The sequence below is a fragment of the Streptococcus entericus DSM 14446 genome (genome assembly GCF_000380025.1).
GTDB classification, from domain to species: Bacteria; Bacillota; Bacilli; order Lactobacillales; family Streptococcaceae; genus Streptococcus; species Streptococcus entericus.
The window spans coordinates 1-56,740 of record NZ_KB904182.1 but is presented as its reverse complement, the minus strand read 5'-3'; the positions used below and the strand labels follow the sequence as shown (position 1 = coordinate 56,740).

The 56,740-nt window shown below is 44.8% G+C and carries 60 protein-coding genes, 1 other RNA gene and 3 pseudogenes (1 of these 64 cut by a window edge); 28 read left to right on the top strand and 36 right to left on the bottom strand.

The annotated features are described in order from the left end of the window. The 9 genes from A3GW_RS12240 to A3GW_RS0107965 all read left to right on the top strand — a co-directional run. Positions 1-3,894 carry the 3' portion of a phage tail protein gene (locus A3GW_RS12240; RefSeq protein ID WP_083907135.1) on the top strand. 759 nt of this gene lie to the left of the window's left edge, so only the last 3,894 of its 4,653 coding nucleotides appear in the window; the start codon falls outside the window, past its left edge; it ends in the stop codon at positions 3,892-3,894. A 12-nt stretch (positions 3,895-3,906) separates the two neighbouring features. Next, entirely contained in the window at positions 3,907-4,125 is a 219-nt protein-coding gene (locus tag A3GW_RS0108000) for a hypothetical protein (protein ID WP_018368766.1), read from the top strand. Beyond that, the gene (locus tag A3GW_RS0107995; protein WP_018368765.1) at positions 4,122-4,658 is read left to right on the top strand and encodes a DUF1366 domain-containing protein; all 537 of its coding nucleotides are present in this window, start codon (positions 4,122-4,124) and stop codon (positions 4,656-4,658) included. Before A3GW_RS0108000 ends, A3GW_RS0107995 begins: the two co-directional genes overlap by 4 nt. A 4-nt stretch (positions 4,659-4,662) precedes the next feature. After that, positions 4,663-4,830: a CD1375 family protein gene (locus A3GW_RS11895; protein ID WP_018368764.1), complete on the top strand. Its 168-nt coding sequence runs from the start codon at positions 4,663-4,665 to the stop codon at positions 4,828-4,830. Between the two features lie 3 nt (positions 4,831-4,833). After that, positions 4,834-5,133, top strand: coding sequence for a hypothetical protein (locus A3GW_RS0107985; RefSeq protein ID WP_018368763.1), 300 nt, complete (start codon positions 4,834-4,836; stop codon positions 5,131-5,133). Position 5,134: 1 nt separating this feature from the next. Continuing rightward, the gene (locus tag A3GW_RS0107980) at positions 5,135-5,479 is read left to right on the top strand and encodes a phage holin (RefSeq protein WP_018368762.1); all 345 of its coding nucleotides are present in this window, start codon (positions 5,135-5,137) and stop codon (positions 5,477-5,479) included. Then, complete coding sequence (locus tag A3GW_RS0107975) at positions 5,469-6,833, top strand: peptidoglycan amidohydrolase family protein (protein WP_018368761.1); 1,365 nt, start codon at positions 5,469-5,471, stop codon at positions 6,831-6,833. Before A3GW_RS0107980 ends, A3GW_RS0107975 begins: the two co-directional genes overlap by 11 nt. 240 nt (positions 6,834-7,073) lie before the next feature. Then, positions 7,074-8,018, top strand: a complete 945-nt coding sequence (locus A3GW_RS0107970; protein WP_018368760.1) for a class I SAM-dependent methyltransferase — start codon at positions 7,074-7,076, stop codon at positions 8,016-8,018. A gap of 148 nt (positions 8,019-8,166) precedes the next feature. After that, positions 8,167-9,357, top strand: a complete 1,191-nt coding sequence (locus tag A3GW_RS0107965; RefSeq protein ID WP_018368759.1) for an acetate kinase — start codon at positions 8,167-8,169, stop codon at positions 9,355-9,357. A 71-nt stretch (positions 9,358-9,428) separates the two neighbouring features. Here A3GW_RS0107965 and A3GW_RS12235 read toward each other — a convergent pair whose 3' ends face one another. Both A3GW_RS12235 and A3GW_RS12070 read right to left on the bottom strand, forming a co-directional pair. Next, positions 9,429-9,497, bottom strand: coding sequence for a hypothetical protein (locus tag A3GW_RS12235; RefSeq protein ID WP_419757109.1), 69 nt, complete (start codon positions 9,495-9,497; stop codon positions 9,429-9,431). Next, a complete protein-coding gene (locus A3GW_RS12070; protein ID WP_233275321.1) occupies positions 9,494-9,655 on the bottom strand; it encodes a hypothetical protein in 162 nt (53 codons plus the stop codon). Before A3GW_RS12070 ends, A3GW_RS12235 begins: the two co-directional genes overlap by 4 nt. 5 nt (positions 9,656-9,660) lie before the next feature. Here A3GW_RS12070 and A3GW_RS12065 point away from each other — a divergent pair. After that, positions 9,661-9,750 (top strand): annotated as a pseudogene (locus tag A3GW_RS12065) (glutamate--tRNA ligase family protein); the annotation flags it as partial. Positions 9,751-9,805: 55 nt separating this feature from the next. Here A3GW_RS12065 and A3GW_RS12060 read toward each other — a convergent pair. Both A3GW_RS12060 and gloA read right to left on the bottom strand, forming a co-directional pair. Continuing rightward, a pseudogene (locus A3GW_RS12060) lies at positions 9,806-9,937 on the bottom strand (recombinase family protein); the annotation flags it as partial. Between the two features lie 178 nt (positions 9,938-10,115). Then, positions 10,116-10,490 carry a lactoylglutathione lyase gene (gloA, locus tag A3GW_RS0107955; protein WP_018368757.1) on the bottom strand — a complete coding sequence of 125 codons (375 nt, stop codon included), beginning with the start codon at positions 10,488-10,490 and terminating at the stop codon, positions 10,116-10,118. A gap of 177 nt (positions 10,491-10,667) precedes the next feature. Between gloA and A3GW_RS0107945 the strand changes: the two genes are divergently transcribed. From A3GW_RS0107945 to A3GW_RS10980, 4 genes are all read left to right on the top strand, one after another. Beyond that, positions 10,668-12,329: an Rqc2 family fibronectin-binding protein gene (locus A3GW_RS0107945; RefSeq protein ID WP_018368755.1), complete on the top strand. Its 1,662-nt coding sequence runs from the start codon at positions 10,668-10,670 to the stop codon at positions 12,327-12,329. A 111-nt stretch (positions 12,330-12,440) separates the two neighbouring features. Further along, positions 12,441-13,805: a UDP-N-acetylmuramoyl-L-alanine--D-glutamate ligase gene (gene murD / locus A3GW_RS0107940; protein ID WP_018368754.1), complete on the top strand. Its 1,365-nt coding sequence runs from the start codon at positions 12,441-12,443 to the stop codon at positions 13,803-13,805. After that, entirely contained in the window at positions 13,798-14,874 is a 1,077-nt protein-coding gene (locus tag A3GW_RS0107935; RefSeq protein ID WP_018368753.1) for a UDP-N-acetylglucosamine--N-acetylmuramyl-(pentapeptide) pyrophosphoryl-undecaprenol N-acetylglucosamine transferase, read from the top strand. Before murD ends, A3GW_RS0107935 begins: the two co-directional genes overlap by 8 nt. Beyond that, on the top strand, positions 14,861-15,985 hold the full coding sequence (locus tag A3GW_RS10980; protein ID WP_018368752.1) for a cell division protein FtsQ/DivIB: 1,125 nt from the start codon (positions 14,861-14,863) through the stop codon (positions 15,983-15,985). The genes A3GW_RS0107935 and A3GW_RS10980 overlap by 14 nt, the downstream gene beginning before the upstream one ends. A gap of 100 nt (positions 15,986-16,085) precedes the next feature. Here the strand turns inward: A3GW_RS10980 and A3GW_RS0107925 are convergent, their stop codons facing one another. From A3GW_RS0107925 to A3GW_RS0107910, 4 genes are all read right to left on the bottom strand, one after another. Then, entirely contained in the window at positions 16,086-16,922 is an 837-nt protein-coding gene (locus tag A3GW_RS0107925) for a MetQ/NlpA family ABC transporter substrate-binding protein (RefSeq protein WP_018368751.1), read from the bottom strand. Positions 16,923-16,933: 11 nt separating this feature from the next. Further along, on the bottom strand, positions 16,934-17,593 hold the full coding sequence (locus A3GW_RS0107920) for a methionine ABC transporter permease (RefSeq protein WP_018368750.1): 660 nt from the start codon (positions 17,591-17,593) through the stop codon (positions 16,934-16,936). Further along, positions 17,583-18,320: an ATP-binding cassette domain-containing protein gene (locus tag A3GW_RS0107915; RefSeq protein WP_018368749.1), complete on the bottom strand. Its 738-nt coding sequence runs from the start codon at positions 18,318-18,320 to the stop codon at positions 17,583-17,585. Before A3GW_RS0107915 ends, A3GW_RS0107920 begins: the two co-directional genes overlap by 11 nt. A gap of 329 nt (positions 18,321-18,649) precedes the next feature. After that, complete coding sequence (locus A3GW_RS0107910) at positions 18,650-19,411, bottom strand: peptidylprolyl isomerase (protein ID WP_018368748.1); 762 nt, start codon at positions 19,409-19,411, stop codon at positions 18,650-18,652. Positions 19,412-19,497: 86 nt separating this feature from the next. Between A3GW_RS0107910 and A3GW_RS0107905 the strand changes: the two genes are divergently transcribed. From A3GW_RS0107905 to A3GW_RS0107890, 4 genes are all read left to right on the top strand, one after another. Continuing rightward, positions 19,498-21,819 carry a DNA translocase FtsK gene (locus A3GW_RS0107905; RefSeq protein WP_018368747.1) on the top strand — a complete coding sequence of 774 codons (2,322 nt, stop codon included), beginning with the start codon at positions 19,498-19,500 and terminating at the stop codon, positions 21,817-21,819. A gap of 107 nt (positions 21,820-21,926) precedes the next feature. Continuing rightward, complete coding sequence (locus A3GW_RS0107900) at positions 21,927-22,205, top strand: HU family DNA-binding protein (RefSeq protein ID WP_018368746.1); 279 nt, start codon at positions 21,927-21,929, stop codon at positions 22,203-22,205. A 102-nt stretch (positions 22,206-22,307) separates the two neighbouring features. Further along, positions 22,308-23,612 (top strand): HD domain-containing protein, encoded by a 1,305-nt coding sequence (locus A3GW_RS0107895; RefSeq protein WP_018368745.1) that lies wholly within the window; start codon positions 22,308-22,310, stop codon positions 23,610-23,612. A 168-nt stretch (positions 23,613-23,780) separates the two neighbouring features. Further along, positions 23,781-24,452, top strand: a complete 672-nt coding sequence (locus tag A3GW_RS0107890; RefSeq protein WP_018368744.1) for a hypothetical protein — start codon at positions 23,781-23,783, stop codon at positions 24,450-24,452. 154 nt (positions 24,453-24,606) lie between these two features. Here the strand turns inward: A3GW_RS0107890 and A3GW_RS0107885 are convergent, their stop codons facing one another. Further along, positions 24,607-25,449: a DegV family protein gene (locus tag A3GW_RS0107885; protein WP_018368743.1), complete on the bottom strand. Its 843-nt coding sequence runs from the start codon at positions 25,447-25,449 to the stop codon at positions 24,607-24,609. Positions 25,450-25,569: 120 nt separating this feature from the next. Between A3GW_RS0107885 and A3GW_RS0107880 the strand changes: the two genes are divergently transcribed. Next, on the top strand, positions 25,570-26,130 hold the full coding sequence (locus tag A3GW_RS0107880; RefSeq protein ID WP_018368742.1) for a TetR/AcrR family transcriptional regulator: 561 nt from the start codon (positions 25,570-25,572) through the stop codon (positions 26,128-26,130). Between the two features lie 30 nt (positions 26,131-26,160). On the opposite strand, the gene A3GW_RS0107875 is transcribed toward A3GW_RS0107880, so the two are convergent. The 9 genes from A3GW_RS0107875 to recU all read right to left on the bottom strand — a co-directional run bounded on the left by A3GW_RS0107875 (position 26,161) and on the right by recU (position 35,115). After that, positions 26,161-26,568, bottom strand: coding sequence for a hypothetical protein (locus tag A3GW_RS0107875; RefSeq protein ID WP_018368741.1), 408 nt, complete (start codon positions 26,566-26,568; stop codon positions 26,161-26,163). Positions 26,569-26,744: 176 nt separating this feature from the next. Then, positions 26,745-27,569: a Cof-type HAD-IIB family hydrolase gene (locus A3GW_RS0107870; RefSeq protein ID WP_018368740.1), complete on the bottom strand. Its 825-nt coding sequence runs from the start codon at positions 27,567-27,569 to the stop codon at positions 26,745-26,747. A gap of 11 nt (positions 27,570-27,580) precedes the next feature. Beyond that, positions 27,581-28,234, bottom strand: coding sequence for a trimeric intracellular cation channel family protein (locus tag A3GW_RS10975; protein WP_018368739.1), 654 nt, complete (start codon positions 28,232-28,234; stop codon positions 27,581-27,583). A gap of 159 nt (positions 28,235-28,393) precedes the next feature. Then, positions 28,394-28,588, bottom strand: a complete 195-nt coding sequence (locus A3GW_RS0107860; RefSeq protein WP_018368738.1) for a heavy-metal-associated domain-containing protein — start codon at positions 28,586-28,588, stop codon at positions 28,394-28,396. A 75-nt stretch (positions 28,589-28,663) separates the two neighbouring features. Continuing rightward, positions 28,664-30,892 (bottom strand): heavy metal translocating P-type ATPase, encoded by a 2,229-nt coding sequence (locus tag A3GW_RS0107855; RefSeq protein WP_018368737.1) that lies wholly within the window; start codon positions 30,890-30,892, stop codon positions 28,664-28,666. Further along, the gene (locus A3GW_RS0107850) at positions 30,885-31,319 is read right to left on the bottom strand and encodes a CopY/TcrY family copper transport repressor (RefSeq protein WP_018368736.1); all 435 of its coding nucleotides are present in this window, start codon (positions 31,317-31,319) and stop codon (positions 30,885-30,887) included. The genes A3GW_RS0107855 and A3GW_RS0107850 overlap by 8 nt, the downstream gene beginning before the upstream one ends. Before the next feature lie 159 nt (positions 31,320-31,478). Then, on the bottom strand, positions 31,479-32,195 hold the full coding sequence (locus tag A3GW_RS0107845) for a YebC/PmpR family DNA-binding transcriptional regulator (RefSeq protein WP_018368735.1): 717 nt from the start codon (positions 32,193-32,195) through the stop codon (positions 31,479-31,481). Between the two features lie 183 nt (positions 32,196-32,378). After that, on the bottom strand, positions 32,379-34,529 hold the full coding sequence (pbp1a, locus tag A3GW_RS0107840; RefSeq protein ID WP_026216654.1) for a penicillin-binding protein PBP1A: 2,151 nt from the start codon (positions 34,527-34,529) through the stop codon (positions 32,379-32,381). After that, on the bottom strand, positions 34,516-35,115 hold the full coding sequence (recU, locus tag A3GW_RS0107835) for a Holliday junction resolvase RecU (RefSeq protein WP_018368733.1): 600 nt from the start codon (positions 35,113-35,115) through the stop codon (positions 34,516-34,518). The genes pbp1a and recU overlap by 14 nt, the downstream gene beginning before the upstream one ends. An 81-nt stretch (positions 35,116-35,196) precedes the next feature. Between recU and A3GW_RS0107830 the strand changes: the two genes are divergently transcribed. The 5 genes from A3GW_RS0107830 to A3GW_RS0107810 all read left to right on the top strand — a co-directional run bounded on the left by A3GW_RS0107830 (position 35,197) and on the right by A3GW_RS0107810 (position 39,222). Next, complete coding sequence (locus A3GW_RS0107830; protein WP_018368732.1) at positions 35,197-35,718, top strand: SLOG family protein; 522 nt, start codon at positions 35,197-35,199, stop codon at positions 35,716-35,718. A 91-nt stretch (positions 35,719-35,809) separates the two neighbouring features. Then, entirely contained in the window at positions 35,810-36,172 is a 363-nt protein-coding gene (gene gpsB / locus A3GW_RS0107825) for a cell division regulator GpsB (protein ID WP_018368731.1), read from the top strand. A 14-nt stretch (positions 36,173-36,186) separates the two neighbouring features. Then, an RNA gene (gene rnpB, locus A3GW_RS11560) (RNase P RNA component class B) lies at positions 36,187-36,563 on the top strand. Between the two features lie 123 nt (positions 36,564-36,686). Next, positions 36,687-37,865, top strand: a complete 1,179-nt coding sequence (locus A3GW_RS0107815; protein ID WP_018368729.1) for a THUMP domain-containing class I SAM-dependent RNA methyltransferase — start codon at positions 36,687-36,689, stop codon at positions 37,863-37,865. Next, positions 37,858-39,222 (top strand): cell division site-positioning protein MapZ family protein, encoded by a 1,365-nt coding sequence (locus A3GW_RS0107810; RefSeq protein WP_018368728.1) that lies wholly within the window; start codon positions 37,858-37,860, stop codon positions 39,220-39,222. Before A3GW_RS0107815 ends, A3GW_RS0107810 begins: the two co-directional genes overlap by 8 nt. Before the next feature lie 488 nt (positions 39,223-39,710). On the opposite strand, the gene A3GW_RS12230 is transcribed toward A3GW_RS0107810, so the two are convergent. The 6 genes from A3GW_RS12230 to A3GW_RS12225 all read right to left on the bottom strand — a co-directional run bounded on the left by A3GW_RS12230 (position 39,711) and on the right by A3GW_RS12225 (position 42,656). Next, positions 39,711-39,986 carry a GNAT family N-acetyltransferase gene (locus tag A3GW_RS12230; protein WP_419757108.1) on the bottom strand — a complete coding sequence of 92 codons (276 nt, stop codon included), beginning with the start codon at positions 39,984-39,986 and terminating at the stop codon, positions 39,711-39,713. Between the two features lie 163 nt (positions 39,987-40,149). Then, a complete protein-coding gene (locus A3GW_RS0107795) occupies positions 40,150-40,350 on the bottom strand; it encodes a YdeI/OmpD-associated family protein (protein WP_018368725.1) in 201 nt (66 codons plus the stop codon). Between the two features lie 331 nt (positions 40,351-40,681). Beyond that, positions 40,682-41,398 (bottom strand): DUF6796 family protein, encoded by a 717-nt coding sequence (locus A3GW_RS0107785; protein ID WP_026216653.1) that lies wholly within the window; start codon positions 41,396-41,398, stop codon positions 40,682-40,684. 39 nt (positions 41,399-41,437) lie between these two features. After that, a complete protein-coding gene (locus tag A3GW_RS0107780; protein WP_018368723.1) occupies positions 41,438-41,971 on the bottom strand; it encodes a DUF1697 domain-containing protein in 534 nt (177 codons plus the stop codon). A 21-nt stretch (positions 41,972-41,992) separates the two neighbouring features. Continuing rightward, a complete protein-coding gene (locus A3GW_RS0107775) occupies positions 41,993-42,463 on the bottom strand; it encodes a putative immunity protein (RefSeq protein ID WP_018368722.1) in 471 nt (156 codons plus the stop codon). Between the two features lie 79 nt (positions 42,464-42,542). Further along, on the bottom strand, positions 42,543-42,656 hold the full coding sequence (locus tag A3GW_RS12225) for a DUF4260 family protein (RefSeq protein ID WP_211205403.1): 114 nt from the start codon (positions 42,654-42,656) through the stop codon (positions 42,543-42,545). Between the two features lie 70 nt (positions 42,657-42,726). On the opposite strand from A3GW_RS12225, the pseudogene A3GW_RS12220 reads away from it, so the two are divergent. Both A3GW_RS12220 and A3GW_RS0107770 read left to right on the top strand, forming a co-directional pair. Next, a pseudogene (locus tag A3GW_RS12220) lies at positions 42,727-42,810 on the top strand (conjugal transfer protein TraG); the annotation flags it as partial. A gap of 80 nt (positions 42,811-42,890) precedes the next feature. Continuing rightward, complete coding sequence (locus tag A3GW_RS0107770; RefSeq protein WP_018368721.1) at positions 42,891-43,376, top strand: putative immunity protein; 486 nt, start codon at positions 42,891-42,893, stop codon at positions 43,374-43,376. A 219-nt stretch (positions 43,377-43,595) separates the two neighbouring features. Here A3GW_RS0107770 and A3GW_RS0107765 read toward each other — a convergent pair whose 3' ends face one another. The 4 genes from A3GW_RS0107765 to A3GW_RS0107750 form a co-directional block, all read right to left on the bottom strand. Then, positions 43,596-44,309, bottom strand: coding sequence for an alpha/beta fold hydrolase (locus A3GW_RS0107765; RefSeq protein ID WP_026216652.1), 714 nt, complete (start codon positions 44,307-44,309; stop codon positions 43,596-43,598). A 111-nt stretch (positions 44,310-44,420) separates the two neighbouring features. Next, positions 44,421-44,870, bottom strand: a complete 450-nt coding sequence (locus tag A3GW_RS0107760; protein WP_018368719.1) for a GyrI-like domain-containing protein — start codon at positions 44,868-44,870, stop codon at positions 44,421-44,423. A gap of 28 nt (positions 44,871-44,898) precedes the next feature. Beyond that, the gene (locus tag A3GW_RS0107755; protein WP_018368718.1) at positions 44,899-45,549 is read right to left on the bottom strand and encodes a DNA alkylation repair protein; all 651 of its coding nucleotides are present in this window, start codon (positions 45,547-45,549) and stop codon (positions 44,899-44,901) included. An 84-nt stretch (positions 45,550-45,633) separates the two neighbouring features. Then, the gene (locus A3GW_RS0107750) at positions 45,634-46,122 is read right to left on the bottom strand and encodes an S-ribosylhomocysteine lyase (RefSeq protein ID WP_018368717.1); all 489 of its coding nucleotides are present in this window, start codon (positions 46,120-46,122) and stop codon (positions 45,634-45,636) included. Positions 46,123-46,265: 143 nt separating this feature from the next. On the opposite strand from A3GW_RS0107750, the gene A3GW_RS0107745 reads away from it, so the two are divergent. Further along, positions 46,266-47,873 carry a ribonuclease Y gene (locus A3GW_RS0107745; RefSeq protein WP_018368716.1) on the top strand — a complete coding sequence of 536 codons (1,608 nt, stop codon included), beginning with the start codon at positions 46,266-46,268 and terminating at the stop codon, positions 47,871-47,873. Between the two features lie 32 nt (positions 47,874-47,905). On the opposite strand, the gene radA is transcribed toward A3GW_RS0107745, so the two are convergent. The 4 genes from radA to A3GW_RS0107725 form a co-directional block, all read right to left on the bottom strand. After that, positions 47,906-49,267, bottom strand: coding sequence for a DNA repair protein RadA (gene radA, locus A3GW_RS0107740; protein ID WP_018368715.1), 1,362 nt, complete (start codon positions 49,265-49,267; stop codon positions 47,906-47,908). Continuing rightward, a complete protein-coding gene (locus A3GW_RS0107735) occupies positions 49,260-49,748 on the bottom strand; it encodes a hypothetical protein (RefSeq protein ID WP_018368714.1) in 489 nt (162 codons plus the stop codon). The genes radA and A3GW_RS0107735 overlap by 8 nt, the downstream gene beginning before the upstream one ends. Before the next feature lie 2 nt (positions 49,749-49,750). Then, entirely contained in the window at positions 49,751-50,194 is a 444-nt protein-coding gene (locus A3GW_RS0107730; RefSeq protein WP_018368713.1) for a dUTP diphosphatase, read from the bottom strand. A gap of 113 nt (positions 50,195-50,307) precedes the next feature. Further along, a complete protein-coding gene (locus tag A3GW_RS0107725; protein ID WP_018368712.1) occupies positions 50,308-51,714 on the bottom strand; it encodes a Cof-type HAD-IIB family hydrolase in 1,407 nt (468 codons plus the stop codon). A 75-nt stretch (positions 51,715-51,789) separates the two neighbouring features. Here A3GW_RS0107725 and A3GW_RS0107720 point away from each other — a divergent pair, with 75 nt between their 5' ends. Beyond that, complete coding sequence (locus tag A3GW_RS0107720; protein WP_018368711.1) at positions 51,790-52,749, top strand: asparaginase; 960 nt, start codon at positions 51,790-51,792, stop codon at positions 52,747-52,749. 70 nt (positions 52,750-52,819) lie between these two features. Here A3GW_RS0107720 and A3GW_RS0107715 read toward each other — a convergent pair whose 3' ends face one another. From A3GW_RS0107715 to A3GW_RS10965, 4 genes are all read right to left on the bottom strand, one after another. Next, positions 52,820-53,734 carry an aldo/keto reductase gene (locus A3GW_RS0107715; protein WP_018368710.1) on the bottom strand — a complete coding sequence of 305 codons (915 nt, stop codon included), beginning with the start codon at positions 53,732-53,734 and terminating at the stop codon, positions 52,820-52,822. A gap of 77 nt (positions 53,735-53,811) precedes the next feature. Then, a complete protein-coding gene (locus A3GW_RS0107710; protein WP_018368709.1) occupies positions 53,812-54,360 on the bottom strand; it encodes an ECF-type riboflavin transporter substrate-binding protein in 549 nt (182 codons plus the stop codon). Positions 54,361-54,369: 9 nt separating this feature from the next. After that, positions 54,370-55,221, bottom strand: a complete 852-nt coding sequence (locus A3GW_RS0107705) for an SAM hydrolase/SAM-dependent halogenase family protein (protein ID WP_018368708.1) — start codon at positions 55,219-55,221, stop codon at positions 54,370-54,372. Positions 55,222-55,450: 229 nt separating this feature from the next. Further along, a partial coding sequence (locus A3GW_RS10965) for a GBS Bsp-like repeat-containing protein (RefSeq protein ID WP_018368707.1) occupies positions 55,451-56,740 on the bottom strand: 1,290 nt, incomplete at its 5' end.

Here is a 56,740-nt window from a genome sequence, read left to right as displayed (position 1 = left end):
TCCTACACAATCAGCGTCAAGATTGATATGGAAGACCTAACAAAGGCGGGCTATGACTATACCCAACCAAGAGCGGGTGATTACATCATGGCCATCAACGAAACATTAGGTTTCCAGGAGAAAATCCGCATAGTCTCCTACGTTAGCGAGTACGATGTCAAAGGGATTTTGGTCAAACACGAAGTCACTTGCAATGACATTGGCTCTGTCAAAAAACAATCGGCCGGTTATAGTGTAGCTAAGAAGCAAATGCAGTCTACTGCCGACGATGTAAATAAGGCTTTAGAGGTTGCCAATCGTGCAATGGTGTCAGCTGATGGTAAAAATACAGTCTACTTCGGGGTCGAATTTCCTAAAGATGAACCCAAAGGTACGTTAAAAAAAGGCGATTCGCTTTATCTCCAGATCGGCGAAGAAACCAAAATGTATTTTTGGAATGGTGCTGAGTGGGAGGAGCCTCCAGTTGTTAACGACGTTGAAAAGTTTAAGCGCGACATCGCAGAAGAATTTGAAACGGTCAATGCCACCATGCAAGCCAACGAAGCCAAGCGAGAAAAGCAAGCAAGGGAATTTCTAGACCAAGCTGGTGCTAGCACGGATTTAGCTAACACAGCTAAACAGATTGCTGAGGAGGTAAAAGCTGGGTATGCGGATACTGTGTCCATGGTTCAGCAAGCTAAAAGCAATCTTGAGGGACAAATGGCAAATACCAAGGCTACTGTCACCCAGCAGGCTCAGCAGCTAGCTGACCAAGCGAGGACACAAGGGGAATTACAAACCCTGGTCGCCGAGACAAAGAAAACGGCAGAAGGGGCTAAGGCAATCGTAACTGAACTGTCAAAAACAGTCAATAGCACGACAGGCAATCTGACCAGTGTCACCCAGCGGGTGGCGAGTGTTGAGACGGGCCTGTCTGGTGTTCGTGAGCAGTACAGCCAGCTCAATCAGGCTGTTAGCAGTCAGACTGGTCAAATCACGGCTGTTACTCGGCAGACAGCAGACCTGCAACGAGGGTTGGATGGGGTGACGGAGCGGTTTGAGAATATTAGCGTCGGCGGGGTGAACCTTGTCAAGCGAACAGGTGAGCCTTTCGTAATGGGTTACGGCATCACTAACACGACCTGGAACGATAGCGAGCAAAAAGCTGTCTTAGACTTGACTAATCCTGCCAATCGTCGTGACCTTAACGGTGAAATATTGCCTCAGAGTAGTGCTCTCAATAATTTTAAGCCTCAAAAGGGAGTGACTTATACCCAGTCTATTAGGGTTGATACGGATGCGACGTTTATTCCTGATGGCTCGCTAAAATTTACATGGTTCACGCTGTCGCCATCAGCTCACAATTTCACATCAGCTAATATCAAAAAAATAGGCGAAAACAGCTACTTGCTGTGGTCAACTCGTACGTGGCACACGGAGAATAACCCGTTGCGAGCTTTTGACATCATCAACTTGCATCAGGTTCTAGATTTTAGAAACTCTGGAACTTATCTGAAGTTTTACAAGCCTAAGCTCGAGTTGGGCACTATCCCTACTGACTGGTCGCGAGCCGATGAAGACTTGCGACAGGAATTTGCGGACTATAAGCGGACAGTAGATGAAAACAGTGCGGAGCTGGGGCGACGTGTCCAAACTTTGGACGGCAATCTGTCTGAGACAAAGACATTGGCCCGGCAAACAGCAGACAGCATTGAGCAACTAGCTACCAAGGTTAATGTTGATCAGGATGGCAGAATCACACGAGCGGAATCAAGCATCAGTCAAAATGCCGAGGAAATCGCTAAGCGCCTGACAAGGGCCGAGGTTGATAGCTTGGTTGATGGCAAAGGCCTTGTCTCAGCTAAGGTATTTGACAATTACAAGCGTGAGACAGCGCAGACGATTGAGCACCAGTTGACTGAGACAAGAGGGATGATACCGAAAAATTTTGGTGGTGTTAATCTGCTCAAAAACACAGAGACTATGACAGGTACAGGCTGGTCTAGTAGTGGCCATGTTTGGAGAAAATCTCAAGAGACGTACCGTAACCAACCGATTTTTGAGTGGGTAAGCGGAGGTAAGCATACTCCTATCGCTTATTACTCGGTTACGTCAGGTGCAACATATACATTTAGCACTTATGTCAAAAAAGGCAGTCAAGGGCGAATTTTCCTCTATCTTTATGATGACAACAAGTTTTTAAATGTTAATCGAGACCAAATTTTTCAACTTGAGGCGGATAAGTTCAGTCTTATTTCAGTGACTTTTACGGCAGAGCGTGTCGGGACATTAGCTATTCGTTTAGCGATGATAACCGATGAGCAAGGTGGTTTTAGTCACACACCGTTCATGCTTGAGCACAGTACTATTCCCACCGACTGGTCACCTGCGCTTGAAGACATGGTCACTTCGGTCGATTTTAATCAAGTCAAAGAAACAGCTCAACTCTACGAGCGTACGATTGGGACCACTGGTCAAGGGATAGCGGACAACATCGCCCGCATGGCTATGACATCTAATATTTTCCAAGTGGAGGTCGGCAAGAGCTTGTCAAAGAATGACAATCTCGTTTATGACCCGACCAACTACTCACGTCACCAGCCTCGATCTACCAGTAATGCGGCAGATTACTACATGACAGGAACCAACACCTACAAGCTTTTGGTGATTAAGCAGACTGGACATACAGCTCATCAATGGCGAGGTTTTCAGGTTCCCTTACGAACCGCCACTTTTACGAAAGGCGAAAAACTCAGTTATCGTGTCAATCTTTGGGTGGATGTGCTTCCTGATGATATTATTAGTTTTGAGATTAAAAACGCTGGCACCATAATAGGTTCTTTTCAGATTATGCCAAACAAAACTGGTGCCGCTCAGATTTTTACGGGCACATTTACAGTCAACTCTGACACTATAGTCACAGACGATTACGGTCTGCACGTCTGGTTGCGAAAAAACGGTCAGGTCGCCATTGGACAAATTTCTATCGTCCGAGGGGAAGTTCCGCCAGACAGATTTGTGGATAGTACCTCGGCGCAAGAGGTGGTGAACTCTACCCGCGTCACCCAGTTGGCGGATAGCTATGCCATTAAAACCCTAAACAGTAATGGCGCTGTGCTGTCTGCGGTCAATGTCGCTACTGGAGGCGTGGCGCTACAAGCTGGTCAGAATAAGCTGGTTGTGGCACCTAGTACGACCTATATCCAAGACGGAACGATTAAGAATGCCATGATTGAGAGCCTGCACGGGGGCAAGATACAGGCGGGGTCGGTGACGAGCAGTGTGATTGCTGCAGGGGCTGTCAATGCGAGCCATTTGGTGGTTGATCAGGCGCTGTTCGATAAGTTAATGGCTAATGAAGCTTATCTAAAACAGCTCTTTGCCAAGAATGCCTTCATCACTAGTGTTCAGTCAGTGAGTATATCAGCTAACCAGATTTCTGGTGGTAAGTTGACGGCTTTGAATGGACATACAAGCTTTAATCTACAAACAGGTGAACTCCGAACGATGGGGGGAAATAGTGGCATCGTGATAAACAATGGCGCTTTTGATTTCGTGAGATCAGACGGAAAAAGCATTGCGGGTTATTCTACTATATCCAACAACAACATTATTCAAGGGGGAGCGATTGGTTCACACGCAGGATTTAATTTTCATATCACTACACAGACAGGTGCAAGAAAGATGTTAACTTTTACAGACGACAATCGCATGATGGTCGCTAGCGCCATGACAATTGTCAGCGATAGTGTTAACCAAAATGAAAAAATCGGTGTGAGATTAGTACGTCGCAACTTCGGTGGTGGTTATTGTACAGCAATTATTTCTTCACAGAGCGGCGCAGGCATAGAAGTTTACGATGACGGAAAGGTTCGTGCAGTTGGTGCAAATGGCAAATATGTCGATTTAATTTAGGAGGAGAAACAAATGAACGACACAATACAATCTAAATTAGCAATCAATATCGCTAGCAAAGCTTTGATGATTGCGACGCTGGAAGCTCAAAACGAGGAGCTGCAATCTCAGCTAGGTCAAGCTCTAGCCCAATCTGAAACTGATAAGCAACGGATTGAGGAGTTAGAGGCTGAAAATGCTGAACTCGCTGAGAAGTTGCGATTGCTGACAGAGGGTGAGGTGGTTGAATGAGGTCTTGGAGTGTAGCGGGAAAATACCAAATATTTGATAGTGACGGAGTGATTACACACACAGAAATCGTTCTCGCCTCAACGACAGCAGGTTATGCGACCTTTACCGAGCGAGTGCTTGGAGACCAAACTGGCAAGAGTGAGCGTGAACTGGTCGAATTAGCCCGTGAGGCGCTTTTCAAGTCCGAGTTTTCAGACCGAGCTATGGCCGAGAGCGTCCAGAAGATTGATGAGATTGAAGCAGTTGTCAAGTCTGCTAAAAAATTCATGGCTGAAGCTGAGACTAAGATGACAGTCATGGCTAAGTCGCAGACTGATTTGGAAGAACGCTTGTCGTTAGCAGAAACTGACAGGAACACTCGCTTTAAGGCGATTGAAGATCAGTTCGCTATTCTCAATGGATCTGTGATGGAGATGATTACAGACTATTATTCTCAATCAGGGGAGGAAGAAGATGTTTCGGACACTGAAAGCAATGACAATGTCGACGGTAGCGACAATTCTACCACTAACGAAAATACAGAAACGGAGTAATAACATGATGGTAATGTTAATGGCGATGAATATTGTAGATGAGCACTTTGATTTTTCTTTCAAGGATGTGCCAAAGATTTTCAAAAAGCGTGTTAAGGCACAGCTGGAGTTGATGGGGCATCCAGAGCTTGCAGATGAAAAAGTTGTCAACTACACGCCGAAAGGGGAGTAGGCTATGCCTATTGAACAAGTTGAGAGAATAGCTCAGTCACAATTTGTCTGGGCTATTCTTTTTATTCTTCTGTTTGGAGCGGTGGTTCGCTATCTGGTCCGCACATCGGATAAAAGGGAGAGAAAGTTGACAGACTTTTTTGAGCAATCACGAACCGAGGCTAATCAGCGTGAAGAACGCTTAATGGACCATTTGGATCAGACGACGGTGGAGCTGAAGGGGATTTCGCAAACTGTCGGAGAGGTTCAAAAAGAGTTAGTCCGTATGAATGACCGTATGGACGAAATCGAGAAAGGACGATAATATGCAAGATATTCAGACAATTTTAGTGACAGCATTCCTGTCTATCGTAACAGCTTTAGTTGGGGTAGCTGTTCAGTCGGTTAAGAAATACCTTATTGCCAAAGGTGGCGAAAAGGCTGTTAAAATCGTTGAGATTTTGGCAAAGAATGCCGTGAATGCCGTTGAGCAGATTGCGGCGGAGAATGGTTGGAAAGGTGCTGATAAATTGCAGGCTGCTAAAGTAGCTGTCAGCGATGAATTGGCTAAGCACAATATCTATATGACTGACAAGCAACTTGATGTCTTTATTGAAGCTGCCGTAAAGCAGATGCACGATAATTGGAGAGGTGGTCATCATGGGAATTAACATTGAAACGGCTATTGCATGGATGTCAGCACGAGCTGGAAAAGTGACCTACTCAATGGACTACCGCAATGGTCCGAATAGTTATGACTGCTCTAGTGCTGTATATTATGCGCTAATGGCGGGTGGTGCAATTTCTGCAGGTTGGGCCGTAAATACCGAGTACATGCACGACTGGTTGATCAAAAACGGCTACGAGCTGATCGCTGAGAACCAGGCCTTTACCGCCCAGCGTGGCGACGTCTTTATCTGGGGTCGTCGGGGTCAATCTAGCGGTGCGGCTGGTCACACGGGTATGTTCGTCGACGGCGACAACATCATCCACTGCAACTGGTCGGCCAAAGGCATTAGCGTGACTGACCACGATGTCAGCTGGTCTTATGCTGGTCGGCCTTACTACTACATCTATCGTTTGAAAAATGGCGGAGCTTCTCAGACCAAAAGCGATGAGCAGTTGGCTCGAGAGGTCTTGGCTGGTGCCTATGGCGATGGCAAAGTCCGTCAGCAGGCACTTGGCTCGAGAGCTGAGGCTGTGCAAAGGATGGTCAATGAGCTACTTAAGACAGATCAAAAGGACCCTGACAAATCGGACCAAGAACTGGCCCAGGAAGTCCTAGCAGGGAAGCACGGCAACGGTGATGATCGCAAGAAAGCTCTGGGTAGTCGTTACGAGGCTGTGCAGGCTATTGTCAGCGATATGGTCAAAGCGAAACAGACCCAGACTGAGTCAGCTCAACCAGTAGTCCAACAGGAGTCTGGTGACCTGTCCTTTAATGGTGCAATCCTCAAAAAGTCAGTCCTTGATGCCATTCTGGCCAAGTGCAAGGAGCATAACATCCTCCCTAGCTACGCTATCACCGTCCTGCACTTTGAGGGGCTTTGGGGGACCTCGGCAGTCGGTAAGGCAGACAACAACTGGGGAGGCATGACCTTGACTGGCAAAGCTGAGCGACCTAGTGGTGTGACCGTGACTCAAGGCTCACCCCGTCCATCAAATGAAGGTGGCCACTATATGCGGTATGCCTCTGTAGAGGACTTCCTGACGGATTGGTTTTACCTGCTACGCTCAGGCGGTAGCTATAAGGTCAGCGGTGCTAAGACATTCTCAGAAGCTATTAAGGGTATGTTCAAGGCAGGCGGTGCAGTCTATGACTATGCTGCAAGTGGCTATGATGACTACCTTGTGGGAGCTTCTAGCCGTTTGAAAGCCATTGAGCAGGAGAACGGATCACTAGACAAGTTTGACCGTGCTACCGTCGATAATGTCGGTAGCAAAGACAAGATTGACATCACGATTGATGGGGTTGAAATCTCTATCAATGGTGTCACTTACAAGCTGACTAAAACGCCAGTTTAAGCACTAGATACGATAAGACGACTAAAGCCCTTTGGAGCAATCCAGAGGGCTTTTTTGCGTGTTCTGAACACAGCAGGTTACAGTAAAACACAGTAGAATACAGTAGGAATATAGTAGATAAAGAAAAAGGACCTTGTCCAGAGGTCGTGATTTTAGGGGGAGGCAGTCTGATAAATACGATAGTAGAGGGTTTTTGATAATTTTGGTATAATGAGACCAAAAACGTTGGAAAGGCAACCCATGACATTAACTAAAATCGAACAGGCCTACCAGCTGGTGCTGGACAATACCCATGATCTGCAAACGGCCTTATCAACCCATTTCTTTGATGCCTTGATTGAGCAAAATGCGTCCTATCTTGGGGAAGAAGCAGCAAGCGAGCACCTAGCCAAGCGCCATCAAGCCCTACGTGACCTTAAACTGAGTGCTGAGGACTGGCGACGTGTTTATCAGTTCCTACTCATCAAGGGTAGTCAGACAGATAAGCTCCAACCCAATCATCAATTCACCCCAGATTCACTGGGCTTTATCCTCTTGTTCTTGATTGAAGTCCTGACGGATAAACCTCAGCTGGATGTTCTGGAAATCGGTTCAGGTACGGGCAATCTGGCCTTAACCTTGCTCAGCCAAACCAGTAAGCAGCTAACTTATACAGGCATTGAGCTGGATGACTTGCTGATTGATTTATCGGCTAGCATGGCTGAGATTGCTGGTTTACCGTTGACTTTGGTACAAGGCGACGCTGTTCGTCCGCAGCATTTGCCAGAGAGCGATGTGATTTTGTCTGATTTGCCAGTTGGATATTACCCTGATGAAGAGATTGCTAGCCGCTATCAGGTGGCCGCAACAGGGCAAAAAACCTATGCGCATCATCTCCTCATGGAACAATCGCTCAAGTACTTAAAACCTGGAGGACTAGCGATTTTTCTAGCGCCAAATAACTTGTTAACAAGCCCGCAGGCAGATTTATTGAAACAATGGCTAAGCGACTATGCCAATATCCTTGGTGTGATTACCTTGCCTGATAACCTTTTTGCTGGTCAGCAACTGACCAAATCGATTTTTATCTTGCAAAAGCAAGCAGAAAAAAGCAAGGAGAGCTTCATCTATCCCTTAACTGATTTAAAAGACCCCGATGCTTTAAGAGCATTTATGAAAGCTCTTAGGACCTGGAAAAGTAGCTAATAATGATTGTGAATCGTTTATAGTCTATCATGTCTGGGAAACAACTGTTAAAAACGTCACAAACTCACAAAAAAATATAGTCCAAAGGCGTGCCATTTTGATAAGAATTTGCTATAATGTAAGGGATAACAAAAAAAAGAGGTGTATGATGTCAAAAACAATTGCAATCAACGCAGGTAGTTCAAGCTTAAAGTGGCAACTTTACCGCATGCCAGAAGAAGAAGTCTTGGCAGCTGGTATTGTTGAGCGTATCGGTTTGAAAGATTCGATTTCAACTGTAAAGTTTGATGGGAAAAAGGAATCCCAAACCCTTGATATTGCTGACCATAACCAAGCTGTAAAGCTTTTGCTAGATGATTTGATTCGCTACAAGATTATCAGTAGCTATGATGAGATTACAGGCGTCGGTCACCGCGTTGTTGCTGGTGGTGAAGACTTCAAAGAATCAGTTCTCTTGGACGAGGAAGCTATCGCTCGTATTGAGAAGTTATCTAGCTTAGCGCCACTTCACAACCCAGCTAACGTGGCTGGTATCCGTGCCTTTAAGGAAATCTTACCAGACATCACTAGCGTCGCGGTCTTTGATACAGCGTTCCATACGACCATGCCAGAGGTTGCTTACCGCTACCCCGTACCAAATAAGTTCTATACAGACCATCAAGTGCGTAAATACGGTGCTCATGGAACAAGCCACTACTACGTGTCTCGTCGGGCGGCTGAGTTGCTTGGCAAACCATTGGAAGAAACGAAATTGATTACCGCTCACATCGGTAATGGGATCTCAATCTCAGCGATTGATGGTGGTAAATCTGTCGACACATCCATGGGCTTCACACCGCTTGCTGGTCCGATGATGGGGACACGTTCAGGGGATATTGACCCAGCTATCATTCCTTATCTAATCGAGCAGGTGGAAGAGCTAAAAGATGCTGCAGATGTCGTCAACGTCCTCAACAAGCAATCCGGTCTCCTCGGTATTGCCGAAGTATCCAGTGATATGCGCGAGATTGAAGCAGGTGTTGCGGCAGGAGATGAAAAATGTACCCTAGCCTTCAATATGCTGGTTAATCGCCTGCAGAAGTTTATCGGTCAATATCTAGCGGTGCTTAACGGTGCAGATGCTCTGGTCTTCACAGCAGGTATCGGTGAAAACTCAACTCTGGTACGCGAGTCTGTTGTCAACGGCTTGACATGGTTTGGTCTTGACATTGACCCTGAGAAGAATGTTTTTGGTAACTCAGGTGACATCTCAACACCAGCTGCCAAAGTGCGTGTCCTCGTGGTTCCAACAGATGAAGAGTTGGTCATCGCGCGAGATGTTGAAAAGTTGAAAAACTAAGCAAAACAACCTTGCTCAACTGAGCAAGGTTGTTTGAGTTAATAAAGCTAGTCTAACGCATCGTGTTAGGACTACTCAGTCTTACGACGATGAGCTAAGCCAAGGCTTGCCAAAGTCGTCACCAGCCCCAAGCCTGTCAGGGCAAGGGAACTAGTCTCACCTGTTTGTGGCAGGGTTGCTTTGTTCCCTGTGCTGGCTGTGTTTGCGCTGGAGTGGCAGAGGTCGTTAATTTGGCGAACTGTGCCTTGACCCTATCCAATTCTTCTGCCGTTTCCGCAAAACTGATCTGAACTGCCAAGTCGCCTTTATGCTCGTCATCATGGTGGTACTTTTATCATTCGTATTGAGGACACAGGCCGTGAACGCCATGTCGAAGACAATGATTGGTCTCAAGGGCTTTATCCAGTTGGGGATGATGGTTGTTAGCTCCTGAGTCTTTCTCGACAAAGATAAGGTCGCAAAAGCTGAGGGCATCCCTTTGGACGGCTAGTCCTAGCGCTTGACGCTGGTCAGCAGAGCTGACGCGGGCATAGCCGATCGTGATGCTGGGCTGATGGTGATATTTTTTCAAGTAATACATCAGTCTCCTTTACCAACCATTGCAGCAGGGACAGTATTGTATCAAAATGCTTACGATAAAAACTGTTGCCACCTTTCACAGTAACTTAGTTGCGCACTAAAAAAGCCGACCCTCCTGTTAGTGAATACAGAGATGATCAGCTTGGTTAATAATTGCCTAGCAGTAGGTTGCTCTGCGATTAGTGCAGGCGAATGACTTCGATTTTGTAGCCATCAGGATCTTTGACAAAGTAGTAGTGGGGTTCTTGACCAGGGAGACCCTTGAGGTCGGTCACCTCGTAACCTGCAGCGATATGGCTAGCGTGGCTGGCTTCTAAGTCCTCCACACCTACAGCCAAGTGACCATAGCCGTCGCCCAAGTCATAGCCTGGGTGGTCATAGTTATAGGTCAACTCTAATTCGAAATCTTCCCCTTCGGTTTTCATAAACACAAGTGTGAACTTGTGGTCAGGAAAGTCCTTGCGGCGAACTTCCTTAAAGGGAAATGCTGAGCTGTAAAAGTTAATTGAGGCATCCAAATCCTTGACACGGATACAAGTGTGCAATAGTTTCATCTCTAATCTCCTATCTGTAAACTACCTCTATGATACCGAAAAATAGCTCATCTTTCAAGCAAGGCGATTTCTGCGCCTGTCCTCTCTGCTGGTGGACGTAAAGCTGGTTTTTCTTCATGCGTTTGCGCATGTCCTGTGCTATAATAAAAGAAAGAAAACCATAGAAAGAGGTGACCCATGTCCTTTGACGGCTTTTTTTTGCACCATTTGACGAAAGAGTTGCAAGAAGATCTGCTAGGTGGTCGTATCCAGAAGGTCAACCAGCCCTTCGAGCGCGAATTGGTACTGGGCATTCGCAACCATCGCACCAACTATAAACTGCTCCTGTCCGCCCACCCAGTTTTTGGTCGGATTCAGCTGACAAGAGCTGACTTTGACAATCCAAAGGTACCAAATACCTTTACCATGCTGATGAGAAAGTACCTGCAGGGGGCGGTGATTGAGACGATTGACCAGTTGGATAATGACCGTATTCTGGAAATCAGCGTCTCTAACAAAACTGAGATTGGCGACCAGCTCAAGGTGACCCTGGTCATCGAAATCATGGGCAAGCATTCCAACATTCTCTTGGTTGATAAGGGCCAAGGTAAAATCATCGAGTCCATCAAGCACGTCGGTTTCTCGCAGAACTCTTATCGGACGATTCTGCCTGGAAGTCACTACCTCAGACCACCTGAAACAGGCAAGGCCAACCCCTTTACCATTGGGGATGAAAAGCTCTTTGACCTCTTGCAAACGCAGGAGCTGACAGGCAAAAACCTGCAATCCCTCTTTCAGGGGTTGGGGCGGGATACTGCGGAAAAGTTGTCTGAGGAGCTGATGACCAGCAGCCAGAAGCTCAAAACCTTCCGTCAATTTTTTGCTCAATCTTCTCAGCCCAGCTTAACGGCAAAAGGTTTTGCTGCTCTGCCATGGGGCGATAGCCCAAAACCCTATGAGAGCCTGTCGGAGCTTTTGGATGTCTTTTTCAGGGACAAGGCAGAGCGGGATCGTGTGGCTCAGCAGGCCAGTGACTTGGTGCAGAAAGTTGATAATGAACTGGCCAAGAACCGCAAGAAATTGGGCAAACAGGAGGACGAGCTACTGGCGACCGAGAATGCGGAGGAGTTCCGCCAAAAAGGGGAGCTCTTGACCACTTTTTTGCATCAGGTGCCAAATGACAAAGATAGCGTGGTGCTGGATAATTATTACACGGGTGAGCCGATGACGATTGCCCTTGATAAGGCCTTGACGCCCAATCAGAATGCCCAGCGTTACTTCAAGAAATACCAGAAACTCAAGGAGGCGGTCAAGCACTTGACAGGTTTGATTGCTGAAACCAAGGCGACCATTGCTTACCTGGAGACGGTGGAACTGGCGCTCAGTCAAGCCAGTCGTGAGGACATCAGTGACATTCGTGACGAACTGGTACAGACAGGCTTTATCCGTCGTCGCAGTCAAGATAAGCTTCACAAACGGAAAAAACCTGAGAGCTATCTGGCGTCAGATGGTCAAACCATCATCATGGTTGGACGTAACAACCTGCAAAACGAAGAGTTGACCTTCAAGCTGGCCAAGAAAAACGAGCTCTGGTTTCACGCCAAGGATATTCCAGGGAGCCACGTGGTTATCAGGGATAATCTTGATCCATCAGATGAGGTTAAGACCGATGCTGCTGAGCTTGCGGCCTATTATTCGAAGGCACGCTTGTCAAACTTGGTTCAGGTCGATATGATTGAGGTCAGAAAGCTCCACAAGCCGACTGCCGCTAAGCCAGGCTTTGTCACCTATACGGGACAAAAGACCCTACGCGTGACCCCTGATGAGGGCAAAATTAAACAGATGAAACAAACCAACTAGGAATGTCCTTAGTTGGTTTTTCAGGCAATCAACCAGCTCGTCTAGCCTTTTTTAGTTCTTTTATGGTAAAATAAGCTGGTAGCAAATTAATATCTAAGAAAGACGATTAGTATGAAAGACATTCGGTCATTTAACAACAAAAAAGTGTTGGTTCTCGGTTTAGCAAAATCTGGTGAAGCCGCGGCACGTCTGCTGGACCGCCTAGGGGCTATCGTTACGGTCAATGATGGCAAGCCGTTTGAGGACAACCCAGCTGCCCAAAACTTGCTAGAAGCAGGTATCAAGGTTATCTGTGGCAGTCACCCACTGGACTTACTCGATGAAAATTTTGAGCTCATCGTCAAAAACCCAGGGATTCCGTATACAAACGACATGATACAAAAGGCTCAGGAGAAAGGGATCCCGATTTATACGGAGATTGAGCTGGCTTACTTGATCTCAGAAGCACCAATCATTGCGATTACAGGATCCAATGGTAAAACAACAACCACGACGATGATTGCAGATGTTTTTGAACAGGCAGGTCGTTCAGGGCTCTTGTCTGGCAATATCGGTTTCCCAGCTAGTGAAGTTGCCGCTCATGCGACAGCAACAGATACACTTATCATGGAGCTTTCTTCCTTTCAGCTGATGGGAATCGAGCAGTTTCACCCTAAAATTGCAGTGATCACCAACTTTTTTGAGAGCCACCTTGATTATCACGGGACCTTCGAAGACTATGTGTCAGCCAAGTGGCGTATTCAAGACAATATGACATCGGCAGATTATCTGGTGATCAATCATGATCAGGCGATGGCAAGAGAACTAGCTCAGCAGACAAGTGCGACAGTTGTTCCCATCTCGACGACTGGACTTGTTGATGGGGCTTATCTTTTAGATGGTCAGCTCTATTTCCGAGGAGAGGCCATCATGCCGGCTCATCTTATCGGCGTTCCTGGTAGCCACAACGTTGAAAATGCACTAGCAACGATTGCTGTTGCTAAACTCTCTGGGATTGAGAATCAAGCCATTATCGCTTCCCTGAGTCAGTTTGGTGGCGTTAAGCACCGGTTGCAAAAGGCAGCAACGATTGCTGGCGTGACCTTTTATAATGATAGCAAGTCAACCAACACTTTAGCCACTCAGAAAGCCCTGTCTGGCTTTGATAATCACCAGTTGTTGTTGATTGCTGGTGGGCTTGATCGTGGCAACGATTTTGATGATCTTCTGCCTCATGTAGAAGGTCTAAAAGGCATGATTGTGTTAGGCGAAACAGCACCTAAGCTGATTGCCCTCTGTGAGAAAGCTGGGATTAACTATCAAGAGGCCAAAGATGTCAAGGAAGCTGTTCACCTTGCGTTTGCCAAGGCTCAAGCAGGAGATGTGATTTTACTTAGCCCAGCCAATGCCAGCTGGGATATGTACAAAAACTTTGAAGTCAGAGGTGATGAGTTTCTTGCTGCCGTTGACCAACTACAAGGAGATTATCATGGCTAAGTCAATTGTTTTAACAGGTGGTGGCACGGTTGGTCATGTGACCCTCAACCTGATTTTAATCCCGAAACTTCTCCACGATGGTTGGGAGGTTCACTACATTGGGGATAAAAAAGGTGTTGAGTACCAGCAAATCCAGCAATCAGGGTATGCAGTGACTTTTCATGGCATCATGACAGGCAAGTTGCGTCGGTACTTTAGCCTGCAAAATGTTCTGGACCTTTTCAAGGTTGCCTTTGGGATTCTACAATCCTTAGTGATTATCGCTGGTCTTCGCCCCAAAGCTCTCTTTTCAAAGGGAGGATTTGTGTCTGTTCCGCCTGTGATTGCTTGCCGAGTGCTGGGGGTTCCTGTTTTTATCCACGAGTCAGACTTGACCATGGGGTTAGCTAACAGGATTGCCAGCAAATTTGCGACCAAGATGTATACGACTTTTGCCCCAACATTAAAGAGTGCCAAGGTTCAGCAAGTCGGTGCAGTGACCAAGGTTGGTCAATCAACGACTGGTTCTGCTACTGACTTGGGACCAATTCTTGAGCAATTTGACCCCAATCTCAAAACACTGCTTTTTGTCGGAGGGTCTGCTGGAGCCAAGGTCTTTAACGATTTTATCACAGCTCACCCAGAGCTTTGTCAACACTATAATATCATCAACATCACAGGCGATGACAAACTAAACCAGCTCTCGCGCAACTGTTATCGGTTAGCTTATGCCACCGACCTCTACCAGCCGTTACTAGAGCAGGCTGATGTGGTCATCACGCGCGGGGGAGCTAACACCTTGTTTGAATTATTGGCAATGGCAAAGCTACATGTGATTGTACCGCTTGGGAAACAAGCCAGCCGTGGGGATCAGTTGGAGAACGCAGCCTATTTTGTCAATAAGGGGTATGCTGAGCAACTGATGGAAGAAGACTTGACCCTTGAGCACTTGCTTGACAAGGTCAACCAACTCTTAAGGCATGCAGACAGTTACCGCTCTGCCATGTCCCAAAGCACTGACATCACCTCTGTTGACAGCTTTTATCACTTGCTCTTATCAGAGATAGGAGGGTTACGTGGCGACATTTAAGAAACGAGAATCGACAAAAAAGAAACCTCAGCCAGAGTTGACCGAGTGGCAGAAACGCAACTTAGAATTTCAACAGCGAAAAAAGCAGCGTCAGGCAGAAAAAGAACGTCTGGAAGCTGAAGCGCTACAAAAAAAAGAATCAGCGAGTTCCTCACTTGACGGTGAAGCTACTGAGACAGACAAAACTGTTGACAGCTCTGCTTCGTCAACTGCTGTAGAAACACCTGTATCGCCTGACTCGATAGTGGCTGAACCACCTAAGGTTAAGCGAGTGAGAAAAAAAGGGCTATCACAGAAATGGCCAAAAGCCTTGCCGATTATATTTACCGCTTTAATCGTCCTGTTGTTGGCTCTCTTTACCATCAGCCCCTTTAGCAAACAGAAAATAGTCACCGTGTCGGGACTTCAACATGCCGTTGAGCAAGAAATCATCAAAGCAACAGGGATCTCATCGGATGACTACATCACGCATACGTTTTTCAACTTAAAAAGCTATGAGAAAGCTCTTGTAAAAAAGAATCCTTGGGTAAAAAAAGCCAGCTTATCCTATCAATTTCCTAATAAATTTGCTATCGCTGTGGAAGAAAACACCATCGTTGCTTACAATGAAACTGCGGATGGTTTCCGACCGATTTTAGAAAATGGTGAGCAAGTCGCTCCGCTAGGTGATGGACAACTTCCCGAGGGTAGCCTACCTTTAAAGTTTGACAAACAAGAAGACACCGCTAGTTTTATCAAACAGTTTATCAGTCTGGATCCGAGCATTCGCCAGTCTGTTAAGCAGGTTGCCTTTGCAAATTCTGCGTCAACGCCAGACCTCCTCCTGCTCACGATGGCAGAAGGGCACACAGTTCGTATTCCCCTATCGGAAATCAGCCTAAAGCTCCCTTACTATAAGACCATCAAGGACAAGCTGACCTATCCACAAATTATTGATATGGAGGTTGGCATTTACACGACAACGCCTGAACTGGAGGCTTCAGCTGCTGAAACCAAAGCCAGTAAAGAACAAGAGTCCAGAGAACTTGCAGCTCTTAACAGCAGCTCAAGTGACACTAAGCCATCAACGCGTACAGAAACGGGCAGTACGTCATCAACGGAGACCAACTAAAGCCACGTCTTAAAGTCAGGTTTAAGCAGAGAACTAAAAAAGCTAGGACAGCCTTCCGTGATTGCGATGCAATCGTAGAGGGTTGTCCCAGTTCCTGTTATTAGAATGCTGGTTGAGCATGGCCTGCTAGCTTGTCTTTGATGAATAATTTAATCTCATCGCTAGTCAGTGCTTTTTGAACAGCCTTGACGGCATCGCTGTCTTTGTTGTCTTCACGAGCGACAAGAGACACGGCAAAGGTGTTGTCTGATTCCTCTTCTAAAATCAAGCCATTATCTGTTGGGTTAAGACCCAGTTTGGCGATATAAGTTGGGTAGTTAAAGACCATGTCTTTTTCTTGGTAGGCTTCATTCAGATTAAGTAGACCAATTGGGCTGAAGGTCAGATTTTTAGGGTTTTCTGTAATGTTATCAACCGTTACAGTGTAGCTATCTGGCTGATCAAGGGTGATGATGTTGTGTGTAGCCAAAAGACGCAAGGCGCGTGCCATATTGGTCGGGTCGCTTGGGATAGCCACGTCTGCTCCTTCAGGTAAGTTTTCGATGTTATCAAAATCTTTAGCATAGAAGGACACGTTAGCGTTATAAATAGGCTGAATTTGAACGAGGTTTGCCCCATTACCGCTATTATACATTTCCATGAAAGGCTTGTGCTGGAAGAAATTGGCATCAACTTCTTTATTGTGCAAGGCAACGTTCGCTTGAACATTGTCAGAAACTCTGACGATTTCAAGCGTGTATCCAGCTTCTGCCAAGTCATCTGTAATCATCTCTAGCATGTCTGTCATAGGAGAGGTGTGAGAAGCTACTTTAACGATCACTGGTTCAGCAGTTGATGTCGAGCTGCTGGTCGTTTCTTTAGCAGCCTTTTGACCAGAGCAGGCGGCCAATGCAAAAGCAGAGAAGAGGGTTAAGCTGGAAAGCAATAGTTTTTTCATGAGAAAACTCCTTATTTTGTGATTAGTTTGGCGATGAGATAGCCAATATTTTGAATAACGAAGACATAGACCACAAAGATGATGACAATGAGGTACATGAGGGGGTAGTTGTACTCCTGATAGCCGTAGCGATAAGCGTATTCTCCGAGCCCTCCAGCCCCGATAACGCCCATGACTGTTGAATAAGAGAGGGCAGAAATGGCTGTTGAGGTGAACGATAAGACCAAATCTTGCTTGCTGGCAGGCAAGAGAAAGTAGCGAATCATCTGACTTGGTGTTGCTCCCATACTGATGCTACGGTCGATGATCCCTTTGGGGACATTAAGCAAGGCCTGCTCGACAAAACGAGCATAGAGGCTGACGGATACCAGAGTCAAGGGCAAGGTCGCCGCCAAATTGCCAAAAGAAGTCTGGAAAAGAAACCGACTAACAGGGATTAAAATAAAGATAAAGATGAGGTAAGGGATACTGCGCAGCGTATTTAACAAAATACTGAGTATCTGATAGAGCAGGGGCTGCTTTAAGAGAACAGGCGTATCCAAAGCGTAGAGAAGAATACCTAGTGGGAGGGCGATGACCAAGCAAAACACCAAGGACAGCCCCACCATAAAGTTGGTCTCCCAAAAAGCGTCGATAATGCCTGGGATATGGCTGGTCAAGTCACTTAACATGGGTCAAGAACTCCTTTACGTGAGTGAGGTAGTGCTTATTGGGGTCGTCTGTCGCGTGCTTAACCGGTCGAACGGTGTCAACAAGTCGCCCCTTGTCAAGAATCATCACCTCATCACAAAATTGTTTCAAGAGGCTTAAATTGTGTGAAATCATCACAATGGCAATGTCACTGGTTTCTCTTAGTTTTTTGAGGAGGTCAAAAATCTCCTGTTCACTATTAGCATCAAGGGCAGAGCTGATTTCATCGCAAAGCAATACCTGAGGTTCTTGCAAGATTGCCATGGCAATGGCAACTTTTTGCTTTTGTCCACCAGAGAGGTCACGGCAGGGCACGTTTTTGAGATGGCTAAGGGCCATAAAGGCAAGCGTGTCATCAATGGTTTGCCGATTCGGTTTCTTTTTTGCTAAGAGGTAAACAAGTTTGAGGTGATAGAGCACCGTTTCGCCTTCCAAAAGGTTTCCCTGTTGGAAAATATAGGCGACGGACTTTCGCATGTCTCGTATTTGCTCGGGAGATAGTGTCTCAAGCTCTTGTCCATGGTAGAAAATCTGACCATAGTCAGGCTCAACCAAGCCGTTCATCATCTTGAGAATGGTTGATTTGCCTGTTCCGTTTTGCCCAATCAGCCCTAGACGATCTCCCTTTTTAACAGAAAATGTCAGATGTTCCAACTTAAAATTTGCTTGGGGATAAGATTTTCCCACATCTTTTAGTTGAATAATCATGTCTCACCTCCTCCACAGACCACTATAGCATAGTTCATTTTCCAGAGCAAGTTCAAGCAATCGATTCTTTTATATAATAACTGAAAACGTGTACCAGTACAGATATATCGTGCCAGCGACGTAGAGATAATGAAAAGATAGGGAGGATGACAGTCGGTAATCCGTTAGAACTTGAGAAGTTGTTAGCCGACTAACCCTGAGCCTCGGCTAATTAACGACCATAAACTGAAAAGACCAGGACAGTTGTCCCAGCCTTGTCATGATTGATTTGACAGGTCGTTGGCTATTGCCAAGAAGAATTAGACTATTCTTAGCTTGCTCACTTATTTTTAGTTGAAGGTGTAGTCTTTGATAATATCAATTTTTTCGATAAGAATAGGTTCAACAGGTTTGTCCTGATCATCGGTTTTTGTTGATGCGATGTCATCAACAACTGCCATTCCATCGATGACTTGACCAAAGACCGTGTAGCCGCCATCTAGGCTCGGATTTCCTCCTTGAGCGTAGGCGTTATAAATTTTTTCAGGATAGTAAAGAGGATGGAGCTGGCTGGTTTGGTCAGCCTTATTCTGGTTGATGAAAAATTGACTGCCGTTCGTGTTTGGACCGGCATTGGCCATCGCAAGAGCACCGCGGATATTGTAGAGCAAGTCGGAGGACTCGTTAGCAAAACCAGTTCCATCGTCGATGGCCTTATCCTTACCAGCCCAAATGGATTGTCCACCGCGCCCAGTACCCTCAGGATCTCCGCCCTGAATCATAAAGCCATCAATCACACGGTGGAAGCTCACGCCATTATAGTAGCCGTTCTTCGCATGAGTGAGAAAATTTTCGACCGCTAGCGGAGCCAACTCAGGGAAGAGTTTGATGGTGATGTCACCCTTGTTGGTGGTCAATTTGACAGCTGCTTCATTGTCAGCAATCTCAGTTGACAGCTGCGGGAAATCTTTCTTGTTGAGTTCCGTCAAGCGCTCTTTTAGAGCCGTTTGCAATTCGCTTGATGACAAAGTTTCTGATGTGTTTGTTGATCTGGTTTGACAGGCAGTTAGTAGCGCCATAGACACAACCGTCAGCGCAAGAAATTTTTTCATGAGTCCTCCAAAGGCTATTATTCCCTTTATTTTACCATAATTTCTCAAAAAAGACTTAAAGTAAAAAATTCTGATATAATAGTAGCATGACAGCAAAACGAAGTAAAAAAACAACCAAATCCCCTGCTAATAGCAAACGTCGGCTAAATCAAACCGAACTCGCTAAACGTCAGCGGACCAAACGCCTGATTTGGCGAAGCCTTATTGTTCTGATAATCCTTATCGGTCTGATCCGCTTAGGGATTTTTGGTGTGACGGTTTACAACATTTTTCGGTTTGCCTTTGGGTCATTGACTTATCTGGTGCTTATCGGCGTCTTACTCCAAATGCTACTGAACAAATGGCTGGCTCGCTATGATGGCGTGACTATTGGGTTTTGGACAGTGGTGGCTGGCTTACTCCTCAACTGGCATGCTTACCTTTTTACCCAGCCTCAACTCAAGCAAGCAGAGGTTTTCAGCGCTACTATCCAGCTCGTCTTTCAGGATTTATCCACCTTTAAGGTAGAACAATTTTTAGGTGGAGGTATGCTAGGGGCAGTTCTCTATAAACCCATCAGTTTTCTTTTTTCAAATATTGGGTCATTTTTTATCGGTGGTCTCATCATACTCCTGGGTCTCTTCTTGATGACCCCTTGGGATATTTACGAGGTCATTGATTTTGTCAAAAATAGCTGGGCGGCATATCAAGTCCGATCAGAACAACGTCGCCAAGCACAATTCCTCAAAAAAGAGGAACGCCGTCTCCAGCAAGAAGCTGCCATGGCACAAGCAAGTCAGGAAGAAAATGAGCAGGATCTGGATGACCAGGCACCTGATACCCAACTGACACGTGATGAAAGAGATGTTGACATCTACTTGCCATCAGACTCAGAGGAAGAGGATGTGTACGATTTGGACGAGGACTGGTTTGCACAAGAGCAGTCAGTTGATCCAGCGCCAGCATTGCCTGAACTACCAAAGACAAGCCCCTCGCTCAAGCAGAGCTTGCTCTATAAACTGCCCAGCATAGACCTTTTTGCTCCAGACAAACCAAAGAACCAATCCAAGGAAAAGAAAATTGTCCGAGAGAACATCGCTGTTTTGGAACAAACCTTTGCTAGCTTTGGCATCAAAGTCACAGTAGAGCGGGCGGAAATCGGTCCATCAGTGACCAAGTACGAGGTCAAACCAGCTGTTGGCGTTCGGGTCAACCGGATTGCTAACTTGGCTGATGACTTAGCTCTCGCCCTTGCAGCCAAAGATGTTCGGATTGAAGCGCCGATTCCAGGAAAATCGGTCGTCGGTATCGAAGTCCCCAATTCTCAAATTGCAACGGTATCTTTCCGTGAACTTTGGGAGCAATCTAAAACCAACCCAGACAACCTGCTCGAAGTCCCGCTTGGTAAGGCGGTCAATGGCACCAGTCGTTCGTTTGATTTGGCACGGATGCCCCACATTTTGGTGGCAGGTTCAACAGGTTCAGGGAAATCTGTAGCAGTCAACGGCATCATCTCCAGTATCCTGATGAAAGCCCGACCGGATCAGGTCAAATTCATGATGATTGATCCTAAAATGGTGGAGCTATCTGTTTACAACGATATTCCCCACCTCCTCATCCCAGTTGTGACCAATCCTCGTAAGGCCAGTCGTGCCCTGCAAAAGGTGGTTGATGAGATGGAGAATCGCTACGAGCTTTTCAGTCAAGTCGGTGTCCGCAACATCGCTGGCTACAATGCCAAGGTGGAAGAGTGGAACAAAACAGCGGATGACAAACATATTCCCTTGCCACTTCTGGTCGTTATCGTGGACGAGCTGGCTGACCTGATGATGGTCGCCAGCAAGGAAGTCGAGGATGCCATTATCCGACTTGGGCAAAAGGCCAGGGCAGCTGGGATTCACATGATTTTAGCCACCCAACGTCCGTCTGTTGATGTCATCAGCGGTCTGATTAAGGCGAACGTCCCTAGTCGTATTGCCTTTGCTGTCTCCAGCGGTACGGACAGCCGTACCATACTGGATACCAATGGTGCAGAGAAACTCCTTGGTCGTGGGGACATGCTCTTCAAACCGATTGACGAGAACCATCCTGTTCGTCTCCAAGGCTCCTTTATCTCCGATGATGATGTCGAGCGCATTGTCAGCTTTATCAAGGCACAGGCCGATGCCGAGTACGACGACAACTTTGACCCAGGTGAGGTCGCAGATGGTGACGACCTTTCGGGCAATAGCGGAGCTGCTCAGGGCGATCCCCTCTTTGAAGAGGCCAAGAGCCTCATTATCGAGACCCAGAAGGCTTCTGCCTCCATGCTTCAGCGTCGCCTGTCTATCGGTTTCAATCGAGCCACAGACCTCATGGATGAATTGGAAAAAGCAGGCATTATCGGTCCAGCAGAAGGAACAAAACCACGAAAAGTCCTGCAACAATAGCAAAAATCGCTCAAATTAAACAAAAAGCTTGACCATAAGAGGATTTTTAGATATGATATAGGGTGTTGGGGTATCTTGCCCACAAAATATTTGGAGGATTTAGCACAATGGCTAACAAACAAGATTTGATCGCAAAAGTTGCAGAAGCAACTTCATTGACAAAGAAAGACTCAGCAGCAGCAGTTGATGCAGTATTTGCAGCAGTGACTGACTATCTTGCCGCTGGTGAAAAATTGCAATTGATCGGTTTTGGTAACTTTGAAGTTCGTGAGCGTGCTGCCCGTACAGGTCGCAACCCTCAAACTGGTAAAGAAATTACTATCGCAGCTTCTAAAGTACCTGCTTTCAAAGCTGGTAAAGCTCTTAAAGACGCTGTTAACAAATAAGCAGTATCTTAAACAGCCCTTATCCACTAAGGATAAGGCTGTTTTTTTGCTGTTAACCAGCATTTTTAGTTGATTTATCACATTTTTTGATATAATAGCTCTATGAGAGAAAAGATTTTTCGTGATTCTGTTCATAATGATATCGTTATCACTGAGCGGGTCATCTATGAGTTGATCAATACAAAGGAATTTCAACGTTTACGTCGCATCAAACAGTTGGGGACAACAGGCTATACCTTTCACGGAGGTGAACATAGCCGTTTTTCCCATTGTTTAGGGGTCTATGACATTACACGTCGTATAGTGCAACGATTTAACACGACGTACCCTCATATCTGGAAGAGCGAGGACAGCCTTCTTGCCATGACCGCAGCCCTGCTCCACGATATTGGGCATGGGGCTTATTCTCACACCTTTGAGCGCTTGTTTGATACGGACCATGAGCAGGTTACTCGGCAAATCATTACCAGTCCTGAAACAGACATTCACCAGGTGCTTTGTAAAGTGTCTCTTGATTTTCCAGAAAAAGTCGCTTCAGTTATCGGTCATACCTACCCTAATAAACAGGTTGAGGAATTGATTTCGAGCCAGATTGATGCTGATCGCATGGATTATTTGCTGAGAGATTCCTACTTCACAGGTGTTAGCTATGGGCAGTTTGATCTGACTCGCATCCTTAGTATTATTCAGCCCTTGAAAAACGGCATCGCTTTTGCTCATAGTGGTCTTCATGCGGTGGAAGATTACCTGATCAGGCGCTATCAGATGTACATGCAGGTCTATTTTCACCCTGCCAGCCGTGCGATGGAAGTTCTCCTTCAAAATTTATTTAAGCGAGCCAAGGTACTCTACCCTGAACATAAAGACTATTTTCGGATGACCTCACCCAATCTCATTCCATTCTTTGAGAGACGGTACGACCTTAACGATTACCTCCGCTTGGATGATGGGGTGATGAATGCTTATTTTCAACTGTGGATGACGAGCTCTGATAAGATATTAGCCGATTTGGCCAGCCGATTCATCAATCGCAAGGTCTTTAAGTCCGTTACTTTTGATGAAGAACACAAAGATCGTTTAGATGACTTACGAGAATGCCTTACTGCTGTTGGCTTTGATGCTGACTATTACAGTGCTGTGCACTACAACTTTGATTTGCCTTACGACATCTACCGTCCGACTGCCAAAAAACCTCGGACTGAGATTAGCATTATTGAGAAAAATGGGGCAATAGCAGAGCTGTCGACCTTGTCACCCTTGGTGTCTAGCTTAACGGGCTCAACACACGGCGATCGCCGATTCTATTTTCCAAAAGAGATGCTCAACACAGGTGATTTATTTAACCTTGATAAACAAGCCTTTCAACAGCAAATAAAAAACGGTCATTTCAATCCCAAAGACCGTTGACCACTGAGACTTTTGTGGTATAATGGAAAAGATGGTTATATTTTAATGTTCGCGGTAAACGCCTTACTCTAATCACTTTTTTGGTGCTGAGGCTTTAGCGCAACCCAACCGTTAACTGAATATTTTCCTTATTACTACAAAATCCTAGAAAGAGCCAAAAGTCATCTCATGAAAAAAACGTCCTTGTCTGAAATTTTTTATTTCATTTTAAGCCTCGTCCTCATCGGTTTATTTGTCTTGATTTACCTTTTCCATCATCAAAAGCAAGCACAGACAGCATCCAGCCGTCCAAAAACAGTGCAAACTTCCAAAGCAGCATCTAAAAAAGTTCCTAAAACAGATGCAGCCTTGGATGAATGGATAAAGCGCCTTGAAGCGCTCGAAAAAACGCCTAAGGCTGATCTGCTTGAGAAGTTGAAGGAGGATTATCGAACTCTGGAAGATAGCGAGAAGAAGACCGCCTTGGCTCAACGGTTAACAGAGCTAGAAGCTGAGATTACTCGTATTTCTGAGGCTGAAGAAGCAGTTGTTTTAGCTGAAACTTACGGTTATCAGTCTTACATTGCGGAAGCTCGCGCTCTGGTTGGTACGATAAAAACAGTAAGCAAGAAGGAAGAATTACAAGCAAGACTAAATGTTTTGTATGTTCCTCCGGTTCAGTCGGAGACGACAGTTGAAACGGTAGCTGAAACGCTTACCCCTACCGTCCCAGTTCAGCCAGAACCAAGAACTGAGGCGGTCATTGTTCCCACTCAGCCAGTGGCACCGGCGGTTGAATCACCAACCAGTTCAGTTCAATCCACTGGGTCTCAAAGCAATGAAACGGCGACTTCAGAATAAGAGATAAGACTTTTGCTTAACAAGTGATTGCTGGGTGAGGTCTTTCTCGCCACAGTAAAAAACACTCCATGTTGCTAGTTTACTAGATGCAACAGGAGTGTTTTTTTAGCCTTGTTTTAAGGGGTAACTGTTAAGTTTTTTATTGTCAGGTAAACTAAATCTCGTATCCCAACAAAATGCCGCCTTCTTCTGCATAAAAACTGCAGAGACCGCTGGTTGGAATAGACTGAATGGTCGCGTTAGGGAACTTTGCTGTTAGCCCTTCTGTGATTTGTTCACAAATTTTGTCGTTGTTACGGTGGGAAATCATAACCCTGCCACCTTTGTAGCCAGCTTTAACCATTTCCTCAATGACTGCCGTAACAGCTTTCTTTTGCCCGCGAGCTTTTTGGAGCAATTCCAAGGTCCCTTCGTCGCTGGCTTGACCGACCATGCGGATATTGAGCAAACCGACGACTGTTCCAACGAGCTTGCTCAAGCGCCCGTTTTTAACGAGATTATCAACTTTAGCAAGAGCAAAAGCCAGTTTGGTGCTGCGGTGATAGGTTTTTAGTTCAGCTACAACGTCTTCAAAACCAAGACCGCTTGCAATCAAGTCGTTTAGCTTTAGGGCTAGCAGATCTTGCTCACCACCAGCTGATAAGGAATCAAAAATGTGAACCTGCGCCTCTGGGTGCTCTTCAAGGTACATCTCCGAACCTAGGCGAGCACTGTTATTGCTTCCAGACAAGGTTCCTGTGATAGTAATAATGATGGCTTTGCTGGCCCCCTCAAGCGCTTGACGGTAAGCCTCAGGGCTAGGGCAGGCCGATTTTGAAGCGGTTGGCGTTGCGTACATCAAGTCCATCATCTGGTCAATATCAAGACCTGCATCGTCCACAAAAATTTGCTCCCCTACCTGAATGGTCAGTGGGACATTGACAAATTGTACTCCTGCCGCTAAATTTGGTAATTCTCTAAAGTTACATCCTGAATCAACAATAATTTTCCAGGTCATCACTTTTCCTCCAACTGTTCATAACTTGACAAATGTTGTTGTCTTTACTACAATTATACCATAAGAGAGAGCGGTTTTCTGGCTGAGAAAATCGGCTGTCACACAAAGAAAGAGACTGTCATGCCTGAAAAAATTCTATCCCAAAATTCCTTGAATAATCTCAAGCAAGCAAATTTAGAGGCCAAGCAAGTCACCAGAGAAGCACTGGAGACGGCTTTGTTGTGCTTATTGGAGAAAAAACCGATTGCACAAATCACCGTCTCAGAGCTCGTTGTTAGGGCGGGTGTGTCGCGCAATGCTTTCTACCGCCATTACAAGAATAAAGAAGAGATTTTTTCAAAGCTGCTTTCCAGAACACTGCATGGGATTTTTCGGGGGCTGAGTCAGTTTGATCTTAAAACACAGGTTGTTCAAGCCTGGTCCTATCTACTCAATGAAGCCAAGAGCCATGTCCAGATTTTTCGTTTAGCCTTCCAGCAGCAGTTTCAACAGTTGCTGACTAGTGCAGTTGCCAAACGCTTCAGAGCCTACCAACGCCTCTGTCGGAAAAAGTGTTCCAGTTACACCACATCATTTTTCAGCAATGCCATTATCGCGATGCTGGGCAAATGGATTGCTGATGGCATGGTTGTTTCAGTTGAAGAAATGGCTAATATGGGACTACCTCTTTTGCCACAATAAGAAAAAATCAGCTCTTTGGCTGATTTTTTCTTAGATTGATTGATAAAGTCGACGAAGTAGGAAACCTCCTGCCAAAGCATGAATAAAATACCCCACCTTAATATAACTGAAACTGTAATAGCGAAAGAGTGCCAAGTAGTCTAATGGCGTGACATTAAGCAAGTCACCAAATGTAACGACCCAAAGCAAGAGAATAACAAAGACAATCGAGGCGACTAGAAGCAGAAAGCGCCGTTTCAGGTAATCAGCTAAGCCCAAAAGTACAAGGAAAGCCAGAAAGACATACCAATAGCGCAGGGCTATCTCCCAGCCAGCAAAAACTCTGTCGCGTTCTTCCTCGCTGAAAGGACCACCTAACGTCAGAAAGTCATAAACCTGCAACCAAGGGAGAAGAAAGCTCAGTAGGTAACAGAGGAGAGGGAAATGAGGCTTTGTCATCATCTTTTCCTTTCTGAATAAACGGCAAAAAATGACTCTAACCACAGAATAAAGTTGTCCATCGGAACTACCTCCTACGACTTGTTGTATTCGCTTTCATTTTATCAGATTTTCTTTTTTTGTCAAGCAAAAGCGATAAACGTTTATCAGGTTTATCGCCCTCTCCAATCAGTGATTTAATAACCTTTTTTTAGTGCCCAGCGGTCAATGGCTTGGGCCACACCAGCCTCATCGTTTGTTCCAGTCACATATTTTGCCAGCGCCTTAACATGGTCTGGGCTATTGCCCATGGCGACACTGTAGCCGGCATAACTAAGCATTTCGAGGTCATTGTTGGCATCGCCTAAGGCCATAACTTCTTCGGGAGCATAGCCGAGCTTGTCAGCTAGTTTGGCTAGGGCGGTTGCCTTGGTTGCTCCTTTAGGCATGGTTTCAAAGATATAGTGTTGGCTACGAACGGTGCTAAATCGTTCTGACAAGACAGCTTCGTAAGTTTCTTGGAAAGGATCTAAATCAGCTGCCTCACCAACAATCATAGCTTCAAAGTAGGTCACATCCTTGCTCAGCAATTCCTCCAAACTAACACAAACTGGCTCTGTAAACACCAAGCCAGCGTCCCAAGTGATAATCGGTAGCGGTTCCTGTGCCACGACATAATAGTGGTCGGTATCAAATGCGGTCAACTGAACCCCAGGAATATCTTCCTGGAGATGATAGAGGTAGGTCAGTTCCTCAGGAGTTAAATGAAAGTCATCAACCAGTTCCCAGTCTTGTCGTTTATGGGTGGAACAGCCGTTGTTGACAATGACGTAGTCGTCTGGAGAAACGTCAAGCTGCTCAAAGAAAGGCTTGACCCCCACCAAGGGGCGTCCTGTACAGATGACGACCTTGATGCCAGCCTCAGTCGCTTCTTTTAGTGCTCGGATATTTTCTTGTGGCAGTTGCTTTTGGCTATCGAGCAAGGTGCCATCCATATCAATAGCAATCAGTTTAACAGTCATATCAATCTCCTTTATACGATATCCTCATTTGAGGGGGTGTCAACGTAGTAAGACGAGCTGTCGGCTTGCCATTTGGATTTTGGAAGATGCCAGCCTCGTTTATAACCAAGCATCCGTAAGGTCACAATTAACACCGCTAAAAGGTAGTAACCGAAGTCGTTGTTAACCACTCTGAAATGAATCAAGATAGCAGCTAAAATTGACCAGCCAGCATAGACCTCAGTTTGCAATACGGCTGGTTTACGTCCAGCTAACATATCGCGGATAATACCGCCTCCTGCTCCTGTTAAAACAGCCGCCACGATAACTGCACTCAATGACCACCCTTGATTTTGGGCATGCAAGGCGCCTTTTATCGAAAACGCTGCTAGACCAATCGCATCTGCAACTACATCTGCCCGCTTCCAATGCTTGTCGACCAGATGAGGCAGGAAAAAAAGAAGCAGGATCACGATCATGGCAATGTGAAATTCGACCTCTTGCCCCCAGAGCGTAGACACTGGCAAACCAATGAGCAAGTTTCTGACAGCACCTCCCCCAAAAGCGGTGACAAATCCGAGAATAAACACGCCAAGAATATCAAATTCTTCTTCCATGGCCACGATAGCCCCTGAGATGGCAAAAGCTACCGTCCCGATAATGTTTAAGATGCCCCAAACGTCCATAGACTCTCCTTGTCTTCGTTTTCTCTAGTTTACCATGAAACTACTGAAAACGCTACATTGAAATCAGTTTTTTCAAAACGATTACCACATAACTTAAAAGCCGTCCCTGCATTTCAGACAAGCTAACAGAGAGACGGCTTTTAAAATCAACAAAACGACTTAGTCAATCCTAAACTTAGTGCCTTTTAAGGCACGATTGAGGGTCATTTTCCAGGCTGTTCCTGTAACGGTAATTTGCTTATCCTCCAAATTAACATGAACAGCATCGACAGTTTTCAACGCCAGCAGTTTTTCGGTGACGGTATTGACACAGCCTTGGCATTTGAGACCTGAGATAGAATATGTTTTTTCCATAATTTGCTCCTTGTGTCTGTATTAGCAGACTCTCTTTTGAATGATTAATGTTAACGGTTTAGGTAAGGTTGTGCCTTAGCTAGCTTGTCGCCTGAGCCGTAGTGTATTTGTCAGAACAGATACCGAGCTCAAGCTCATGGCAAGGCCTGCTAGCATTGGATCAAGAAGCGGTCCACCAAAGAAGTGGAGCACGCCCATCGCTACTGGAATGGCTAAAATATTATAAATAAAGGCTAGAAAGAGATTTTGTTTGATGGCTCGCAGGGTCAAACGACTGATGGCAAAGACTTTGAGCAAGGCCGTTAAATCAGCGGTCATCAGGACGATATCTGCTGCTTCAATGGCAATATCTGCCCCAGCTCCGATGGCGATGCCGACATCGGCTAGGGTTAAAGCAGGGGCATCATTGATTCCATCGCCCACCATAGCAACCCGTCGCCCTTTTGCTTGTAAACTGGCTACAACACTGGCTTTATCCTGAGGTAGTACCTGACTAATGACATCCGTTATGCCTAGTTTTTTGGCAATAGCTGACGCTGTTTTCTCGTGGTCACCGGTCAGCATGACAACAGCGTAGCCTGCGGATTGGAGTTGCTTGACGGTGGATAAGGCTTCTGAACGGATGGGATCTGCGACTGTTAGTAATCCCCACAAGATTCCGTCAACTGCTAGAAAAATCGGTGTTTGCCCTGCTTCAGTTGCCTGCGATAGGTCATTGAGGGCTGCTGTTATCGCGACCCCTCTTTCTGTCATCAATCGTTCATTTCCCAACAATATCTCCTGCTCTGCGATTTTACCAGATAACCCATAGCCTGATAGGGTCTCTAACTCATCTACTGGTAATAGGTCAAGCCCCTGAGTCTCTGCTTCAGCAAGTACCGCCTGGCTCAAGGGGTGCTGGGAGAGTCTTTCCAAAGATGCAGCCAGTTGTAAGATTTCTTCCTGAGTCTTATGATAGGCCCTAGTCGCCATGAGGTGAGGGTTGCCGAGGGTCAGAGTTCCTGTCTTGTCGAACACAATCGTGTCAACCTGATGGGCTAGTTCCAGCATGTCCCCTCGTTTGTAGAGGACACCCTGCTCTGCTGCCAGTCCTGTGCCTACCATGATAGCGGTTGGGGTGGCCAATCCTAGAGCACAAGGACAGGCGATGACCAGAACCGCAAGGGCAGTTGTTAGGGCAAAAGCAAAAGATTGGCCCATCACAACCCACCAAAAGAAACCAGTCAGCACGGCAAGGAGCATCACCACTGGAACAAAGATACGTGACACTTGGTCAGCCAGTTTAGCGATGGGAGGCTTGCTGCTTTGCGCTTCCTCTACTAAGGTAATAATTTGTGCGAGGAGGGTCTCAGAACCGATTTTTTCTGCTCGGTAGCGTAGACTGCCTTGTCCATTGACACTACCTGCATAAACAGGAGAACCGATTGTCTTTTCAACAGGCAAGGATTCGCCGGTTAGCAGGCTTTCATCAATACTTGATTGTCCCCAGATGACTTGACCGTCGACGGCTACTTTTTCCCCAGCGGCTAATTCAAGTTCGTCCCCGATAACAATCTCCTCAATAGGAAGCCGATAAGCCTTACCGTTGCGAATGACTGTTGCTTCCTTAGCAGATAACCGAAGAAGCTTTTTCAAGGCTTGGGAGGTTCGTCCTTTGGACAAGGTTTCAAGGTATTTGCCAAAGGTCATCAAGGTCAAAATAACCGCAACTGACTCAAAATAGAGGTGGTGCACATGGTGCACGTGCCCCAGCAAGACATGATAAGCGTTGTAAAAACTATAAATGAGCGCGGATAAGGTCGCCACCGCTACCAAGCTATCCATGTTAGGATGACCTGTCCTCAATGCCCTAAATCCTCGTTTAAAAAACAAGCGTGACACCCAGACAACAGGCAAGGTCAGGATGACATTGACCGCTAGATAAGCCAGAGGCGCCCGATCAGGTGCTACAGCAGCTGGAACAGGCAAACCAATCATGCTACCCATAGTCAGATAAAACAGTGGCAGAGTGAAGAGGCTAGACCAAAACAGACGCCGTTTTAATTCGCTTAACTCGATGTCTTCTCGCGCATCCTGAGAAAGACTGAGCTTGTCATCGTAAACCTGCCCTTGATAGCCAGCTTCAGCAATGGTCGCTAAAATCTTTTCTTCAGTTAAGCTGGTGTCTCGTGTGACCGTCAATTTTTCTGTAGCTAGATTGACTGTCGCTTCACTAACTCCCACTAGCTTAGAGACCGCCTCTTCGATGGTTCCAGCACAGGATGCGCAGGTCATGCCAGAAATTAAAAATGTTTGTTTAACCATGTTGTACCTCCTTTTCGCAAGTGCATTGACTAGGCAGGCAGTTACATGGGACGACGTCAACCACCTGCTCTTTTTTGGAGCATAGCAGAGCCTCAGCCGCTGCTATATCGCTTGCTGTCATGGGCAAGTCTGTTAAGATCGATAGGAGCAGAGGTAAATGCTTACGTTGGCAGATTTTGTCAAATGCTTGACGCACCTCCTCCTGATAGGTCGCCTCCTCTGCCAAAATGGGGGAATAGATATACTGGCGTCCGTGACGCTCCGTCTGTAGAGCTCCCTTATCCACCAAGCGTCCCAATAACGTCTTGATGGTTGAAGGGGACCAGTTGAATTTATCTTGCAGGCTAGTGATGATGGCTGAGCTAGGTAAAGCCCCCTGAGCCCAGACCACGCGCATGACCTGCCATTCAGATGCTGAAAGTGACATAAGGAACTCCTTTCGTTTACATTTGTAGATATATTTTAACATAAGCGAAAGACGCTGTCAAATAAAAATTTACAAATGTAGATATATCTATCGGTAAAAAATAAAAACAGACGAACCTGAGTTGGTCATCAGAATCGTCTGTTTTTATTTTTCAGCGAATTAGAAGTCTGCGACGTTGTGATAAACCTTTTGCACATCGTCATCGTTTTCCAGAGCATCAACTAATTTCTCAAAAGTCGCCAAATCCTCATCGGATAGAGTTACTTCGCTTTGAGGAATCATCTCAAGCTCAGTCACTTGAAATTCGCTAATACCTGCTGCACGAAGGGCCTCCAGCCCCTTATGAAGGTCAGTTGGAGCAGTGTAGACAGTAATCATACCATCCTCAGCTTCGACATCATCAACTTCCACATCAGCCTCTAACAGCGTCTCGAAGATGCTGTCTGCATCATCACCATTAAAGACGATGACCCCCTTCTTATCAAACATGAACGACACAGAGCCTGCCGCTCCCATGTTCCCGCCATTTTTACCGAAGGCTGTCCGAACATTAGCAGCCGTTCGATTCACATTGCTGGTCAAGGTATCCACGATAATCATTGATCCATTTGGACCAAAGCCTTCATAACGCCCTTCAACGAAGGTCTCATCAGTCTTACCTTTGGCCTTGTCAATCGCACGGTCGATGATGTGTTTAGGTACTTGGGCCTGCTTAGCTCGCTCGAGCACAAACCGAAGCGCTGCATTACTCTCTGGGTCTGGCTCTCCCTTTTTCGCGGCAACATAGATTTCAACTCCAAACTTGGCATAAACTTTTGAGTTAGCCCCGTCTTTGGCTGTCTTTTTAGCGACAATGTTCATCCACTTACGTCCCATGGTAAGTCTCCTTTTATCTTTTTTGGAAAATAGCAGAGCTGTCCATCAGCTGACTACTTTAATTGCTCTACCATTATAGCACACAATGCCCTCTTGGTAAAATGCTTTTGTAAACTCTTGACTAAAAAGTGATCATCTAAGCAAATACAAAAACCTACCCTGGAGTAAGTTTTTGCAATTATTTTACTGACCACTAGCACTGGAGCTGGCTTCTGGTTGTGCTTGGCTCACAGTTGGAAGAGTATCTGTTGTTGTCTCGGTGCTCGTTTGGGTCGATGTTGATGAGACGTCTGTCGATGAACTAGATGAGGAACTACTTGAGCTGTAGTTAAACCATTGTTGCTGTGGGTAGTAACCATCTCTGTAGAGGAAACCACCGCTACGGTAGATGCCGCTAGGCATTTCCCAATCAGCTCCCGAATAATCATCTAGGTAGGTCATCATGGCACGGTACACTCGTTGGGCAATTCGCAAATCATTGCCATAAAGAGGCGTTAACCTATTTTTGTAACCTGTCCAGACAGCCATTGAGTAACGTGGGGTATAGCCGACAAACATCTCATCGGGAGCCATCAAGCCAACGCTGTCAGGTGTGACACCATACTCACCTTCAATAATCGCATACTCTTCGTCAGTGTAGTTTGATGTCCCAGACTTACCTGCCTGAACGAGCCCTGGAATATAAGCCGTTGTCCCTGTTCCGCCTGTGTAGAGTACTGTTTTTAGCATGTCTGTCATCATGTAAGCCGTCACTTCTGACATCGCTCTCGTTTCTTCTGGGGTGTAGTCGACAACGCGACCATCACTAAATTCGATTTTATTGACATACTGGGGTTTGATGTAGGTGCCTCCGTTGGCAAAGGCAGCATAAGCTGCAGCCATGTTTTCGCTACTTGCGCCGTATTGCTCGTCAACGACAGAAGTATTACTTGAAATGGCATTTGAATAATACAGCTCAGGGTAGTTGATGCCGATTTGACTGAGGAAGGTTTTGGCACGCTCAAGTCCGACAGCTTCTAGGGTTCGAACCGCAGGCACATTTCGTGACATCTGGATAGCACGTTGAACAGGCATCCAGCCATAGTGCAATTTGTCCCAGTTGTTGAGCTCGGTTGTGGTACCTGGCCAATTATAAACAGAGTCGTTTAGCTGATGAGCAGTTGTATGGTAAATATCGTACTCAAAAGCTGGTGCGTAGTCCGTAATTGGTTTCATGGTTGACCCCCAATCACGGTCAGTCATGACCGCTTGGTTAGTACCAAACGATGTGTTCGGGTCTTGGAGGCGGCTACCTAACTGGGCGATGACCTTACCATTTGTGACATCCATAAGGGTTGAGGCAACTTGGAAGTCGTTGTCTGGGAAATAGACGTATTCGTCAGTATTGTAGATATCCCACAAGTGTTGTTGAATCGCCTGATCGACGTTAGTATGAACTTTTAACCCTGAAGTAAAAATATCACTGCCGGTCTTTTCGTGTACCTCCTCAATAACTTGTTTGAGGTAGTTATCGAGATATGGCGCATAGCTTGGTCGATCAGACAAGGGGAGTAACCCATCTGCTATAGGGGTTGCAACTGCTTGGTCGTATTCCTCCTGGGTGATGTGCTCGTAGCGAAGCATTTGTCCCAAAACGATGTTGCGACGTTCTTGTGCAGCTTCAGGGTTGACATAAGGGTTGTATTGGCTCGGTGCTTGGGGAATACCAGCCAATAAGGCAACCTGCGCGGTGGTCAAGTCTTTTAAGTCTTTGCCAAAATAAGCTTTGGAAGCCGTCAGCATTCCATAGTTACCGTTACCCATGAAAACCTTATTGACATAAAAGGTCAAAATCTCTTGTTTGGTGTACTGTTTTTCCATTTGAAGAGATAGCCAGATTTCCTGGATTTTACGTTTTATGGTCTGGTCAGAGCTTTCGGTTGAGAAATAAGCTAACTTAATCAACTGCTGATCGAGAGTTGACCCCCCTTGCAAACTATCGTTGTTAAGGTTATGCCAGATAGAGCCTAAAATACGGTAAACATCGACACCGCGATGTTTGAAGAAACGATGGTCTTCGATGGCAGTCACCGCATTGACCAAGTTTAAGGGGATATTATCCGCAGTAACACTTTCACGCTTTTCAGCACCCAAGTCAGCAATCAACTGCCCTTGGTTATCAAACACCAGACTGGAAGAAGTAACTTGCAAGTGTTCCTCGTCTAGTTTAGGTGCGGTACTGGCATAGTAAGCAAAGACTAGACTGCCCAGTATAGTACCTAGAATTGTCAATATCAGACCGATACCCGCGAGATATTTTAAAGATTTTACAACTGTCGGTTTAATAGTCATCACCGCCTAACAAATTTTTTTCTATAATGTCCAAGTAAGGAATTTGAGGAAAGGCACCTTGCTCTATGGGATAGCCGTGTTTTTTGATATAATCAAGAGGCATTGATTTTTGTCCCTTAACCTCTGTATAAAAGGCAATCAAACTCTTGGCAGGTAAGAGGAAGGTTTGCTGGCTTATTGAAAAATGAAGAAGGACAAAGCAGATGCCCTGCTGCTCGAGAACATGAGCCATGTGGTCAATCTGGTGTTGATGAAAGTTTTTGAGAGGAAAACTAGCCTTCTGCCTTGTTTCCTTGGCCTCAAAATCAATGTAGTACCCTCGATAGACACCAGAGTAGTCGGTTGTTGATGCATGCCTAAAATAAGCCTCCACAATCTTAGCTCGGCTACGGCGTGGGTAATCAACCTTGACAATCTGAACAGGCGTCGGTTTTTTATGAATAACAGCAAGACCTCTTGACAAATAATAGTCATTTGTGGCATTGATGGCTGTTTCAAAGGACATGCCTCGATTGGCAAAATCAGTAACCTGGGTCTCCGTTTTGTTACTAACGAGGCGCCGGTTGAGTTTATTTGGATAATTAACCATGAGCCTCCTCTTTCCTAAATTAGCTTTTGGACAATATAAAGCACTCTTATTATACCATAAAAATAAAAAGGAGAAAAATATATGACTGCATTTCTTGTTGTGGGCTACAAAACCATGGACCTAAACATTTTTTCGGACAAGGACCCTAAGGTCAACATCATCAAAAAAGCTATAAAAAAAGACCTGGTTCAGCTCTTTGAAGATGGTGTGAATTGGCTGATTTTTCAAGGAAATTTAGGGTTTGAAAGCTGGTGTTTAGAGGTGGCTTTAGAGCTGAAACAAGAGTACGATGTGCAGTTGGCTTGCATTTTTCCTTTTGCCGATCACGGGCAATCTTGGTCAGAGAGCAATCAGATGATTTTAGCTAAATTTCGGCAGCTAGATTATGTTAACCATAGCTTTGCTAGCTATAGTCAGCCGAGCCAGCTTAGTCAACACCAAGATTTCCTCCTTAACAACAGCCAAGGGGTCTATCTGTTTTACGATTCAGAACATGAAACCAAGCTCCGCTATTTTGTTAAAGCAGTAAAAGAACGAGCAGGCTATGACATCAAACAGCTCGATTTTGAGCGCTTAAATGAACTTGCCCAAGAGGAGTCCTAAAAAATCCAGTGTTTTCCCTTGCTTTTTATGGGTAAATCCTGTAACATAGAAATAAAGCTTTTAGCGATAAACAATAGTGTGGAGAGAGTAAATGGCAGCGATTATTTATAGTCCTAAGGACATTTTTGAGCAAGAGTTCAAAGTCACCATGCGGGGGTTTGATAAGGCCGAAGTTGATGAATTTTTAGACAATGTTATTAATGATTACGAGCTGTTTTTAGCTGAAATTGACAGTTTGAAGAAAGAAAATGCCCGCCTCAAGGCAAAATTAAAAGAGGTAATGGATCAACAAGAGGCTAATACTGCGCCTTACACACCACCATTAGTAACACCTGACTACCCTATGTACAGTGAACCTGAGACATTCACGCCAACTTCTGCCAGCAACTTTGATATTTTGAAACGCATCAGCCGTCTGGAAAGAGAAGTTTTCGGAAAACAAATCCAAGAATAGGCTCGTGCTGTGCAATTTTTGGATAATCGCGTAGCAGAGATTGCTATGAGGAAAGTCCATGCTAGCACTGGCTGTGATGCCAGTAGTGTTTGTGCTAGACGAACCAATAAGTCTAGGGACGCAGCTTGCTGCGTTACGGCGGTCAAACAGGCTAAGTCCTCTAGGATATGCTTCAGTAGACCTGAAAAGTGCCACAGTGACGGAGTTTTCATGGAAACGTGAAAAATGGAACGCGGTAAACCCCTCAAGCTAGCAACCCAAATTTTGGTCGGGGCATGGGATGGCTGGAAACGAACGGACCATCTCAACTGTTGCTCAGCAACAGGAGACAGATGATTATACAGAGGGAGAGTAACCTAGTTCTCCCTTGGACAAAACATGGCTTATAGAAAATTGCATAATAGGTAGGCTAGCGTTTGCTAGCTTTTGTTTTAGAAAGATGATGCTAATAATAGCAGGTAAATAAGTGTCTCACAGTTTTTTCCTGTTTAATCGTCATTCAGAAAGGAAAATCATGAAACAGAACTTTAATTTAGTGGCAACAGCAGCTGCTGGACTAGAGGCCGTAGTAGGGAAAGAAATCAAGGCTCTAGGACTAGATTGTCAAGTGGAAAATGGTAAGGTAAAATTTCAAGGAAGCGTTCGCGACATCGCTCTAACCAACCTGTGGTTGCGAGCTGCTGACCGCATCAAGATTATCGTCGGAGAATTTCCCGCCAAAACCTTTGAAGAGCTTTTTCAGGGCGTCTTTGCCTTAGACTGGGAAAATTACCTGCCCTTGGGCTGTGCCTTTCCTGTCAGCAAGGCTAAATGCGTTAAGAGCCAGCTACATAACGAACCCAGTGTTCAGGCCATCACTAAAAAAGCCATTGTCAAAAAACTGCAGAAACACTACCATCGCCCTGAGGGTGTTCCGCTGATGGAGAATGGTCCAGAATTCAAGATTGAAATTTCCCTCTTGAAAGACCGCGCAACAGTGATGATTGATACCACAGGTTCTAGCCTCTTCAAACGTGGCTATCGGACTGAAAAAGGAGGAGCTCCAATCAAGGAAAACATGGCAGCAGCTATCATGATGCTGACAAACTGGTTTCCTGACAAACCGCTCGTTGACATCACCTGTGGCTCGGGCACCTTTTGTATAGAGGCGGCGATGATTGGTTGCAACATTGCCCCAGGCTTTAACCGTGATTTTGCCTTCGAAGCCTGGCCTTGGGTTGATAAAACTATAGTGGCTGAGGTTCGGGCTGACGCCGATAGCAGAGCAAACTATGAGGCGCCGCTGGATATCTCAGGTTTCGATATTGACCAGCGTATGGTGGAGATTGCTAAGAAAAATGCCGCAGAAGCTGGTCTCGGTCATGTGATTACCTTCAAGCAGATGCGGTTGCAGGACTTCCGCACGGATAAAATCAATGGCGTAATCGTGTCAAACCCGCCTTATGGGGAGCGGTTGTTAGATGACAAAGCTATTCAGATTTTGTATAATGAAATGGGGCAAACCCTAGCACCACTCAAAACATGGAGTAAATTCATCCTAACCAGTGATGAACATTTTGAAAAAAGCTATGGCCAAACGGCTGACAAAAAGCGTAAACTGTACAACGGCACTCTCCGAGTAGATCTCTATCAGTTTTATGGTGAGCGTGTCAAAAGAGCAGATAATATCAGGAGGTCAAAAAACGATGTCTAAAGAAAATACCCCGAACCAACCTCTAAATGAACAAAATCTTGATTTTGAACAGGCAAGAGAGATGACTGTTGAAGAAGCCGTCCAAAAAGAAGCCGATTTGGCTGCTGGTGTGACAGCCGAGGACAGTGTCCTAGATAAGTACATCAAAAAAAATCGCGACAAAATTGGTGAGCAAAAATTTGCGAACAAGGATAACATGAAGAACTTGTCTGACATGGATACCTCGTCTCTTGATAATTTTATCGAAAAACAGCGTCAGGAACTGGAAACACAGGTGGGCTCTGAGGAAGTAGCCGCTTCAAAACAACCAGAAGGCTTTGATCAGATTATTGCGCCTGTGGCACCTGTGACTGACGATCTTAGTAAGGTTGCTGAGATTGAAACCTTTTACGGAGATGATTTTGCCACAGCCCCTAACCGACCAAAACGAAAAGGGTGGATTATCGGTAGCTTAGCTGCGCTTTTCCTGGGGATTATCGGTTTGGCTTATGGGCTTAACCAGTTCAATAAGCAGGCGACCACAAACATGTCGTCTAGCCAAACATCAACCAGCAAAAGTAGTTCTACAGCAACATCTTCTGCTAAGCCAGCAGATGTTAAGGCTTTTGACGACCTTTACAAAACATTTTTTGCCGATGAAGCTCTTACAAAACCTAAAAACAGCGAGTTTGACAATATCACTGCTTTAGAGGAAGCCTTGAAAACCTTGGAGGGAACGAGTGACTACGAGGCTGCCAAGGCAAAAGTTGACAGCTTGAAAAAAGCTATTACAGCGATTACCGCTGTGAACGAGCAGTTTGAAACGCCAGCTATTGTGGATGGTGATAAAGTTGAAGCTAAAGTAAAAGAAGGAGCAAGCTTTGACCACTTGACCGCATCCGTTTTAAACACAGGAAAAGCTAATCTTGATACGCTCTTGCAAGGCGTTATCACTGAAGCAAAAGGCTTGGCAAACTCTGGCACAGCTCCGAGCACCACTGCCCAACAAGACAAGTCAACAGCTCCTGACACAGCAACTCCAGATGTTAGTGATGCAAAAGCAGGCAAGTCGAGCGAACCAACTGTACCGCTTCAGCGAGAGCTCAGCCGTGTACCATACAACCAAGCAGTGATTGCTGATGCATCAAATCCTGCATGGGCGTTTAACGATGGTGTGCTAGAAGAGATTCTCCGCGTCTCTCGTGAACGTGGCTACTTTACAGGGGATAATTATATCCTTGAACCTGTAAATATTATCAATGGCAATGGTTACTACAACCTCTTCAAATCAGACGGAACCTACCTCTTCTCTATCAATGCTAAGACAGGGTACTTCGTCGGAAATGGCGCAGGACATGCAGATGCTCTGGATTATTAGGGATTAAATAGTTTGAAAATAAAAACTCCCACCTGTATCAATTTTTTTCAGATACAGGTGGGAATTTTATTTAGCTGATGTTCTTATTTATGAAAGGTTAGATGCTTTAGAGATGGTTTTGGCAGTTAGCTATTCAGCGATGGACGGTGAGCGAGTCTTTATCAGTAATACTCCTGAATGGAAGACTTGGGTTCTGGACGTTGTCAGATCATGTGTCTTCTAAACTCTCTTTCAAAAAGCCATGTTGATGCTGTTTTTACCGCTCGGCATCACGCCACGCAGTAAGACGATAGAGATGCTCATTATTCCTTTCCTTTAAAATAAAAATGCATGTTGCACCAACAATTATTTTTAGTCAAGAGCCAGATACTCGTACTAACAGGGGATTATTTTATTTTCCAAAATTCGTAAGAGCTAGCTATTTCTTATTACCGTACATCAACTTCATAGATGTATTGTTCCCCTTGGGTTCCAAAATAACTTCGCTTTTATTTTTCAACCCCCGATTTTTCATAGAGCTTTTGGGCAATCTCATTTTTATGGTTAACTCCCAGTATAATTTTTTGATAATTAAGGTTCTGCTCGTCGAGAAAAGACTTTAAGACATCTTTATTTAAAGCTTGTTTTGTATATCCTTTACCTTGAAATTTCGGATTGATGGACATAGAACACAGTAGAAAGGCATCACTCTCGGTTGTATAGTAAAACTTGTCCGCTCCTGCGTCTAAGACAAAAAATCCAATCGCCTGATGGTTAGCGAGTATGACAATTTTATAGGCATCTTAGCGATTATCCTCAAGCCACTCTTGGGGTAAGGCAGTGAATGCGAACTGCTGGGAAGCTAGCTCATAAGACAAAACTTCCTGAAATTCTTTACTCAATAATGTTAAAATCACCATAGTTTTTCCTTTTCTTAAAACACAAGTTTTAAGAATATTTCTCAAGCAGTATTTCTACTGTTTTCTCTTTACGTTTTTGCTTGGTTTCCTCTTTTTTGGCTTCATCAATCCACTTGATATACTCGTGTTGGTGAGAAGGGCTTAAACGCCTCCAATATGTCAAGGCTGTAGGATGGGCTTGGAGCATCGTTTCAATCTCTTCGATAATCGTTTTTTCGTTTGGGTTCATTAGTTTCTCCTTTCTAGAAAGTCACTTTTATTGAATTGCGATTTATGACCGCGCCAAGGCCACCAATTTGGTCAAGGTATTCACATTGCGGGTCGTTGCCGTTATGTTGAGCTTTTTTTCAATAAAATTATTGCTTAATATAGAGCGATAAGGCTCTTTTGGCAGATACAACTAAACAGCATTATCTTTAAAAGCCAATTGTTCATCGCCAAAATTTTTATTTTTAAGCACTTGAACCAAACGTTTTTTCACTTTGTCATCACTGTTATTTATTGCTCTTTAGTTAAAATGAATGATTGATAACAAGGCAAGTAATGTTTATCAACTGGTTTCACTTGGAACCTATAATCGCCTGACGAAAAGAAAACAGAACGACAAAAAATATCAAGTATGCCAAGTTAAAGGTTGCGCCTCCTATCCATGCTGCATATGGTGCGTTGATAACATATTTCATCAGCAGAATCATAATACTCAAGGGAACAGGGGTCAAAATAGCCATCCATCGGGGTAAATGTGTTCGTTTCAAAAGAATCGCAATCATGAGGTTAATCCAGCCTAAACCGAGCACCATAACAGCAAGCAACCAACTCATATTGAGCATGTTTACAAAGTCATCAGCAGTTTGTAATATTGGCAAATGTAAGCCTTGATCGGTGTTAAGAACTAGCTTATATATTTCGCCGACATAGAAAAATGCTGCGTGTCCCAAAGGTGATAGCACGACCCCAGCCATTAGTGGTAGGTAGGTGAGCCATGCCGAACAACTATTTTGACCACGGAAAAACTGACGGAGCAACCACATGGCTGGTAGTAGCAACGGTGCCGTCAAAGCTCCGATTAAGGCACCAAACATCAAACGTGGAGTAGAACCTTCCAACATATGTACTGCGGTGTCTACATCTACTTTTTGGGCATAATCCACGGAAAACAAGGGATATTTTTCAGGGCTGGGTTCAAAACCTACTAGTGCCACATCACCGATTATCCAACAGATAGACACAATCCATGCCAGGGTAAAAGCTATATAAATTTTCGTTTTATTGTCCATGTCTTCTCCAAACATGCGTCCGAATCGCACCTTTTCGTGCTATGAACGCGCCAATTCCACCAACTTGGTCAGCGTATTAAAATTACGAGTAGTCGCCGTGATTTTGAGTTTTTTCTCCACAAAAACATTGCTTAATTTAGAACGGGAAGCATCTTTTGGCAGATACAGATAAATGGCGTGTTTGCCAAAGGCTATTTTTTCATCACCGAAATCTTGGTTTTCAAGTTCCTGTACCAGTTTTTCATCTGGCATTTCGTTGCTTAAAGTAAAAAACACACGGCCGATGTCATAACCTTCGCCAAAGGGATTTTCATTTAAAACTTGGGCTATGTCATCGGTGGTTTTGACAATAACAGGCAAATCCGAGCCGTTTTTGTCCAAAATCACAGAATGCACTTTTTCGCTGATTTCTTTGGGCAAGAGCGGACTTTTCAAAATGACATTGCCACTTTGGATATAGGTTCTGACATTATCAAAGCCTGCTTCTTCTAAAATGTCTCTTAAAAAAGCCATTTTGATGCTATTTTTACCGCTCGGCATTACGCCACGCAGTAAGACGATGTAAGTTTTCATAGGGTTTCCTTTCTTAAAAAATTAGTGAGACCCGCACGACAAAAGTAGTTCTATATATTTTTCTCTTTCGGTGCGAACTTTCTCCATATCATTGGGAAAGAGTTTATTGACCATTGTAATCGCTATATCGGTTGCCCAAAGTCCGTGAAATTTAGTATGCGGACTGGCGGCGATTTGTGCCATTGTTCGATAAAATTTTACCTGAGCGGGGTCGGTTTTGTCTTTGGCAAGTCTGCTGATTTGAAAACTGAGATTTCGCGCAGAGTGATAATTGGTTTCGCCATTGAGCCATTTCTTCAGTTCTTCAAAAGCAGAAATCATCTCGGCGGTTGGTTGAAATGATGTTGTCTCCAATAAATAATTCGCCAATCGCAAACAAAATGTCACGATTTCGCTCTTGGTTTTGGTGTCAAAAATAGTGATAAATTCATCTCGTAATTCTGAGACATCATCTATTTTGCCTACTATCTTTTGATACGAATAAAAATTCATATTTTTCCTTTCTTAAAAAATTAGTGCGACCCACACGGGGATTTTATTTCACAAGTTAAAAATTATTACCTGTCGTAGCTCATGACTTACCAATTCTTCCCAAATGCGTATTGTTAAAATCATCGGAATATTTTAAGCCAAAGCCCAGCGTTCTATCAAAAGCCACATGCGAAGAAAGCACACTACCAATCACTTGGCATTCAATGCTTTCCCTCTATAACACAATGGGAGAAGACCTTTGACAACTATATCGGGAATGAAACAAAAACCTGTTTGACATAGAAAGCTATATAAAAAGGCGTGGAAAAGCAAAGCTTAACAAAAACACAGTTATTGTGAGATTGTAAAATTTTGTTATGTATATGGTGGGTATATTTGATATAATTAAATTTATTAGCTAAAATATAAATTTTGGAGGTGAGTAGAATTGCCTACTGTTGCTAAGATAAAAATCTATGATATACCGGAATTAAGAAAACAACTTGATACTTTATATGACAATTCTTCACAAAAAGAAATTGCTAAGTGGGCATTAAAACTTGCAAAGCATATATTAGGACAATATGCCCCTTCATATGAAACAGATAAAACTGTATTAAAAGGATATAGTATAAATGAATGTTGGCAAAATGGTATAGTGATAAAAATGTATGATTTGAGGCAAGCTGGATTTTCTATTCATAGGCTTGCTAAGGAACAAAAAAGCAATATTATATGTATGGCATTACGAGTTGTTGGGCAAGCCGTCGGAACTGCACATATGAAAGAACACGGAATGGTCGCTTCAGATTATGCTATAAAATGTTGCAACATCGCCTATCCCAATAATAAAGATAAAGTAGAGCAAGAACGCTTGTGGCAAATTAATGAGTTAAGAAAGATATGTAGTGAAACTAATAAAAGGGACTTGTAGCACTATTAATAAAATAAGATAAACACATCAGACGGCAGAGAGCAAAATCTCTATCGTCTTTTTTATGTAAAAAATGTGGAGGAAAAGATGACAAGGATAAGAAGCCCAACTTAATAAAAAATACAAATTCCAACGATCAAAAAAGCCAAATGCTCTATTTTTAAAATGTTTTTCATCATTTTCCTTTTTTAAAAATTAAAATGTGTGTCGCACAGACGATTATTTTTCTAAATTGTTTATGAAGTCTTTTAAAATAGTTGTCATTTCATCTGATTTGCTTACCATTGGCAAATGACCGCTGTTTAAGGTTTTTATTGATGTTGCTTTTAAATTTTTTGCCATACGATCTTGTAAAGTTTTGGGCATTGATTTGTCATTCATTAATTTAACATACATTCGTTTTACATTTGGCAATTCAAATGTAATTTTTGTCATATAAAGTGATTTAGCTTCTGGTGTAAATTCGTTTATTATTTTTGAAGTCATTTCAGGTGTCAAATCATTGCAAAGTTCCTTTTCTATTGATTTTGCTGGTGGTTTTGTCCCAAAAAACGATAACAACATTGGCAATAATAATTTCTGTGGAAATGGTAATGATGAAGCGAATGATTGTCCGCTTTTAGGTACGACTGAACCAATAGCAACAAAACCCTTTAATTCATTTTTGAAATGCTCAGCAACTTTTAGTCCAACACAAGCACCGATTGAATGAGCGACAATAATGAATTCGTCTTTTTGCCATTTTTTAATTTTCGCTATTGCCGCATCTGTGTAACTGTCAAATGTCAATTTTGAGTTTGGATTGTCATTTGGTTTTCTATTTGGAAAATCAATACTTAAAAAAGGGTTATCAATTTTTTGAATTACTTCATTCCAAATTGAACTGTTAAGCCCAGCACCATTTATGAAAACTATTCCGATTTTCTTGCTCATCTTTAACTCCTTTTCTTGCTCATCTTTAACTCCATAACTGAAATTGTTTATTGTCATATTTTTTCTTTCTAATCACAAAATTATATCAAAAGTTTCCATTCGTCAAGAAAATTAGAATCGTTCTTCGTTCACACCAAGCCAAATCTCCACTTCGGCCTCATTGCCGTTTTGAGAATTTGCCCCGTAAATCTCCATATCATACAGATAGGTGCGGTTTAACGCGTTATCGTTTTGCCAAATGTCCTGCCAAGTTTGCATTAAAGCCGACGGCATTTCTCCTTTGGCAATGATTTTTTTAAATACTTGCTTCGGAAATTCCCGCCCAATCATACCGTCAGGCACGGTTTTTAAATTATAAACGCTTGCACCAATCATTGCGGTATATGCACCCTGATAATCGGATTCATAATCGGTGTAAATCACGATTATCTCATCACTTGTTTTATTGGGGATTTGGGCAAAAAGATTACCGCCCATAAATGTTGCCCAAAGATTGCCTAAGTCTTGGGCGGATTGTCCGTTTTCATTCGTGGTTTTGACTTGAATGCCGATAAATTTCATTGATTTCCCCTTATTGAAATAAAATAGTTTATAAATACTTACTGGCTTCTTTAATGCTCAGTTTTGCCAATTGTTCTTGATGGTCATTGATAAACTGTCTAACCCAATCGGGATTGGTTTTTGAGAAATCGCGTAACGCCCAACCAATGGCTTTATTGATAAAAAATTCTTCACTGCCTAAGTTATTCTGAATAATTGTTGCCAATAGTGTTGTATTGGTTTTTTCTTTACGCAAGAGTTGATGCTCAATCGCTAGCCTGCGTAACCACATATTGTCGGAAAGACTCCAATCAAGCAATGTTTTTTCGACTTCGGGATAGCGCAAAGCAATTGAACCTACAATGATATCCAAGCCATCGATCGTATCCCACCACGATTTATCGATAGCAAGATGCTTGATTTTCTCGACATCTTTGGGAGTGAGCTGGTGCTTCATCATTGCTAGATAATCCATTGCGACATATTGCAATTCGCGATAGGGAGACTGCCAACAAGCCTTTATAAAATTCCAATCAACCGTCTGGTTTTTAGCGGTTTTGAAAAAGGATTGCTGTATCTTTTTTCGTTCAGGTGCAGGAACTCCCAAATACAAAAACTGATCACGCATATAGGCGCTCATTTTTTCAGCTTTCTTGGGGTCGGCAAGTTGTTTTAGTTCAGAATAGAGTTGTTTGAACACTGAGGCATTCTCCTTTTTGCAGTAAAAGTCAGGCTAAGCAAGTGACGTCCAACGCATGACAGCATTTAATCTTATCGTCCTGCTCTAGTTTGTGACAGGTTGTCGCTTAAAGGCATCGCTTGAAATGCCTTGCTCCAAAATCAATTTTGCCCATTCTTTAGCAGAATGAAGGCTATGATCTTTGTAGTTGCCACAGGACTCGATTGTGGTGCCTGGGACGTCTTCCCAGGTTATCTGCTCTGCTATTTCTCTCAAACTATCGGTAATCACACGAGCAATCTCTTCAGCAGTCGGTTGCCCCCACATAATCATGTGGAAACCGGTTCGACAACCAAATGGCGAGCAGTCAATCATACCATCAATCCGCTGGCGGATGAGTTTGGCGAGCAGGTGCTCAATCGTATGCAAACCTGCCGTGTCCATGGCGTTGTGGTTGGGTTGAATGAGGCGGATATCAAAGTTGGTGATGACATCACCTTTTGGACCATATTCTTCCGAAATTAGGCGGACATAAGGCGCTTTTACGATGGTGTGGTCAAGTTCAAAGCTTTCTACAGTAACGTTTTTGGTCATGGTATTCTCCTTAGTTTTAGTGTTATTCTATGATACCATATTTTGTCAGCGGTTTACATTTTTAGATTGAGAATTTTCAAGTTTTGTGCTATACTGGTAAATGGTTTCAGCAATGAAATCTAATTTTATGTTGAGGTGAAATAATGGAGACAATTATACCTGCCATTGTTGCTTCCCTCATCGGATTTGTGATTGGCTATGTTTTAATCAACGCCCGACTGAAGTCGGCTAAAGAAAAGGCAGAGCTAACTCTTTTGAATGCTGAGCAAGAAGCCGTGAATTTGCGTGGTCAAGCAGAACGTGATGCAGACCATATCAGACAAACAGCTGAACGCGAAGGCAAGGCCAAGACCAAGGAACTCTTGATTGAGGCTAAAGAAGAGGCTAGACGATACCGTGAAGAAATTGTAGAAGAATTCAAATCAGACCGCCAAGAGTTGAAACAAATGGAAGCTCGATTGACCGATCGTGCTGTCACTCTTGACCGCAAAGACGAGAATCTTTCCAGTAAAGAACAGGCTTTAGATGCCAAAGAGCAGAGCCTGTCAGATCGTTCTAGACATATTGATGAGCGTGAGCAAAAAATTGGTGAATTAGAGGCGCAAAAAGCCCAAGAACTTGAAAAAATTGCTAATTTAACACAGGATGAAGCAAAAAGCATCATTTTAGCGGATACCGAAGCTGGATTGACCCATGACATTGCCACTCGTATTCGAGAGGCTGAGCGTGAGGTGCGTGATCGCGCAGACAAGACAGCCAAAGAATTGCTAGCGCAGGCGATGCAGCGCTTGGCTGGGGAGTTCGTGACGGAGCAGACCATCACGACGGTTCATCTGCCAGATGATAACATGAAGGGACGGATTATCGGTCGTGAGGGACGTAACATCAGAACGTTAGAGAGCTTGACGGGGATTGACATCATTATCGATGACACTCCTGAAGTCGTTGTCCTCTCTGGTTTTGACCCCATTCGTCGCGAGATTGCTCGGATTACACTGGAGCAGCTGATTAAGGACGGTCGTATTCACCCAGCTCGTATTGAGGAGTTGGTAGAAAAAAATCGTCAGGAACTGGATAACCGTATCCGCGAGTATGGTGAGGCAGCTGCTTACGAGATTGGAGCCCCTAACCTGCACCCTGATTTGATTAAGATTATGGGACGTTTGCATTTCCGTACCTCTTATGGGCAAAATGTCCTCCGTCATTCGATTGAGGTTGGTAAACTAGCAGGAATTCTCGCCAGCGAAATGGGTGAAAATGTCGCCCTTGCGCGTCGTGCAGGCTTTTTGCATGATATGGGCAAAGCCATTGACCGTGAGGTGGAAGGTAGCCACGTGGAAATCGGTACAGAATTTGCTCGCAAATACAAGGAGCATCCTGTGGTTGTTAACACGATCGCCAGTCACCACGGCGATGTTGATCCCGAGAGTGTCATTGCTGTGCTTGTTGCTGCAGCGGATGCCCTCAGTTCAGCCCGACCAGGTGCTCGCAATGAGTCTATCGAAAACTACATCAAGCGCCTCCGTGACTTGGAAGAGATTGCTTCTAGCTTTGATGGGGTACAGACAAGCTTCGCCCTTCAAGCAGGGCGTGAGATTCGGATTATGGTGCAGCCAAAGAAAGTATCTGATGATCAGGTAACGATTCTTGCCCACAAGGTTCGTCGCAAGATTGAGGACAATCTCGATTACCCAGGCAATATCAAAGTTACGGTTATTCGTGAATTGCGCGCCATTGATTACGCTAAATAGTCAAAAAAAGACCTCGCGAGGTCTTTTTTATCTTAACTAAATACTTTTTTCAGTACTTCACCGACTGTCATGACTCCGATAACCTCAATTCCCTTGGGCAATTTGAGCCCTGTCAAGGAATTTTTGGGGGCATAGATTCGTGTGAAGCCGAGCTTGCTAGCCTCGTTAATCCGCTGCTCGATGCGGTTGACCCGACGGATTTCACCCGTTAGACCGATTTCCCCGATAAAGCACTCTTGAGGGTCCGTTGGCTTGTCCTTGTAGCTGGAAGCAATGGCGACAGCAACAGCCAGGTCGATAGCAGGCTCATCTAGCTTGACACCGCCTGCCGACTTGAGGTAGGCATCCTGATTTTGCAAAAGCAGGTTACAACGCTTCTCCAGCACCGCCATGATCAGGCTGACACGGTTAAAGTCTAGTCCAGTGGTGGTGCGCTTGGCATTGCCAAAAACAGTTGGGGTCACTAGAGCCTGCACTTCCGCTAGGATTGGTCGTGTTCCTTCCATGGTTACGACAATCGCAGAGCCTGTCGCCCCATCTAGGCGCTCTTCCAGAAAGACTTGACTGGGGTTGAGAACTTCGACCAGTCCAGCTGACTGCATCTCGAAAATGCCGATTTCATTGGTCGAGCCAAAGCGGTTTTTAACCGCCCGCAGGATCCGAAAGGTGTGCTGGCGCTCCCCTTCAAAATAGAGCACGGTGTCCACCATGTGCTCTAGCATCCGTGGCCCAGCCAGTGTCCCTTCCTTGGTCACATGACCTACGATAAAGGTCGCGATGTTATTGGTCTTAGCCAGCTGCATCAGTTCGGCTGTCACTTCACGCACCTGAGAGACAGAGCCCTGAACGCTCCCTACCTCTGGGCTCATGATGGTTTGGATGGAATCGATAATCAGAAAATCTGGCTGGAGCTTCTCGATTTCGGCTCGAATGCTCTGCATATTGGTTTCGGCATAGAGGTAAAACTCGTTGTCTATGTCGCCCAAACGCTCGCTCCTCAGCTTAATCTGCTCCGCAGACTCCTCCCCAGAGACGTAGAGTGCGGTGCCCTTGCTGGCCAGCTGGGTGGAGACTTGGAGGAGCAAGGTCGACTTACCGATCCCAGGGTCGCCACCGATGAGGACGAGGCTGCCAGGCACAACGCCTCCACCCAGTACACGGTTGAATTCTTCCATGTCAGTCTTAGTGCGGTCGACCGTGCTTGAGGTGACTTGGTTGAGCTTGACAGGCTTGGTTTTTTCGCCTGTTAAGCTGACACGGGCATTTTTGACCTCGGCTACCTCAACTTCTTCCACAAAGGAAGCCCAGTTGGAGCAATTAGGACACCGTCCTAGATACTTTGGTGAATGGTAACCACAGGCCTCACAAATAAAGGTCGATTTTTTCTTAGCCACTCGACTCCTCCTTTTTTCGTAAAACGGTTAAGCCACCGTCATCAGCATGAACATAGTATCTCCCATCCGGGCTAAAGCCATAAACATAGGGGAGATAAGATTCAAATATCAAGTAAGGCGGCTGCTCTGCTATTTGCCAAACTAGCGAACAAATCGGATAAGCTCCTGTACTATCAATAGAGGCAGAAACAGTTACCTCTTCTTGGTTGGTCAAAGGTAAGGCTCCGCCAGTCTGTCCTACAATGTCAATAGGCTGTGCCATACCCTCACCATAAGCCAAGAGAGACTCCTCATCATAGTCGCCATCAATCTCTCGAACCTCACCAGTTAGCAAGTTAATGAGTGAGAGGTATTGACTTGAAATACAGAGAAGTCTGTCGCCATCGGGCAAAAATCCCAAGTATAGGAAACCACCGATACCTCTTTGAAAGATTGTATGATAGCCTTGACAAGCTTGAGGCTGAAAGGGCATCGTTTGCATCACTAATCTCCTGTACTACCAAAACCGCCTGTTCGCTGACCTGTCGCCACATCACCGTCTGCCAGTAAAAAGGGTGCAAAAACAGCCTGCACAATGCGCTCGCCTGCTTCAACGGTCACAGTCTGGTCAGTGATATTTTTCATCTGGGCGTAGATGTGCCCTTCATTGGCTGGATTGCCATAGTAATCGCCGTCAATGACCCCAACAGAGTTAATCAAGACCAAGCCTTTCTTGCGAGGATTGGACGAGCGATCATAGAGATACAGCACCTCGCCTGCCTGCATATAAGCCTTGACCCCTGTAGGGACCAATACAATTTCCCCTGCCCCAATGACGGTCGTCTCTGCCGCTTTTAGGTCATAACCTGCCGCGTGGGCGGTTTCGCGTTTGGGCAAAAGGGTCTCGTCAGTAAAACAGCTGACTAACTCAAATCCACGTGTGTTCATGTCTACTCCTTTTTGATTGGTCTTCATTGTTATCCATTATAAGGTATTCGCAAAAAAATTGCAAAAAGAGAGACAGACGTTCATGTCTCCATAGGATTTGAGAAGTCTGCCTCTTATTTTTGCTGTTTCCCTGTTCGGGATTGATGCTTCAGTGCCTTTTGCATCTGTCTATCTAGTTCTTTTTTGATGGCTGGTTCAGGAGCACAGCGTTCCTGCCAATCATCTGGCTTGAGTACCTTATTAGTTATCGGGTCACGATGCACTTGACCATCAGGAAAAATTTTTCCCATGTTGGCCGCATGAATAGTGTCAACGATAGGCTTAGGATCAACTCCCATCAAGACGAAGGAGCCGTAGGTCAAATAGAGCAAGTCAGCCAGAGCATCAACTTGACCAACAAGAGGTGAGCTGGTTTGAGACGTTTTTTTCACCTTATCGGTCGCTCGTTCTAAAGCCTTGTGTAGATCAGCGACTGCAGCAGCAAAGGCTTCCTCATTTCCCTGGCTACTGGCATGGAGAAACTCCACCAGTTCTTCGAGCATAAAGTCAGCTCGGTGCCCAGCTTCAGTCAGCTGGTAGAGCCTAGGCATCTCGTGCGTCATCCCATCAACCATCTGGTGGAAAGCTTTAACCTTGTTAAAATTGTCATCCGCTGAACGAAAATGTTCGCCCTCTTCCAGTTGAATCAGCCCATAATGCCACAGCGCCTTGGCGATACCGTTGGTGTTGTTGTCTGAGGTGACATGATGTGCAATAGCCTTTAGAGTTGGTTGGGCATTTCCCATGGCAACACCAACACCGACACTGGACAACATTTCCATATCGTTGTCAGAATCTCCAAAAGCCATAACTTCGTACAAATCAAAATCAAAATGCTCCGCCAAGCGACAAATCCCTCGTAGCTTGGATTGCCCTTTACTGATTAAATCAGCAGAATAAGAACTGCTCCTGGTGATAGTGATTTCTGGGAAAGCCTGTTCCAGCTCAGCTGTTTTATCAGTTGTCGCTACGACCACAATCTGGAAAATCGTTTCACGGGCGATCAGGTTTAATTTATCATAGTTTTGTGGCCTCAGACGACGGAAAATGTGCTTAAAGCTGCGCTCAACTGCCTTAGCCCACTGTTTGGGAATGATATGGCTGAGAACCTGTGCTTTTGAGCTGGTGCCCAAGTGAATCAAACCAGATCCGACTAAGCCAGAAGCTGTCCCCAAAGACACCTCCATGCGTCTTTTTTTGGCATAAGACATGAGTTTGAAAATTGTTGATTTGGGCAAGGGATTCGCATAGATGACCTCATTTCGGGTCAGCACATACTGACCGTTATAGGTCACCGCAAAATCAAAACCATAATTCTCCATGAAAGGAGCGACAAAGGCTGGACCGCGTCCTGTTGCTAGACCCACTAGGATCCCCTGATTTTTCAGCTCTTTGATGGCCTTGACCGTTGATTTTTGTACCCGTTTGGTATCTGTCATCAGCGTGCCATCAATATCAAAAAATACTGCTTTTATCGCCAAAATTCGCCACCTTTCTCTCGATGATATGTTACAATTAAGTATAGCACATTTTAGTAGAAAGCGTAACCATTTTTCATGAAAAAAATACTCGTCATTCATACTGGTGGGACTATTTCCATGACCGCCGATAGCTCAGGACAGGTCCGCCCCGAAGCCGTCAATCCCATGCTAGCGGTCAGCCCGTCTTTAGAGGGGGTTGAGTTGATTAACCGTGAGCCCTTTCATTTGCCCAGCCCCCATATCACCTGTGACCATATGCTTCAGCTTTATGGCTTAATTAGAGAAATGGCAGAGCAGATTGACGGAGTTGTGATTACACACGGCACAGATACCTTAGAAGAGACGGCTTATTTCCTTGATACCATGGCGATACCGCAGATTCCTATCGTGTTGACAGGTGCCATGCGCAGTTCAAACGAACTCGGCAGCGATGGGGTTTATAACTTTCTCAGTGCCCTGCGGGTTGCCAGTCATGACAAGAGTGCTGACAAGGGTGTCTTAGTGGTGATGAATGATGAAATCCATGCCGCAAAATATGTGACTAAAACCCATACCACCAATGTTTCAACCTTTCAAACACCGACCCATGGTCCGCTTGGGGTCATCATGAAACATGATATCCTCTTTTTCAAAGCAGCTGAACAGCGTGTCCGCTTTGACCTCAAACAGGTCAAAGGGCTTGTCCCTATTATTAAAGCCTACGCAGGCATGACTGGTGAGCTCTTTAGCTTGCTGGATCCTGACCAAGTATCGGGCGTGGTGATTGAGGCTATGGGGGCAGGGAACCTACCACCAGAAGCTAGCCGACAGCTTGACAAGCTCTTGCAAAGACAAATTCCCATCGTTTTGGTATCCCGTTGTTTCAACGGCATCGCAGAACCCGTTTACGGCTATGAAGGCGGTGGGGTAGAACTTGCTGGCAAAGGAGTCCTTTTCGTCAAAGAACTCAATGCGCAGAAAGCTCGCTTGAAATTACTCATTGCTATCAATGCAGGGCTGTCTGGTCAGGCATTAAGAGACTATATCGAAGGCTAAACCGACCAATCCCCCAGAGGCATGACATCTGGGGGATTGACTGTTTCTTGTTGTTCAACTGATTTGAGGATTAAGGCAACACATTGCCTGCACTGCGGTAAATGGCATACCAGTCCTCACGTGATAAGTCAACATACTTACTTTGCATCATGTTAGCGATACGGTCAGGATTCATCGACCCAATGAGCACCTGCATCTGTGCAGGATGGCGAAGAATCCATGCAACAACCATAGCTTCACGCGACACACCAAACTGCTGGGCGTATTGGTCAAGCGTTGCCACGAGGTCCTGATAATCTGGATGATTAAAGAAAACACCTTTTGCCAAATCAACTTGGAACGGTGACCAAGCCTGAATCGTCACCTTATTGAGGCGGCAATACTCTAGCACCCCATTATCACGATTAACACCAGCTTGATTGAGAATATTGACATTGAGCCCACTATCAATCATCGGTGTATGCGCTGGAGAGAGCTGCAGTTGGTTGACCGCTAAAGGCTCATCAAGATAAGCTTGCAAGAGAGCCATCTGTTGAGGGTTCTGATTGCTGACCCCAAAATGTTTCACCTTTCCTGCTTTTTTGAGTTGGTAAAAAGCTTCCGCAACCTCCTCGGGCTCCATGAGCGTATCAGGTCTGTGCAGGGCTAAAATATCCAAATAATCTGTTTCAAGGCGCTCTAATATCCCATCGATAGAAGACAAAATATGGTCTTTTGAAAAATCAAAGAAGCCTCTGCGGATACCACATTTAGATTGAAGAATTATTTCTTCTCGCTTGATACCAAGGGCTTTTTGAGCTTGAGCAAAACGGCGTTCCGACTCGCCACCACCATAAATGTCAGCATGGTCAAAAAAATTGATGCCCAGCTCTTGACAAGCAGTCAGAACAGTCATAGCCTGTTCAATATCTAAGCTGGCCATGCGCATGCACCCCAGCGCTACGCGTGAGCCTTGCAAATTTGTTTGTCCAATGGGTTGTAACATATCTAGTCCTCCTTTATCTATTATACCAGATATAACAAAAAGAGCGCCAGAAGAATCTTCCTCTGGGCTCAACGTTCTTAATTTTTGGATAAACTACCTGACTTGGTACGGGTTTTCGCATAGATAGACAGTAAAAGCGTCCCACCGATAGCCACTGTAAAGGCATTGGCTAAACCAGCCATAAGGGCTTGGGCAAAAACCTTCTCAGCTGGTTGTGCGTAGAAAAGAATGTCACCAACTGGTGCCACCACGCCCCAAACGAGGACATTCAAGATTAACTGAGCGATATTAAAGCGAATCGCATCTTTTGTGGTAAAAATGCCTTGCTCAATCTTAAATTGACTTTTCAACAGACCGAGTCCCAGACCAAAGAGTCCGCTCGGCAAGATCCAAGACCACCAGAGACCATAACCAGCCATGGCATCCTTGAGAGTGTGACCGATAAATCCTGAAAAGAAACCTGCCAAAGGTCCAAACAAGATTGCTAATAAGGACTGCAAAGCATACTGCAACTGGATACTGGTATTAGGCACTGGGGTTGGGATATTGATGACCATACCGATGACTAAGAATAAAGCTGCGCCGATTCCTGCGGCAACGATGGTTTTGATGGTATTGTTTTTCATAACATTCTCCTAATTGTTTTCAAGTTTTTTAAGTTCAATATGCCACTGAGGACCTACGCCAACATTATAAGCCTTGGCAAAGGAACCCTGGTTGATCGCCAGACCAACTCGGTAGAGGGAGTTGATGTAGATAATCGGCTGACCGATGCGAACATCCGCAAAGGATTTGCCGTAGGTGACTTGGTTTTGGTAGACCAGCATGTCGTTGTTATAGATGGTCACTTCAAAGCGGTCATTAAACTCTGGGGAGAGACTGTAGAACTCCTCACGTGTGATCGACGTCCAAAGCGAACCGAAACGAACATCTAAGATGTCGATGGCACCGCGTACGAGATTGCTGTCAACTACCGTTTCAACTACTGGCAATTCGATGATGTCATCGACAGACAACTCTGGCCCCACCTCTTCAAAACTAATGTGACCACTGGCCAGCTTGGCACCAGTATAAGCGTACACATCCCGCCCGTGGAAGGTATAGGAATGCTCGGTGTTTGCTCGGCGATTGGCCACCTCAGAAATCTCACGCACCGCCTGAATGCCAACGTGCTTTTTGATGTAGGACAGGGTACCATTGTCAGGCGTGACGATGTACTGGTTAGCTGCTGTCAGTGCCACCACGCTCTTGCGCTTGGAGCCAACGCCAGGGTCAACGACAGACACAAAAGTCGTGCCTTCAGGCCAGTATTCGATGGTTTGAAAGAGGCGGTAGGACGCTTCAAAGATATTGTAGGGGGTGATATCGTGAGTCAGGTGATGGACACCAAGTGTTGGATCTTCTTGCAAGGTAACGCCAATCATGGCAGATACCGCTCCGTCCACCAGCCCAAAGTCCGATTGCAGGACTAATAGATTGTTTGACATAAGTCTCCTTTCTTACTGTGAGCTTTTATTTTATCATAGATTTTTACATTTGGATAATAGAAAAAAACTAGAAGAAGCTATAGTTTTTAGCTATAACGCTCTAGTTGATGTTGCCTCCTTATCCTAATGGGTATTGGTATAAAATACCATTTAGACAATCAACAAAAACAGAGAAAACAAGTACTGTCCTCTCTGTCTTGATTTTAGCATATTCGGCAAAGTTATACTCTTAGCTGTAGTTTGGTCGCGCAAACCCTCGGATATTACCATGACCAATTTTATATGTCCTACGACGAACCTGCTGGTCATTATTTCCTTCAATGGTATGAATGATACCGTCTTGGACGTGAGTAACAATACCAATATGATCGGCAAAACCGTCATTAGCTTGATAGTTTTGATCCCAGTTAAAGGTGATGATATCACCGGTCTTAGGTGTGGTTGAACCATCTTCGTTCCAAATGCCCAAAGATTTAAAAATCTTGGTGTGTCGCTCAACGCCACACTCACGACCAATTAGGTGTGATAAGCCAGCACGTTGGAAGACAACAGTAGTAAATACATCGCACCAATCGTCATCATAGGCGACTTTGTAGCCAACAGGTAGTGGTGAAACAGCATTGTAGTCGTCAACGATTTTCTTGTGGGCTGCTCCGCCAATTTCAACACCGAGTAAATCACCTGCAATTTGAAGAACTTTCTTGATACTATCAGAGACGTTATTCACTTGGTCTGTTCCATAAATAGTAGCAAGATTAGGTTTTTTTATGTTAAAAGTTCCTGCATCTGTTCCAATTGTGCTACCATCTGAGTAGGTTGTATAAACATGCACAGTGTATTGATCTGAAGTATTGGAATGGTTGGCAATACTAATTGTTGCTGCTGCTCGGTTATTTGTCACCTCTGGAGTATACCATTTGACGTCATCTTGCCCTTTATCTTTTGACCAAACAGCGATACGGACATCTTTAACCTCCTTGGAGTTCTCGGAGCCTGTCACTTTTACAGTGAAATAGGTTTTATTTTCTTGATAGTCTTGAACTTCAATTGTTGCCAGCTTAGGTTCAGGCTTAATCACTTCAAAAGCACCTAAATTTGTTCCTACTGTCTGATTGTCAGTATAGGTGGTATAGACATGAACGTGATACTTATCTGACGTATTTGAATGATTTGAGATATAGACCTTGGCATTTGCTTGTTTATTCTCAACTTTAGGGGTATACCATTTCAAATCATCTTGCCCTTTATTGTCAGACCAAACAGCGATACGGACATCTTTCACTGACTTGCCGCCCTCTGTTTGAGTCACTTTAACAGTAAAGTCACCCTTGTCTTTTTTGTAGTCTACCACTTGAATGCTAGCTAGTTTCTTGTCATCTGATGGACGAATTTGTTCTTTGGATTCCGTAGCGGTAGCTTTAGGGACTTCTTTACTAATCTTGAACTCCCCTAAGTTACTGCCGATGGTGGTGTTATCGGTGTAGGTGGTGTAGACATGGACGGTGTACTTATCAGAAGT

Bases quoted from the DNA above. Each gene is read 5' to 3' on its own strand.
- A3GW_RS0108000 (WP_018368766.1), top strand. From the start codon at position 3,907: ATGAACGACACAATACAATCTAAATTAGCAATCAATATCGCTAGCAAA.
- A3GW_RS0107995 (WP_018368765.1), top strand. From the start codon at position 4,122: ATGAGGTCTTGGAGTGTAGCGGGAAAATACCAAATATTTGATAGTGAC.
- A3GW_RS11895 (WP_018368764.1), top strand. From the start codon at position 4,663: ATGATGGTAATGTTAATGGCGATGAATATTGTAGATGAGCACTTTGAT.
- A3GW_RS0107985 (WP_018368763.1), top strand. From the start codon at position 4,834: ATGCCTATTGAACAAGTTGAGAGAATAGCTCAGTCACAATTTGTCTGG.
- A3GW_RS0107980 (WP_018368762.1), top strand. From the start codon at position 5,135: ATGCAAGATATTCAGACAATTTTAGTGACAGCATTCCTGTCTATCGTA.
- A3GW_RS0107975 (WP_018368761.1), top strand. From the start codon at position 5,469: ATGGGAATTAACATTGAAACGGCTATTGCATGGATGTCAGCACGAGCT.
- A3GW_RS0107970 (WP_018368760.1), top strand. From the start codon at position 7,074: ATGACATTAACTAAAATCGAACAGGCCTACCAGCTGGTGCTGGACAAT.
- A3GW_RS0107965 (WP_018368759.1), top strand. From the start codon at position 8,167: ATGTCAAAAACAATTGCAATCAACGCAGGTAGTTCAAGCTTAAAGTGG.
- gloA (WP_018368757.1), bottom strand. From the start codon at position 10,490: ATGAAACTATTGCACACTTGTATCCGTGTCAAGGATTTGGATGCCTCA.
- A3GW_RS0107945 (WP_018368755.1), top strand. From the start codon at position 10,668: ATGTCCTTTGACGGCTTTTTTTTGCACCATTTGACGAAAGAGTTGCAA.
- murD (WP_018368754.1), top strand. From the start codon at position 12,441: ATGAAAGACATTCGGTCATTTAACAACAAAAAAGTGTTGGTTCTCGGT.
- A3GW_RS0107935 (WP_018368753.1), top strand. From the start codon at position 13,798: ATGGCTAAGTCAATTGTTTTAACAGGTGGTGGCACGGTTGGTCATGTG.
- A3GW_RS0107925 (WP_018368751.1), bottom strand. From the start codon at position 16,922: ATGAAAAAACTATTGCTTTCCAGCTTAACCCTCTTCTCTGCTTTTGCA.
- A3GW_RS0107920 (WP_018368750.1), bottom strand. From the start codon at position 17,593: ATGTTAAGTGACTTGACCAGCCATATCCCAGGCATTATCGACGCTTTT.
- A3GW_RS0107915 (WP_018368749.1), bottom strand. From the start codon at position 18,320: ATGATTATTCAACTAAAAGATGTGGGAAAATCTTATCCCCAAGCAAAT.
- A3GW_RS0107910 (WP_018368748.1), bottom strand. From the start codon at position 19,411: ATGAAAAAATTTCTTGCGCTGACGGTTGTGTCTATGGCGCTACTAACT.
- A3GW_RS0107905 (WP_018368747.1), top strand. From the start codon at position 19,498: ATGACAGCAAAACGAAGTAAAAAAACAACCAAATCCCCTGCTAATAGC.
- A3GW_RS0107900 (WP_018368746.1), top strand. From the start codon at position 21,927: ATGGCTAACAAACAAGATTTGATCGCAAAAGTTGCAGAAGCAACTTCA.
- A3GW_RS0107895 (WP_018368745.1), top strand. From the start codon at position 22,308: ATGAGAGAAAAGATTTTTCGTGATTCTGTTCATAATGATATCGTTATC.
- A3GW_RS0107890 (WP_018368744.1), top strand. From the start codon at position 23,781: ATGAAAAAAACGTCCTTGTCTGAAATTTTTTATTTCATTTTAAGCCTC.
- A3GW_RS0107885 (WP_018368743.1), bottom strand. From the start codon at position 25,449: ATGACCTGGAAAATTATTGTTGATTCAGGATGTAACTTTAGAGAATTA.
- A3GW_RS0107880 (WP_018368742.1), top strand. From the start codon at position 25,570: ATGCCTGAAAAAATTCTATCCCAAAATTCCTTGAATAATCTCAAGCAA.
- A3GW_RS0107875 (WP_018368741.1), bottom strand. From the start codon at position 26,568: ATGACAAAGCCTCATTTCCCTCTCCTCTGTTACCTACTGAGCTTTCTT.
- A3GW_RS0107870 (WP_018368740.1), bottom strand. From the start codon at position 27,569: ATGACTGTTAAACTGATTGCTATTGATATGGATGGCACCTTGCTCGAT.
- A3GW_RS10975 (WP_018368739.1), bottom strand. From the start codon at position 28,234: ATGGACGTTTGGGGCATCTTAAACATTATCGGGACGGTAGCTTTTGCC.
- A3GW_RS0107860 (WP_018368738.1), bottom strand. From the start codon at position 28,588: ATGGAAAAAACATATTCTATCTCAGGTCTCAAATGCCAAGGCTGTGTC.
- A3GW_RS0107855 (WP_018368737.1), bottom strand. From the start codon at position 30,892: ATGGTTAAACAAACATTTTTAATTTCTGGCATGACCTGCGCATCCTGT.
- A3GW_RS0107850 (WP_018368736.1), bottom strand. From the start codon at position 31,319: ATGTCACTTTCAGCATCTGAATGGCAGGTCATGCGCGTGGTCTGGGCT.
- A3GW_RS0107845 (WP_018368735.1), bottom strand. From the start codon at position 32,195: ATGGGACGTAAGTGGATGAACATTGTCGCTAAAAAGACAGCCAAAGAC.
- recU (WP_018368733.1), bottom strand. From the start codon at position 35,115: ATGGTTAATTATCCAAATAAACTCAACCGGCGCCTCGTTAGTAACAAA.
- A3GW_RS0107830 (WP_018368732.1), top strand. From the start codon at position 35,197: ATGACTGCATTTCTTGTTGTGGGCTACAAAACCATGGACCTAAACATT.
- gpsB (WP_018368731.1), top strand. From the start codon at position 35,810: ATGGCAGCGATTATTTATAGTCCTAAGGACATTTTTGAGCAAGAGTTC.
- A3GW_RS0107815 (WP_018368729.1), top strand. From the start codon at position 36,687: ATGAAACAGAACTTTAATTTAGTGGCAACAGCAGCTGCTGGACTAGAG.
- A3GW_RS0107810 (WP_018368728.1), top strand. From the start codon at position 37,858: ATGTCTAAAGAAAATACCCCGAACCAACCTCTAAATGAACAAAATCTT.
- A3GW_RS0107795 (WP_018368725.1), bottom strand. From the start codon at position 40,350: ATGAACCCAAACGAAAAAACGATTATCGAAGAGATTGAAACGATGCTC.
- A3GW_RS0107785 (WP_026216653.1), bottom strand. From the start codon at position 41,398: ATGGACAATAAAACGAAAATTTATATAGCTTTTACCCTGGCATGGATT.
- A3GW_RS0107780 (WP_018368723.1), bottom strand. From the start codon at position 41,971: ATGAAAACTTACATCGTCTTACTGCGTGGCGTAATGCCGAGCGGTAAA.
- A3GW_RS0107775 (WP_018368722.1), bottom strand. From the start codon at position 42,463: ATGAATTTTTATTCGTATCAAAAGATAGTAGGCAAAATAGATGATGTC.
- A3GW_RS0107765 (WP_026216652.1), bottom strand. From the start codon at position 44,309: ATGAGCAAGAAAATCGGAATAGTTTTCATAAATGGTGCTGGGCTTAAC.
- A3GW_RS0107760 (WP_018368719.1), bottom strand. From the start codon at position 44,870: ATGAAATTTATCGGCATTCAAGTCAAAACCACGAATGAAAACGGACAA.
- A3GW_RS0107750 (WP_018368717.1), bottom strand. From the start codon at position 46,122: ATGACCAAAAACGTTACTGTAGAAAGCTTTGAACTTGACCACACCATC.
- A3GW_RS0107745 (WP_018368716.1), top strand. From the start codon at position 46,266: ATGGAGACAATTATACCTGCCATTGTTGCTTCCCTCATCGGATTTGTG.
- A3GW_RS0107735 (WP_018368714.1), bottom strand. From the start codon at position 49,748: ATGCAAACGATGCCCTTTCAGCCTCAAGCTTGTCAAGGCTATCATACA.
- A3GW_RS0107730 (WP_018368713.1), bottom strand. From the start codon at position 50,194: ATGAACACACGTGGATTTGAGTTAGTCAGCTGTTTTACTGACGAGACC.
- A3GW_RS0107720 (WP_018368711.1), top strand. From the start codon at position 51,790: ATGAAAAAAATACTCGTCATTCATACTGGTGGGACTATTTCCATGACC.
- A3GW_RS0107715 (WP_018368710.1), bottom strand. From the start codon at position 53,734: ATGTTACAACCCATTGGACAAACAAATTTGCAAGGCTCACGCGTAGCG.
- A3GW_RS0107710 (WP_018368709.1), bottom strand. From the start codon at position 54,360: ATGAAAAACAATACCATCAAAACCATCGTTGCCGCAGGAATCGGCGCA.
- A3GW_RS0107705 (WP_018368708.1), bottom strand. From the start codon at position 55,221: ATGTCAAACAATCTATTAGTCCTGCAATCGGACTTTGGGCTGGTGGAC.